Source organism: Streptomyces sudanensis, assembly GCF_023614315.1.
Lineage (GTDB): Bacteria > Actinomycetota > Actinomycetes > Streptomycetales > Streptomycetaceae > Streptomyces > Streptomyces sudanensis.
The window spans coordinates 4,512,008-4,568,568 of record NZ_CP095474.1 but is presented as its reverse complement, the minus strand read 5'-3'; the positions used below and the strand labels follow the sequence as shown (position 1 = coordinate 4,568,568).

Sequence of the window (56,561 nt, the reverse complement as noted above, 5' to 3'; positions counted from 1 at the left end):
TGTATAANANTCCNGCCGGGGTGGTGTGCCTGCCGGGGCCACCCGGCCGCCGTGCTCCCCGGCTGGTGGGGCGGCGGCAGCGGGGCCCCCACTGCGTGCTGCATCCGGTGCCACTCCGTCTCGTACGACTGACGTTGGTCGGGCGGCCGTTCGACGGCGCGCCGCTGTCGAACCGTACCCTCCCGGCCCGCCGGACGGTGAACGGTCCGGGAGGGTTCCGGAAGGCCCGTCAGCCCGCGGACGCGTCGGCCAGGGCGCGCAGCGCGAGCCGGTACGACCCGATGCCGAAGCCCGCGACCGTCCCCGTGGCGACCGCCGCGACGACCGAGGTGTGCCGGAACTCCTCGCGGGCGTACGGGTTCGAGATGTGCACCTCGATCAGCGGCGCCGTCCGCTGGGCGGCCGCGTCCCGCAGCGCGTACGAGTAGTGCGTGAAGGCGCCGGGGTTGAGGACGACCGGAATCGAGCGGTCGGCCGCCTCGTGCAGCCAGCGGACCATCTCGCCCTCGTCGTTGGTCTCGCGGACGTCCACCTCAAAGCCCAGCTCCCCGCCGAGCTCCCGGCAGGCGTCCACCAGCCCCGCGTACGAGGTGGAGCCGTACACGTCGGGTTCGCGCGAACCGAGGCGGCCGAGGTTCGGCCCGTTCAGGACGTACACCGCGCGGACGTCCCCGCGGACGCGGTCCCTCACCCCGACACCTCCCCGTACGCCGCCAGCAGCACGGCCGGGTCGGGGCCCTCCAGAACGGTCGGCCTGGCCAGGCCGTCGAGGACGATGAAGCGCAGCAGGTCGCCGCGGGACTTCTTGTCGACCCGCATCGTCTCCAGCAGCTTCGGCCACTGGTCGCCGCGGTAGGTCAGCGGCAGCCCGACCGACTCCAGGACCGTGCGGTGCCGGTCGGCGGTCGCGTCGTCCAGGCGTCCGGCGAGCCGGCCCAGTTCGGCGGCGAAGACCATGCCGACGGAGACGGCCGCGCCGTGCCGCCACTTGTACCGCTCGTTCTTCTCGATCGCGTGCGCGAGGGTGTGGCCGTAGTTGAGGATCTCGCGCCGCCCCGACTCCCTCAGGTCGGAGGAGACGACCTCCGCCTTGACCCTGACGGAGCGGACGATCAGCTCGGCGGTGTGCGGCCCGGCGGGGGTGCGGGCGGCGGCCGGGTCGGACTCGATCAGGTCGAGGATCGCCGGGTCGGCGATGAAGCCGGCCTTGATCACCTCGGCGAGGCCGCTGACGTAGTCGTGGACGGGCAGCGAGTCCAGCGCGGCCAGGTCGCACAGGACGCCGGCGGGCGGGTGGAAGGCGCCGACGAGGTTCTTGCCCTCGGCGGTGTTGATGCCGGTCTTCCCGCCGACGGCCGCGTCGACCATGGCGAGGACGGTCGTCGGCACGGCGATCCAGCGCACCCCGCGCAGCCAGGTCGCCGCGACGAACCCGGCGAGGTCCGTGGTGGCGCCGCCGCCCACGCCGACGATCACGTCGGTGCGGGTGAAGCCGGTCTGGCCGAGCGCCTTCCAGCAGTACGCGGCGACCTCGGCGGTCTTCGCCTCCTCGGCGTTCGGCACCTGGATGGCGACGGCCTCGTACCCCTGGTCGGCGAGGTCCGCGCGCAGCGCCTCGCCGGTCTCGGCGAGCGCCTCGGGGTGGATGACGGCGACGCGCCTGGCGCGGTCGCCGACCAGTCCGGCCAGCTCGCCGAGGAGCTGCCGGCCGACCAGTACGTCGTACGGTTCGGTGCCGGCGTCGGCGCCGACGTGGATGCGGGTGACGGAAGTGTCGGTCACGTGTCCTCCTGGCCGGGTGTGCCGGAACCGGCGGCGTCGGCCGCCGAGGGACCGGTCCCCGGGGATTGCGGGAGCCTGAGTGCGTCGAGGACCGCGTCGGCGACCTCGTCGGGGGTGCGGCCGTCGGTGGCGACGACGACGCGCGCGACTTCGGTGTACAGGTGGCGGCGGGCGTCCATCAGTTCGCGCCACCGCCGGCGCGGGTTGACGGCCAGCAGCGGCCGGGCGGCGCCGAGGCCGACGCGCCGGACGGCCTCCTCGACATCCATCGACAGGTAGGCGACGGGCAGTCCGGCGAGCAGGGCGCGGGTGCCGTCGTCGAGGACCGCGCCCCCGCCCAGGGCGAGGACGCCGGTGTGCTCGGCGAGGGCGGCGCGGACGGCGGCCCGCTCCAGTTCGCGGAAGCGCGGCTCGCCGTCCTCCACGAAGATGTCGGAGATCTCCCGGCCCTCGGCGGCGACGATGTCGGCGTCCGTGTCCCGGTAGGGCACGCCCAGGCGCTCGGCGAGGAGCGCGCCCACCGTGGACTTGCCGGAGCCCATCGGCCCGACGAGGACGACCAGCGGTCCGCCGCTCACCGGATGTGCAGGGCGTCGAGGTAGGACCGCACGTTGCGGCGGGTCTCGGCGACGCTGTCGCCGCCGAACTTCTCCGCGACGGCGTCCGCCAGCACCAGCGCCACCATCGCCTCGGCGACGATCCCGGCCGCGGGCACCGCGCACACGTCGGACCGCTGGTGGTGCGCCTGCGCCGGCTCACCGGTCGCCACGTCGACGGTGCGCAGGGCGCGCGGCACGGTCGCGATGGGCTTCATCGCGGCCCGCACCCGCAGCACCTCACCGGTGGTGAGCCCCCCTTCCGTGCCGCCGGAGCGGCCGGAGGCGCGGCGGACGCCCTCACCGGTGGCGACGATCTCGTCGTGGGCCTGGGAGCCGGGGACGCGCGCCAGGCCGAAGCCGTCGCCGACCTCGACGCCCTTGATGGCCTGGATGCCCATGAGGGCCCCGGCCAGCCGCGCGTCGAGGCGCCGGTCCCAGTGGACGTGCGAGCCGAGGCCGACGGGCACGCCGTAGGCCAGGACCTCGACCACGCCGCCGAGCGTGTCGCCGTCCTTGTGGGCCCGGTCGATCTCGGCCACCATCGCCTTCGACGCCTCGGCGTCCAGGCAGCGCACCGGGTCGGCGTCGAGCCGCTCCACGTCGGCGGGCACCGGGTACACCCCCTGCGGCGCCCGGGCGGCGGCCAGCTCCACCACGTGGGAGACGATCTCGGTGCCGGTGGTCTCCCTCAGGTACGACCGGGCGATCGCGCCGAGGGCGACACGGGCGGCGGTCTCGCGGGCGCTGGCCCGCTCCAGGATCGGCCGGGCCTCGTCGAAGCCGTACTTCTGCATGCCGGCGAGGTCGGCGTGGCCGGGGCGGGGGCGGGTCAGCGGCGCGTTGCGGGCCAGCTCGGCCAGCTCCGCCGGGTCGACCGGATCGGCCGCCATGACCTTCTCCCACTTGGGCCACTCGGTGTTGCCGATCATGACGGCGACCGGGGAGCCGAGGGTGAGGCCGTGGCGGACGCCGCCGAGGAAGGTGACCTCGTCCCGTTCGAACTTCATCCGCGCGCCGCGCCCGTAACCCAGGCGCCGGCGGGCGAGGTGGTCCGCCACCGCCCCCGTGGTGACCGGGACGCCGGCGGGAAGACCCTCCAGCGTCGCCACCAGGGCGGGGCCGTGGGACTCCCCCGCCGTAAGCCAGCGCAACCTGCTCAACGGTGCTCCTCCTCCTGGGACCGCTCTGCGGACGGCCGGTCCCGGTACGCGGCCCGGGCGGCCTCGTCCCGATCCTCCCACGGCCAAGCGGCGGTCCGGTCGCCGTTCCGACCGGCGGACACCGCCCGGGCGGGCCGGGCGTCAGGCGCCGGCGGCGCCGAGGGCGTCCCGTCCCGCGGCCCGCATCGCCGCGAGCGGCGCCGGGGAGCGCCCGGTCATCGCCTCGACCTGGAGGGCGGCCTGGTGGACCAGGAGGTCGAGGCCGCCGAGGACCGCGCCGCCCCGCTCCGCCCAGGCGGCCGCGAGGGGCGTGGGCCAGGGGTGGTACACCACGTCGAACAACGTGCCGGGGGCCTTCGGCACGTACGGCGCGAGGCCGTCGGCGGCGCCCGCCGGGGTGGTGGCGACGACCAGGGGCGCGTCGAGGGCCCGGACGGCGTCGCCCCAGTCGGCGATGCGCACGTCGACGCCGAGGCGCTCGCCCCAGCCGCGCATCTCGCCGGCGCGGGCGGCACCGCGCACGTACGCGGTGACGGGGCCGGTGCGGAGGCGTGCGAGGGCGGCGAGCGCGGACGAGGCGGTGGCGCCGGCACCGAGGACGGCCGCCGCCTCGACCTCCTCCACGCCGCGTTCCCGCAGGGCGGCGACCATGCCGGGGACGTCGGTGTTGTCGCCTGTGCGGCGGCCGTCGCCGGTGAGGACGACGGTGTTGACGGCCTCCACCGAGCGGGCGGTGCCGCCGACCTCGTCGAGCAGCGGGATGACCGCCCGCTTGAGCGGCATGGTGAGCGACAGCCCGGCCCAGGAGGCGTCGAGGGCGTCGAGGAAGCCGGGGAGCCGTGCCTCGTCCACCTCGAAGCGGTCGTACGTCCAGCCGGTGAGGCCCAGCGCGGCATAGGCGGCCCGGTGCAGGGCCGGGGAGAGCGAGTGGGCGATCGGCGAGCCCAGGACGGCGGCCCTGCGGACCTCAGCCCCCCTTGTTGTCATTGAACTTGTCCTTGAGCTTGAGGAACTCGTCGTGGGTCCTGGCGAACTCGGTCTTGTTCATGCCGTCGGTCGCCACGAAGTACATCCACCCCTCCGCCGTGGGGGTGAGCGCGGCCGCGAGCGCCTCCTTGCCGGGATTGCCGATCGGGCCGGGGGTGAGGCCCTTGCGGGTGTACGTGTTGTACGGGTCCCTGTTGCTGTTGATCTCGGACTCGCTGATCTCGATCTCGCTCTGGCCCTTCAGGTAGTTGAAGGCCGAGTCGAACTGGAGGAGCTGGTTCGTCTCCGTGTTGGTGGGCTTGAGCCGGTTGTAGACGACCTCGCTCATCTTGCGGAAGTCGTCCTCGGTCTTGCCCTCCGCCTGGACGAGGCTGGCGACGGTGACCAGCTCCCAGGGGCCCTCCAGTCCCAGGGCTCCGGCCTTCGCCTCCAGGTCGAGCCTGCCGTACTCGGAGTTGGCGCGGGCGACCATCTTCCTCAGGACGTCCTCGGGCTTGTTGCCCTTGGCGACCGGATAGTCGGCCGGGAAGAGGAATCCCTCCAACGGGTCCTTCACGTCGGGGTGGCCGGTCGCCCATTCGGGCAGGCCGAGGTTCCCCGCCTCGTTCCTGGCGACCTTCTCGGTGGTGCCGGGTGCGAGTTCGAGGCGCTTGTCGACCTGCTGGTACACCCAGGCGTTGCGCTTGCCCTCGGGGATGATGAGGACGTTGCGGCTCTTGGGGTCGAGCATGGCGTCGACGGCGGCGGCCGCGGACATGCCCTTTCGAAGGGTGTAGAAGCCCGGCTGGATGGAGAGGCCCTTGGGGTTCTCGCCCTGGGCCGCGACGAAGGCGTCGACGCTCTTGACGACGCCCTGCTTCACCAGGACGCCGCCGATCTCGGCACCGACCGCGCCCTTGGGGACCTCGACGGTGACGGTCTCGCCGGTGCCGGAGCCGCTGAAGTCGGGTGCGGGGCCGAAACGGTCCTGCCAGAACTGGTAGCCGAAGTAGCCCGCGCCGCCGAGACCGCCGGCGAGGACGAGCGCGACGAACAGGCAGGCCACGCCGTTGCGGCTCTTGCGCTTCTTGGTCCGGCCGCGGCGGCTCCCGGCCTCGTGCCGCGACCCGGCCGGCTCGTCGCCGTACGCCTCGTCGCCGTGCGGGTCGTCGCCGTGCGGGGCGCCGCCGTACGCCTCGTCTCCGTGGCCGTCATGGCCGTCGTCGCCGCGCCGCCGGGAACCGCCGCCCGCGGCGTGGCCGTCCCACCCGCGGTCGTCGGCGGGACGCCCCCGGTCCTCGGGGTACCGGTCGCCGGGGAACGACGGGTGGGGCCCGCCGCCGGGAGCCCCGGTCGGCCACTGCCCGCCCTGGCCGTGGCCGCCGTGGCCGCCGTGGCCGCCCCGGTCGTGCCCGGGGTGCGGTGCCCCGCCGTGCGCGTCCGGGTGGCGCCGGTCGGGAGGCTCAGGCTGCGGGTACGCCCCGGAGGTGTCGTAGGGGCCGGCGCCCTGGCCGGTCCCGTAGGGGTCTGCGGACTGCGGCGTCCCGTAGGGGTCGGCGGGCTGCGGCGTCCCGTACGGCGGGGCGGTGTGCTGCCCGGTCCCGGGGTCCCAGCCGCCGTCGTGGCCCGGGCCGGGTGCGGCGCCGTGGCCCTGCCCGGATATCCCGGAGTCGTACCCCTGGCCGCCCGCGTCGTACCGCCGGTCGTCGTGACCCTGCCCGTACGGGTCCTGAGAGGCATCACCGTACTGCTGATGGTGGGCGCCTCCGTCCTGCCGGCTCCCCCATTCCCGGTCCCCGTACAGGGGGTCCTCGGGGTGCCAGGGCTGGGAGCCGGGGCTCCGGCCATAGTCAGTCATCGATCCCCAAACAGCCGTGAGGCTTCCGGGAGGTCCGCCTCGACGTCGTACGGCGACTGTTCGAACGCCACCGCATCGCGCGGAACGTTACCGTACCGCGATCAGGGCACCACCTCGACGCCTTCACCAGGCGGATTGCCCGACAATCGTTCGGACTCGAGGGCGTTCTGAAGGATGATCACAGCGGCTGCCTGGTCGATCACGGAGCGTCCCTTCTTCGCCTTCACCCCCGAGGCCCGCAGGCCCTGCGTCGCGGAGACGGTGGTCATCCGTTCGTCGACCAGCCGGACCGGCACCGGGGCGATGCCCCGGGCAAGCTCGCCGGCGAAGGCGCGGACCTTCGTGGCGGCCGGGCCCTCGCGGCCGTTGAGGGAGCGGGGCAGGCCCAGGACGACCTCGATCGGCTCGTACTCCTCGACGAGCTGCCGCAGCCGCCGGTGGGCGGCCGGGACGTCGCGTCCCGGCACGGTCTCCACCGGCGTGGCGAGGACCCCGTCGGGGTCGCACGAGGCGACCCCGATCCGGGCGTCCCCGACGTCGACCGCGAGCCGGCGCCCGCGTCGCAGACCGCTCATCAGGCGGTCTCGGCGACCATGCGCTCGACGGCCTCGACGGCCGTGCCGACGGCCTGCGGGTCCTGGCCGCCGCCCTGGGCGACGTCCGGCTTGCCGCCACCGCCGCCGCCGAGGGCCTTGGCCGCGGTGCGGACCAGGTCGCCGGCCTTGAGGCCGCGCTCGCGGGCGGCCTCGTTGGTGGCGATCACCGTCAGCGGACGGCCGTTGGCCGTGGCGAACAGGGCGACCACGGCCGGCCGGTCGCCGGGGATGCGGCCGCGCACGTCGAGGACGAGCCGGCGCAGGTCGTCGGCGCCGGTGCCGTCCGGGACCCGGCCGGTGACCAGGGCCACCCCGCGGACGTCCTTGGCGGACTCGGCGAGCCCGGCGGCGGCCTGGAGGACCTTCTCCGCGCGGAACCTCTCGATCTCCTTCTCGGCGTCCTTGAGCTTGGCGAGCATGCCGGAGATCTTCTCCGGCAGCTCCTCCGGACGGCCCTTGACCAGCTCCTGGAGCTGGGCGACGACCGTGTGCTCGCGGGCGAGGAAGTGGTAGGCGTCGACGCCGACGAGGGCTTCGATGCGGCGCACGCCCGAGCCGATGGACGACTCGCCGAGCAGCTTCACCAGGCCGAGCTGGGCGGTGTTGCGGACGTGGGTGCCGCCGCACAGCTCCTTGGAGAAGTCGCCGATGGTGACGACACGGACCCGCTCGCCGTACTTCTCGCCGAACTCGGCGATGGCCCCCTGGCGCTTGGCCTCGTCGATCGCCATGACCTCGGCGTGCACGTCGAGTTCGCGGGCCAGCACCTCGTTGATCTTCTGCTCGACGTCCGTCATGACCGTCTGCGGCACGGCGGACGGCGAGCCGAAGTCGAAGCGGAAGCGGCCGGGCTGGTTCTCCGAACCGGCCTGGGCGGCCGTCGGGCCGAGGGCGTCGCGCAGCGCCTGGTGCGTGAGGTGGGTGGCGCTGTGGGCGCGGGCGATGGCGCGGCGGCGGGCGACGTCGATGGCGGCGTAGGCGGTGGCGCCCACGGTCACCTCGCCGACCTGGACCGATCCCTTGTGCACGGACACGCCGGGAACCGGCTGCTGCACGTCGCGCACCTGGATGACGGCGCCGCCGTGCAGGCGAATGCGGCCGGTGTCGGCGATCTGCCCGCCGCCCTCGGCGTAGAAGGGCGTGCGGTCGAGGACGACCTCGACGTCGTCGCCCTCGGAGGCGGCCGGCGACGGGACGCCGTTGACCAGGAGGCCGACGATCGTGCTCTCGCCCTCGGTGCTGGTGTACCCGGTGAACTCGGTGGCGCCGGCGGTGTCGGCGATCTCGCGGTACGCGGTGACGTCGGCGTGGCCGGTCTTCTTGGCCCTGGCGTCGGCCTTGGCGCGCTCCCGCTGCTCCCTCATCAGGCGGCGGAAGCCCTCCTCGTCCACGGACAGGCCCTGTTCGGCGGCCATCTCCAAGGTGAGGTCGATGGGGAAGCCCCAGGTGTCGTGGAGGAGGAACGCCTTGTCGCCGGGGAGGACCCCGCCGCCGGCGGCCTTGGTCTCGGTGACGGCCGTGTCGAGGATGTTGGTGCCGGCCTTCAGCGTCTTGAGGAAGGCGGCCTCCTCGGCGAGGGCGACCGTCTCGATGCGCTTGCGGTCGGTCTCCAGCTCCGGGTACTGCTCGCCCATGGTGCGGATGACCGTGTCGACGAGCCGGCCGACGACCGGACCGGTGGCGCCGAGGAGGCGCATGTTGCGGATGGCGCGGCGCATGATGCGGCGCAGGACGTAGCCGCGGCCCTCGTTGCCGGGGGTGACGCCGTCGCCGATGAGCATGACGGAGGTGCGCATGTGGTCGGCGACCACGCGCAGGGAGACGTCGCTGTCCTGCGCCTCGCCGTAGCGGACGCCGGTCAGCTCGGTGGCCTGGTCGATGACGACCTTCAGGGTGTCGGTCTCGTACATGTTCCGCACGCCCTGGAGGATCATCGCCAGGCGTTCCAGGCCGAGACCGGTGTCGATGTTCTTGCTCGGGAGGTCGCCGAGGATCGGGAAGTCCTCCTTGCCGGTCCCCTCGCCGCGCTCGTACTGCATGAAGACGAGGTTCCAGATCTCCACGTACCGCTCGTCGTTGACGGCCGGGCCGCCCTCGACGCCGAACTCGGGGCCGCGGTCGTAGTTGATCTCGGAGCAGGGGCCGCAGGGGCCGGGGACGCCCATGGACCAGAAGTTCGGGCCCATCCCGAGGCGCTGGATCCGCTCGGCCGGGACGCCGACCACGTCGCGCCAGATCCGCTCGGCCTCGTCGTCCTCCTGGTAGACCGTGATCCAGAGCTTCTCCGGCTCCAGTCCGTAGCCGCCGTGCTCGACCGGGGTGGTCAGCAGCTCCCAGGCGAGCTTGATGGCGCCTTCCTTGAAGTAGTCGCCGAAGGAGAAGTTCCCGCACATCTGGAAGAACGTGCCGTGACGGGTGGTCTTGCCGACCTCTTCGATGTCCGGGGTGCGCACGCACTTCTGGACGCTGGCGGCGCGGGGGAAGGGCGGCTTGGCCTCGCCCAGGAAGTAGGGCTTGAACGGCACCATGCCGGCGGGGACGAGGAGCAGAGTCGGGTCGTCCGCGATGAGCGACGCCGAAGGCACGACGGTGTGCCCGCGCTCCTCGAAGAAGCTCAGCCAGCGGCGGCGGATTTCAGCCGACTCCATCAGTGGTCCTCATTCCGGTCGTACGGGTGGGTGGGGTGCGGGNCCCTGCCCCCCGCCGCGCNGCCGCCCGGTCCGAGCGGCGCGCGGCGGGGGCAGGGAGGGCCGCCGGGTCGACCGGCGCGTCCAGCCCCAGTACCTCTCCCAGCTCCGCCTCGCGCTGGAGCATTCCCGCGCGGACGTCGAGGGCGAAGTCCCTGAGCCGGTGGCCCGTCTCGACCGCCTTGTCGGCGGCCTGGGCGGCGAGGCTCTCGGGGGTGAGCCGCTTGAGCTTGCGGTTGACCTTGGTGGTGGCCCACACGCCGGCTGCCGCGCCGGCGGTGAACCAGAATGCCCGGCGGAACATGTGTCGCGTCAGCCTTTCCGGTTCCGGCCGGCGCGTGCTCCGGGCACCGCGCGGCCGACGATGACGGTGCTCCGCGACCGCCGCCGTTCGGCGGGGCGGTCGCCCTTGTCGCGGCCCAGCGCCCGGCGTACGCCGTAGCCGAACGCCGCGACCTTGACCAGGGGGCCGCCGAAGGTGGAGGCGACGGTGGTGGAGAGGGCCGACGCGTTGGAGGTGACCTCCTGGACGTCCGAGGCGATGGCGTCGACCCGGTCGAGCTGGGTCTGCGCGGAGCGCACGGTCGCGGAGGCGTCGGCCAGCAGGGGTACCGCCTGTTCGGTCACCTCCGCCACGAGCCGGGTGGCCGCCCTGAGCGTCTGGGCCAGCCTCACCAGCACCACGGCCAGGAAGGAGACCAGGATCGCCCAGAAGACGGCCACCAGGATCCCGGCAACCTCTCCACCGGTCACTGCGCACCGCTCTCTGCTCGTCGAAGTCCTCGGTCTTTCAGCACTTGAAAGCCGTCCTCCGAGCCTATCGCGCCCATGACGGCTCCCCGAACCGGATTCCCGGCCGCCGGACGGGGGCGGGCCCGCACGTCCGCACGGAGTGCGGCGGCACGGGGCGCCGCGGGACCGTGCGGGCCGCCGGGGTTCGGGGCCTCGCGGGACGGGCTCCCCGGCGGTGGGCGCCGCGCGTGCGGCACCGGCGGACCGTCGTCCCGGGTCCCGGGAACGCGGAAGCCCGCCGGCTTCCCGCCGTCGACGGCGGGGAGGCGGCGGGCCGGGGACCGCTGCGGTGCTGCGGGTACCGCGCCCGGGTCAGCGGGCGTAGTACTCGACGACGAGCTGCTCGTCGCAGATGACCGGGATCTCCTTGCGGTTCGGCTCGCGGTCGAGGCGGAAGGCCAGGGCCTTCAGGTTGACCTGCAGGTAGCGCGGGGTCTCGCCGTCGGGGGCGAAGCCGCCCTCACGGGCCACCTGGAACAGCGTCTTGCTGCGCGAGCGCTCGCGGACCATCACGACGTCGTCGGGACGGACGCGGAAGGACGGCTTGTCGACCTTCTGGCCGTTGACCTCGATGTGGCCGTGGACGACCATCTGGCGGGCCTGGTAGATGGTGCGGGCGATGCCCGAGCGCAGGACCAGCGCGTCGAGACGGCGCTCGAGCTCGACGACCAGCGCCTCGCCCGTCTTGCCCTCGGCCTTCTTCGCGCGGTCGTAGGCGCGGGCCATCTGGCGCTCGCTGATGTCGTACTGGGCGCGCAGGCGCTGCTTCTCGAGCAGACGGACCTTGTAGTCCGAGTTCTGCTTGCGACCGCGGCCGTGCTCACCCGGCGGGTACGGGCGGGCCTCGAAGTACTTGACGGCCTTCGGCGTCAGGGCGATGCCGAGCGCACGGGACTTCTTGACCTTGGGACGCGACTGGTTAGGCACGTTCTCCAGACCTCCGAAATAGGTTAGTTCACCTTGCTCAAGGAGATCGCATGTCCGCCCTGGGAACACCACGCGCGTCACAGACAGCAGCACGAAGAGCGATGCCTCTCAGTGGGGCATCGATGTGACGGAGGTCCGATCAGCTCATGGTCAGCCGCGTCCCAGCGGGCCGGAGATCGCCCGGATGCCGTCAGCAGCCGAGCGCACACGAACTCCCGTACAGGGTACATGCTCCACGGCGGTGCCGGTTCCCGGAGCGCTCGCGCCCTTCCCGGCGGCCCTTCCGGCAGGCGCTTCCGGAGGTCCGGGCCGGGGTCCGGTCGCCGCCGGTCCGGTCGCACCCGCCCGGCCTCGAATCCGGCGGCCGGTGCGCCGACCGCCCGGAGGTCCGGACGTCGGACCGCCGCGCGCACCCGCCGCCGCGGCACCCGGCCGTCACCGCTCCCGGGGCGGCCTGCGGGGCTCCGCCCCGTCGCCGCGGAGCCGCTCCCGCACCTTCTCCACCACGTCCGCGTACCGCGCCTCCGCGCCGTGGCGGGTCGGCCGGTAGTAGCGCCGCTCCCGCACCGCGTCCGGGGCGTACTGCTGGGCGGCGATCCCACCCGGCACGTCGTGCGGGTACACGTACCCCTGCGCGTGCCCCAGTCCGGCCGCGCCCTTGTAGTGCCCGTCGCGCAGGTGCGGCGGCACCGGTCCGGCGAGCCCCGCCCGCACGTCCGCCCGGGCGGCCTGGATCGCCAGCGTCGCGGCGTTGGACTTCGGGGCCAGGGCCAGCGCGATCGTCGCGTGGCTGAGCGTCAGCGCCGCCTCGGGGAAGCCGATCATCGCGACCGCCTGGGCCGCCGCCACCGCGGTGGGCAGCGCCGTCGGGTCCGCCAGTCCGATGTCCTCGCTCGCGGAGATCATCAGCCGCCGGGCGATGAACCGGGGGTCCTCCCCCGCCTCGATCATCCGGGCCAGGTAGTGCAGCGCCGCGTCCACGTCCGAGCCGCGGATCGACTTGATGAGCGCGCTCGCCACGTCGTAGTGCTGGTCGCCGTCCCGGTCGTACCTCACCGCGGCGCGGTCCACGGTCTCCTCCAGCGTGGCGAGCGTGATCTCCGGCTCGCCCTTGGCCAGGGCCGCCCCGGCCGCCGCCTCCAGCGCCGTCAGCGCCCGCCGGGCGTCGCCGCCGGCGACGCGCAGCAGGTGCGCCTCCGCGTCCTCGGGCAGCGTGACCTCGCCGGCCAGGCCGCGCTCCCCGGTCAGCGCGCGCCGCAGCAGGTCGCGCAGGTCGTCGTCGGTGAGCGGCTCCAGCGTCAGCAGCAGGGAGCGGGAGAGCAGCGGGGAGATCACCGAGAAGTGGGGGTTCTCCGTCGTCGCGGCGACGAGGGTGACCCAGCGGTTCTCGACGGCCGGCAGCAGCGAGTCCTGCTGCGCCTTGCTGAAGCGGTGGATCTCGTCCAGGAACAGGACGGTCTCCTTGCCGAAGCCGCCGGCCGCGCGACGGGCGCCGTCGATGACCGCGCGGACCTCCTTGACCCCGGCCGTGATCGCGGACAGCTCCACGAAACGCCGGTCGGTGGCCCGGGAGACCACATGGGCCAGGGTCGTCTTGCCGGTACCGGGCGGGCCCCACAGGATCACGGACGAGGTCCCCGCCGGACCGCCCCCGCCCTCGCCGACCAGGCGGCGCAGCGGCGACCCGGGCTTCAGCAGGTGCCGCTGCCCGACGACCTCGTCCAGGGTCCGCGGGCGCATCCGCACCGCGAGCGGGCTGTGCGACGGCTCCTTCTCCTGACGGTCCTCGGCTGCGGCGGTAAAGAGGTCGGGCTCCACACCGTGAAGCCTATGCCAGCCCTCCGACAGGCCCGGCGGGGCGCCGGGGGCGGCCGGTCAGCCGAGCCAGAAGTCCCACCAGCGCGTCAGGATCAGCATCCCGATGATCCCGAGGTGCAGCGCCGGCAGGACCCAGGTGAACTCGTCGAGGAAGCGCCGCAGGCCGGCCGGTGCGGGCAGCAGGCCGTTGCGGACGTTGTGCGAGGTCACGTACCAGAACATGACGATCGTCGCGGCCCAGGCGAGGCAGCACCACAGGCACAGGGCGTTGATCGAGTAGAGGGACTGGACCATGAGCCAGGTGCAGAACCCGACGCCGAACAGCGTGCCCGCGTTGAGGCCCAGCCAGTACCAGCGGCGGTAGCGGGCGCCGGCGAGCAGGCCGACGCCGATGGCGATCACCATGCCGTAGGTGACCAGCCCCAGCATCGGGTTCGGGAAGCCGAACACCGTCGCCTGGTCGCTCTTCATGATGCTGCCGCAGGCCACGACCGGGTTGAAGCTGCAACCGGGGACGAAGTCGGGGTCCGCGAGCAGCTTGAACTTGTCGAGGGTGATGATCCACGCGGCCAGCAGCCCCGCCGCGCCGGTGACGACCAGCATCCATGCGAAGGCTCTGCTCGCGCCCACGGCACGGGAGTCCGTACGCGCCTCGTCCACCGTTGCAGTCGTCGTCATGCCGCCCGTCCGTCGTCAGTTGGCTGCTGGTCCGCGGCCATTGTGCCGCACGGGGCCGTGAGATCCGACCGTTCCGCACAACCGATGGGACGTACGTTCGCTTCCCGGACTCCGTCCCCGCCTTCGGGGAGGGCCCCGGCGGGCCGGACGGCGCGCGGCCGTCCGGCCTCCCCGGTCACGCGAGCTTCGCGCGCAGGGTCTCCGCGATCGCGCCGAGGGGTACGGCCGCCTGCTCGCCGGACTCCAGGTCCTTGAGCTGGACCACGCCCTCCTCCAGGTCCCGGTCGCCGGCGATGAGCGCGTAGCGGGCCCCCGAGCGGTTCGCCGCCTTCATGCCCGCCTTCATGCTCCTGCCGCCGAACGCCATGTCCGTGGCGACGCCGGCCCTGCGGAGCTCGGTGACCAGGCCGAACAGGCGCCGCTTGGCGTCGTCGCCCAGGGCCACGGCGAAGACGTCCGTCGCGGCGGGGACGTCGAGCGCGACGCCCTCGGCCTCCAGCGCCAGGACCGTGCGGTCCACGCCGAGCGCCCAGCCCACGGACGGCAGCGCGGGGCCGCCGATCATCTCGGACAGGCCGTCGTAGCGGCCGCCGCCGCCCACCGCGGACTGGGCGCCGAGCCCGTCGTGGACGAACTCGAACGTGGTCCGCGTGTAGTAGTCGAGGCCGCGCACCAGCTTCTCGTCGTCCTCGAAGGCCACGCCCGCGGCCGTCAGCAGGGCGCGCACCTCCTCGTGGTACGCCGTGCACGCGTCGCACAGGTGGTCGCGCAGCAGGGGCGCCCCCCCGAGCTGCCGCTGGACCTCGGCGCGCTTGTCGTCCAGGACCCGCAGCGGGTTGATCTCGATGCGGCGGCGCGTGTCCTCGTCCAGGTCCAGGCCGCGCAGGAAGCCCTGGAGGGCCTCGCGGTAGGCCGGCCGGCACTCCTTGTCGCCGAGCGAGTTCAGCAGGATGCGGAAGTCCCGCAGCCCCAGTGACCGGTACGCCTGGTCGGCCAGGACGATCAGCTCGGCGTCAAGCACCGGATCCTCGGCGCCGATCGCCTCGGCGCCGACCTGGGAGAAGTGGCGGTAGCGGCCCTTCTGCGGACGCTCGTAGCGGTAGTACGAGCCGGAGTACCAGAGCTTGACCGGGAGGTTGCCGCCCTTGTGCAGGTTCGCCTCCAGGGCGGCGCGCAGCACGGACGCGGTGCCCTCGGGGCGCAGGGCCAGCCTGTCGCCGCCCTTGGTCTCGAAGGCGTACATCTCCTTGGTCACGATGTCGGTGGACTCGCCGACGCCCCGCGCGAACAGCTCGACGTTCTCGAAGCCGGGCGTCTCGACGTAGCCGTAGCCGGAGCTCCTCAGCGGGGCGGCGATGGCCTCGCGCACGGCGAGGAACGTCGCCGAACGCGGCGGCAGCAGGTCGTACGTGCCCTTGGGGGCCTGGAAGGTACTCACGGAAGGTCTCTCGTCACATTCCTCGTCGGGGAGCCGCGGGGCTCCCGGAGCCGGCGGCCACCTCCCGCAGGTACGGGTTGGTGGCGCGCTCGCGGCCGATGGTGGTCTGGGGGCCGTGGCCGGACAGCACCACGGTCGAGTCGTCGAGCGGCAGGCACACGCGGGCCAGCGACGCGAGCATCTCGTCCATGTCGCCGCCGGGCAGGTCGGTGCGTCCGATGGAGCCGGCGAAGAGCAGGTCGCCCGAGAAGAGGACCGGCGGCACGTCCGCGGCCTCGGGCGTCCTGAACGCCACCGACCCCTTGGTATGGCCGGGCGCGTGCGCGACGGTGAGCTCCAGGCCGGCGAGTTCCAGCCGCGCGCCGTCGGCGAGCTCGTGGACGTCGTCCGGTTCCCCGACGGTCAGCTCCCCCATGAGCGGCATGCCGATGGAGCGGCCGAGGGCCTTCTCCGGGTCGCTCATCATGTACCGGTCGGCCGGGTGGATCCAGGCGGGCACGTCGTGGGCCCCGCAGACCGGGACGACGGAGGCGACATGGTCGATGTGGCCGTGGGTGAGCACCACCGCCACGGGCTTGAGCCGGTGCTTCCTCAGTGTCTCCTCGACCCCGCTGGCGGCCCGGTGGCCCGGGTCGATGATCACGCACTCCTCGCCCGCGGCGGGGGCGACCACGTAGCAGTTGGTCCCCCAGGCCCCGGCGGGGAACCCGGCAATAAGCACGATCGTCCTCAGATAGTCGTCCGGCGGGAGAATGCAGCAGCTCAGAGCCTACCGGCGCGGCTCGTCCCCCGGCCAACCCGTATACGGTACGGGCACACCAGTTCCGGACGGGGCCGGACGAGCGAGGAAGAGGAGGAGATCCGGTGGTGAACAACGATCAGCGACGGCGGCAGCTCGCCCGGGAGAAGTTCGAGCGGCAGCAGCGCCGGCGCGAGGAGTCGCGGAGGAAGGCCAAGCGCCGCAACACGATCGTGGCCGCCGCGCTCGCCGTGGTCCTGGCGGCGGGCGGCGCGGTGTACGCCTCCGTCCAGCTGACCGGACGCGGCACCGATCGCGTCGACGCCGCGGACGGGCCGGGCGCGACCCCCGCGCCGGGCGCGTCCTCGCCGTCCCCCGAGCCCTCGATGGCGGTCGACACCGAGGCGGCGTACACGATGACGCTCAAGACGAACGTGGGCGACATGGTGATCTCCATGAACGCCGCCAGGACGCCGCGGACGGTCAACTCCTTCAAGCACCTCGCGGACGGGAAGTACTTCGACGGCACGAAGTGCCACCGGCTGACCACGCAGGGCATCTTCGTCCTGCAGTGCGGCGACCCGCAGGGCGACGGCACGGGGGGCCCGGGCTACAACATCCCCGACGAGGACCTGGCGTCCCTCGGCAAGGCGGGGCCGGACGGCAAGGTGACGTTCAAGGCGGGCACGGTGGCGATGGCCAACACGGGCAGCCCGGACAGCGGCGGCAGCCAGTTCTTCCTGGTGTACCGGGACACCCGACTGCCCCCGCAGTACACCCCGTTCGGGACGCTCGACGCCGCCGGCCTGAAGGCGGTCCGGGACGTGGCCGCCGCGGGGGTCGAGGGCGGCACCGGGGACGGGGCCCCGAAGAAGCCGGTCACCGTCGAGAAGGCCACGGTCAGCAAGAGGTGAACCGCCGGATTTCGGTCGCGCTGGGAGCGGACAGCCGGGCGGCCGTTCGCCTAGATTGGCGTTGTACGGCGTGGACTGGACGCACGCCGTGAAGGACGGGCGAGGCCCGTCCGGGAAACTGTGGACGATGCCCGGGGAAGGACCCCTTCACCGGCATCATGTGGAGGAGGCGCTGTGAGCAGCGACCCGTGGGGCCGCGTCGACGAGACGGGCACCGTGTACGTGCGTACTGCCGACGGCGAGAAGGTCGTCGGATCGTGGCAGGCCGGTTCTCCCGAGGAGGCACTGGCCTACTTCGAGCGCAAGTACGAGGGACTGGTTGTCGAGATCGGCCTCCTCGAGCGGCGGGTGAGGACCACCGACCTGTCCGCGAAGGACGCGATGACCGCCGTCGACCACCTGCGCCGGCAGGTCGACGAGCACCACGCCGTCGGTGACCTCGACGCGCTCTCGAAGCGGCTGGACAAGCTCGTCGAGACGGTCGAGTCGCGGCGCGAGGAGCGCAAGGCCCAGAAGGCCAGGCAGGCCGACGAGGCGCGGCACGCCAAGGAGGCGCTGGTCGCGGAGGCCGAGGAGCTCGCGCAGAGCGAGCAGTGGCGGGCCGCCGGCGAGCGGCTGCGCGCCCTGGTGGACACGTGGAAGGGCCTGCCGCGGCTCGACCGGAAGTCCGACGACGAACTGTGGCACCGCTTCTCGCACGCCCGGTCGGCGTTCTCCAAGCGGCGCAAGGCGCACTTCGCGGCGCTGGACGCGCAGCGCGAGGAGGCCCGCCGGACGAAGGAACGCCTGGTGGCGGAGGCCGAGGCCCTGTCGAACTCCACGGACTGGGGGCCGACGGCCGCGCGGTACCGGGACCTGATGGCCGAGTGGAAGGCCGCGGGCCGGGCCCAGCGCGAGCACGAGGACGCACTGTGGAACCGCTTCCGCGGTGCGCAGGACGTGTTCTTCGCGGCGCGCGGCTCGGTGTTCGCCGAGCGCGACGCGGAGCAGACCGAGAACCTCAAGCTGAAGGAGGAGCTCGCCGCCGAGGCCGAGAAGCTGGTGCCGGTGACGGACCTGAAGGCGGCCCGCGCCGCGTTCCGGTCCCTCAACGAGCGCTGGGAGGCCATCGGCCACGTCCCGCGGGACGCCCGGCCGAAGGTCGAGGGCCGCATGCACGCGGTGGAGCGGGCCATCCAGGAGGCCGAGGAGGCCGAGTGGCGCCGCACCAACCCGGAGGCCCGGGCGCGTGCGGAGGGGCTGACGGGCCAGCTTCAGGACGCCGTGGACAAGCTGCGCAAGCAGATCGACGCGGCGCGCGCGGCGGGCAACGACGCGAAGGCCGAGAAGCTCACGCGCGAGCTGGAGGGCCGCCAGGCGCTGCTGGACCAGGCGCTGAAGGGCCTGCAGGAGTTCGGCGGCTGAGGAGCCGCTCCGCGCGAGGGCCGGTACGGGACACCCCGTACCGGCCCTCTCGCGCGTGCGGGCGGAGCCCGGTCGGCCGTCAGGGGCGGCGGGCCGACGTCACGCGGTACACGTCGTACACGCCCTCCACGCCGCGCACGGCCTTCAGCACGTGCCCGAGGTGCTTGGGGTCGCCCATCTCGAAGGTGAACCGGGACGTGGCGACCCGGTCGCGGGAGGTCTGGACGGCCGCCGACAGGATGTTGACGTGCTGGTCGGACAGGACGCGGGTGACGTCCGACAGGAGCCGGGAGCGGTCCAGCGCCTCGACCTGGATGGCGACGAGGAACACCGACGACTGGGTGGGCGCCCACTCGACGTCGAGGATCCGCTCGGGCTGCTGCGACAGCGAGTCGACGTTGACGCAGTCGGCGCGGTGCACCGACACGCCGCTGCCGCGCGTGACGAAGCCGATGATCGGGTCGCCGGGCACCGGGGTGCAGCAGCGGGCCAGTTTGACCCACACGTCCTCGACGCCCTTGACGACGACCCCGGGGTCGGCCTTGGCGCGGCGCTTGGCGCGGCCACGGGCGGGCGGCGCGGTCTCGGCGATGTCCTCGGTCGCCGCCTCCTCGCCGCCGAGGGCCTGCACCAGCTTCTGCACGATCGACTGGGCGGTGACATGGCCCTCGCCGATCGCCGCGTACAGCGAGGAGATGTCGTTGTAGCGCATCTCGTGGGCGAGGGTGACCAGGGAGTCGCCGGTGAGTATGCGCTGGATCGGCAGGTTCTGCTTGCGCATCGCCCGGGCGATGGCGTCCTTGCCCTGCTCGATCGCCTCGTCGCGGCGCTCCTTGGAGAACCAGGCGCGGATCTTGTTGCGGGCGCGGGGCGACTTGACGAAGCCGAGCCAGTCGCGGGAGGGGCCGGCGCCGATGGCCTTGGAGGTGAAGACCTCCACCAGGTCGCCGTTGTCGAGGGTCGACTCGAGCGGGACGAGCCGCCCGTTGACCCGGGCCCCTATGGTGCGGTGGCCGACCTCGGTGTGGACGGCGTACGCGAAGTCGACGGGGGTGGCACCGGCGGGCAGCGCGATGACGTCGCCCTTGGGGGTGAAGACGAAGACCTCGTTGCGCGACAGGTCGAAGCGCAGGGACTCCAGGAACTCGCCGGGGTCCTCGGTCTCCTTCTGCCAGTCCAGGAGCTGGCGCAGCCACGCCATGTCGTTGACGTGGTCGTCCCCGCCGGGCCTCTTCGGCACGTCGGTGCGCACCTTGGAGGCGCCGGCGACGGCGTCCTGCTTGTACTTCCAGTGCGCGGCGATGCCGTACTCGGCGCGGCGGTGCATGTCGAACGTGCGGATCTGCAGTTCGACGGGCTTGCCGTTGGGCCCGATGACCGTCGTGTGGAGCGACTGGTACATGTTGAACTTCGGCATCGCGATGTAGTCCTTGAACCGGCCCGGGACCGGGTTCCACCGCGCGTGGACGGTGCCGAGGGCCGCGTAGCAGTCGCGGACCGTGTCGACGAGGACGCGGATGCCCACCAGGTCGTAGATCTCCGCGAAGTCGCGGCCGCGGACGATCATCTTCTGGTAGACGCTGTAGTAGTGCTTGGGCCGGCCGGTGACGGTCGCCTTGATGCGGGCGGCGCGCAGGTCGGCCTGGACCTCGTCGGTCACCAGGCTGAGGTACTCGTCCCGCTTGGGTGCGCGCTCGGCGACGAGGCGGACGATCTCGTCGTACATCTTCGGGTAGAGGATCGCGAAGGCGAGGTCCTCCAGCTCCCACTTGATGGTGTTCATGCCCAGGCGGTGGGCGAGCGGCGCGTAGATCTCCAGGGTCTCGCGGGCCTTCTTCTCCTGCTTCTCCCGCTTGAGGTAGCGCATCGTGCGCATGTTGTGCAGGCGGTCGGCGAGCTTGATGACCAGGACGCGGGGGTCCTTCGCCATGGCGACGACCATCTTGCGGACGGTCTCGGCCTGGGCGGCCTCGCCGAACTTGACCTTGTCGAGCTTGGTGACGCCGTCGACGAGGAGGGCGACCTGGTCGCCGAAGTCGCGGCGCAGGTCCTCCAGGCCGTACTCGGTGTCCTCGACCGTGTCGTGGAGGAGGCCCGCCATCAGCGTCGCCGGGTCCATCCCGAGTTCGGCGAGGATGGTGGTGACGGCGAGCGGGTGGGTGATGTACGGGTCGCCGCTCTTGCGCTTCTGGCCGCGGTGCCACCGCTCGGCGACCTGGTAGGCGTACTCGATCTGGCGGAGGGTCGCCGTCTCGATCTTCGGGTCGTTGCTGCGCACTATCCGCAGCAGCGGTTCGAGGACCGGGTTGTACGCCGAGGAGCGCTGTACGCCGAGGCGGGCGAGGCGGGCGCGGACGCGGCTGGAGGAGCCGGCGGGACGGGCCGGGGCGGACGGGGCCGGCCTGGCAGGGGCGGCGGCGGCAGTTGGGTATAAGGGACAGCCGCGGGGGCCGGTTCGGTCTCGCCGGCCCTGCCGGGCGCGTCCTGCCGGGCCGGTGGCGTGGCGGAGGACTCCGCGGCCTGGTCGGCCCGCTGGTCGGGGGTCGCGGCGGAGAGTGGCTGGGCCTCGTCTGGCAAGGGCGCTCCTCGTGCGGGTCCGGGCCCTCCGGTGAGGCCCGGAAATCCCATGGTATCCATCCCGGACGCCCAGTCGCGCCGGGCGGGAGTGCCGCCGGCGCGGCACGGCGTCCGGTGTTCCCCGACGGCCCTCCCCGTACGCCCCCGGTCCTTCGCGGGCTTCCGCCGGGGGACCGGACCGGTGGCCCGGCCCCCGGCCGCCGCGGCGGCGCGCTCCCGGCGGGTCGGGCGTTCGCCACTTCCACCCGGACAGGGCCGCGCCCTTGGCCTTCGTCGCGTAGCCCGTCTTCGGTCCGGGCTCGCCGAAGCGGCCGCGGTTGTCGGAGACCTCGCTCCGCTTCAGCGGGGGGCTGCCGGCCTTCTTCCGGCCGGTGCAGGCGCCGGGGNCGCNGGCGCCCCTGGGCCGCCCGGGTCCCGGTCCGGGCGGAGGGGGCCGCGCCGGCCCGGGCCGCGCCCGCGACGGCGACGACGGCGGCGGCGAGGGAGGCGGCGGAAACCGTCCCCGTGGCGGTCCTGTACGGGATCCTCATCGGACTCCTCTGGTCGAGATGCCGTGGTCAGCGGCATCGACCAAGATCGCATCAGGGCTCCCGCGCCCGGGAAAAGGAATCCGAGCCTCTTCAGGGCAGGATCCACGGGAGAAGCACGAGGGGCGCCCGGCGTGTGCCGGGCGCCCCTCGGACGCGGTGGGTCCGCCGCTCACATGCGGATGACCGCCTCCAGCGGAGCACCTTCCAGTGCGGACTCCAGGCGGGCCCGGCCGCCGAGGAATCCCAGCTCCATGAGGACGGCCACACCGGCCACCCGGGCGCCCGCCCGGCGGATGAGCCGCAGTGCCGCCTCGGCCGTGCCGCCGGTGGCCAGGACGTCGTCGATGACCAGGACCCGGTCGCCCGGGGCCAGGTCCTCGGCGTGGACCTCGATCTCGGCCGTGCCGTACTCCAGCTCGTACGCCTGCCGGAGCGTGGCGCCGGGGAGCTTCCCGGCCTTGCGGACCGGGATGAACCCGACCCCCGCGGAGACCGCGACGGGGGCGGCGAGGATGAACCCGCGCGCCTCCAAGCCGACGATCTTCGTCGCGCCGAAGCGGACGCACAGCTCGGTGAGGGCTCCGGTGAGCGCGCCGAACGCCTCCGGGTCCGCCAGCAGCGGTGTGATGTCCTTGAACACCACACCGGAGCGGGGATGGTCGGGGACGTCCCGGATGCGCCCGAGCAGGAGCTCCCGGACGTCGGTCGCCGTCATCGCCGGTTCTCCGCGGAACGGCCGCGGCGTCCCCGGGGGCCGACGACGCCGGCGGCGGCGCCCTCCGGCACCCCGTCGAAGGCGTCGCCGTCCTGCTCGGCGCCGTCCTTCGACACGGTGGCGGCCCGCTTGGCGAGGACGCGCCTGCGCAGCGCCTTCATCTGCGGGTCGCGCTCCTTGAGGTCCGCGACGAGCGGCGTGGCGATGAAGATCGAGGAGTAGGCGCCGGCGGCGAGGCCGACGAACAGCGACAGCGAGATGTCGTTGAGCATGCCCGCGCCGAGGAAGCCGCCGCCGATGAACAGCAGGCCGGCGACCGGCAGGAGCGCCACGACGGTGGTGTTGATCGAGCGGACCAGCGTGCCGTTGAGGCTGCGGTTGGCGATCTCGCTGTACGTGTAGCGGGTCTGCTTGGTGATGTCCTTCGAGCTCTCCTTCAGACCGTCGAAGACGACGACGGTGTCGTAGAGGGAGTAGCCGAGGATGGTGAGCAGACCGATCACGGTGCCCGGCGTGACCTCGAAGCCGACGAGCGCGTACACGCCGACGGTGATGGTCAGGTCGTGGATCAGGGCGATGAGCGCGGCGACCGCCATGCGCCATTCGAAGGCGATCGCCAGGTAGAGGACGACCAGGATCATGAAGACGCCGAGGCCGGTCCACGCCTTGTTGGCGATCTGCTCGCCCCAGCTGGGGCCGACCAGCTCGGCGGTGATGTCCTTGACCGGGACGTCGATGCCGGCGGCGATGTCGTCCTTGAGGGAGTTGGCCGCCTCGGTGTCCAGGCCGGAGACCTGGATGCGCAGGCCGCCGGTGCCCAGCTCCTGGACGATCGCGTCGTGCCCGGCGGCCTCCTCGGCGATCTTCTCGGCCTTGGACGCGGAGACGGTGGTCTCGGGCGTCGTGTAGACGGCGCCGCCCTTGAACTCGATGCCCATATTGAGGCCGCGCACGCCCAGGCCGACGATGGCGGTGATCGTGATCAGGATCGAGACGCCGTACCAGAGCATCCGCTTGGCGACGAAGTCGTAGCCGACCTCACCGCGGTAGAGACGGGCGCCGAGATTTCCGAGTCGCGACATCTCACGCCTCCTTCGGTTCGGTCGTGACGGATACGCGGCGGGTGCGGCGCAGCGGCGGCTGCGCACCGAGCCGCTTCGGGTCCAGGCCCGACCACGGGTGCTGGCCGCCGAAGAACTTCCCGCGGGCCAGGAGCGTCATCAGCGGCTTGGTGAAGAAGAACACCACGACGACGTCGAGGAGGGTGGTCAGGCCGAGGGTGAACGCGAAGCCCTGCACCTTGCCGACGGTGACGACGAACAGCACCGCGGCGGCCAGGAACGACACGAAGTCGGAGACGAGGATCGTGCGGCGGGCGCGCGGCCAGCCCCGCTCGACGGCGGGACGCAGGGTGCGGCCCTCGCGGATCTCGTCGCGGATGCGTTCGAAGTACACGATGAACGAGTCGGCGGTGATGCCGATCGCGACGATCGCGCCGCAGACGGCGGGCAGGTTCAGCGCGAAGCCGATGGCCGGGCCGAGCAGCGACATGATCGTGTAGGTGAGGACGGCGGAGACGCCCAGCGACAGGATCGCGATGAGCGACAGGCCGCGGTAGTACACCACCAGGTAGACCACGACGAGGGCGAGGCCGATCGCACCGGCGATCAGGCCGGCGCGCAGCTGCTCGCCGCCGAGGGCGGCGGTGACGGTGGTGACGGACTGCTCCTCGAAGGAGAGCGGCAGCGCACCGTAGGAGAGCATGTTGCCGAGGTCCTGCGCCGTCTTCTGGTTGAAGCTGCCGGTGATCTCCGCCTGCCCGCCCGGGATGGCGAAGCTCACCGACGGGGCGGAGACGACGTCGCCGTCGAGGACGATCGCGAACTGGTTCTGGGGCGACGCCTGCGTGGCGAGCCGACCGGTGACCTCGGCGAACTTCTTGGCGCCCTTGTCGTTGAACTCCAGCTGCACCTTCCAGATGCCGCGCTCGGGGTCGAGCGCGCCCCGGGCGTCGTCGACATCCTTGCCGTCCACGACGGCGGGGCCCAGCAGGTACTTCTCCCACACGCCGCCGTTCTGGCCGCAGGCGAGGGCCGCCTCGGTGGGCTTGGCGCCCTTGACGGAGGCGCGCTGCTTGGGATCGGAGCAGTCGAGCGCGGCGAACCTGGCCTGGAGGCCGGCGTCCGCGGTCGGGTCGGTGCTCGGCGAGACCGCCGGGGCGGGCAGCTGGGAGCCACTGGGGCTCGGCGCGGCGGACGGGCCGCCGGAGGCGCCGGGGCTCGGGGCCTTCCGCAGGGCGTCGGTGAGGGCGCGCCCCTGCGTGGTGGGGCTCGCCGAGGGCGCGGTGACCTCGTCGCCGCCCTTGGTGGGGCTCGCCGAGGGCTTCGGCGACGGGCCGGCGGAGGGGCTGCCGGAGGGCGCCGGTGCCGCGGGCTCGCTCATCGCGACGGACATCACCGGGCGGAAGTACAGCTGGGCGGTGGTGCCCACCTGCTGGCGGGCCTGCTCCTCGTCGGTCCCCTTGGGGATGTTGACGATGATGTTCTCGGTGCCCTGCTTCTGGACCTCGGCCTCCTGGACGCCGAGACCGTTGACGCGGCGTTCGATGATGCCGATCGCCGTGTTCATGTTGGTCTCGTTGACGGCGTCTTCCCTGCCGGGCTCGGCCTTCGCCTTGAGCGTGATGGTCGTGCCGCCCGCGAGGTCGATGCCGAGGCGCGGCGTGGTGTGACCTGACCAGAACATGCCGCCGGTGAGCGCGGCCATCGCGATCAGGATCAGTACCAGGGCGCGCCCCGGCCTTCCCTGGCCCCCCGACGGCCTTCTGCCCTTCTTCGGTGCTGCCACCTTGTCGTATCTCCCTGTCCAACCGCTCGGCGCCGGGTGTGCGCGGGGCGGCCACGAAGTGTGCGTGGGGACCCGCCCCCGCAGATGCAGATGTGACGCGAGCCCGGGAACCGCCGGGCGCCGCGGGCGCCCGGCGGTTCCGCGTGCGGCTACTTCGCGTCGGCCTCGCCGTCGGTCTCGCCCTTCCGGGGCGCGGCGTCGTCCGTGTCGGCCTTCTTGGTGAGGTCCGGCTTCGCGGTGCCGTCGGCGGGGTCGGAGAGCGAGGACGCGTCGTCCGGCACGGCCGGGAGGTCACCGGACTTCACGTCGCCGGAGCCCGTGTCGCCGTGGACGATGCGGTTGTACTCCTCGTCCTCCAGGACGGCGCCGATCGCGTTCTTCGCGTAGACGGCGTGGACGCCCGGCGCCACCTCCAGGAGGACCGTGTCGTCGCCGACCTCCTTGACGGTGGCGTACATCCCCCCGATCGTCCGCACGCCGGTGCCCGGCTGCATCTGGTTGCGCATTTCCACGGCCTGCTGCTGCTTCTTCTTGGCAGAGCGAGTCATGAGGAACATGGCCCCGATGAGCACGATGAAAGGGAGAAGTACGCCGATGTTATCCACGGGACGGAATTCCTTCGCACGACCGCGCTGCTGGGCGGCCTGATCTACGGGGGGTGGGCACACCGCCTGAAGGGGCGGCATCGGCGGAGTCTAAGCGAGTCCGCATCGATGGAACAACGCCCAGCATCCCACCGTGGTTCCTGCCCCGGCGAGTCCCCGCGCCGTCACGCGTCGAACAGACCTGCCTGCCCGGTCCCGGTGCCCGTGGCCTGCGGCGGTACGAGTCCGAGGTGGGACCAGGCGGCCGGAGTGGCGACGCGGCCCCGCGGCGTCCGGGCGAGCAGTCCCTCCCGTACGAGGAACGGTTCCGCCACTTCCTCGACGGTCTCCCGCTCCTCCCCCACCGCCACGGCGAGCGTCGACAGGCCGACCGGGCCGCCGCCGAACAGCTTCAGCAGGGCCTCCAGGACGGCGCGGTCGAGCCGGTCCAGGCCGCGGGCGTCGACCTCGTAGACGGCCAGGGCGGTCGCCGCGATCTCCCGGGTGATGACGCCGTCGGCCCTGACCTGGGCGTAGTCGCGGACGCGGCGCAGGAGGCGGTTGGCGATGCGGGGCGTGCCGCGGGAGCGGCCGGCGATCTCGGCGGCGCCCTCGGGGTCTATCTCCACGTCGAGGAGGCGTGCGGAGCGGTGGACGACGCGCTCCAGTTCGGCGGGGGCGTAGAACTCCATGTGCGCGGTGAAGCCGAAGCGGTCGCGCAGCGGCGGCGGCAGCAGCCCGGCCCGCGTGGTGGCGCCGACCAGGGTGAACGGCGGCAGTTCCAGGGGGATCGCGGTGGCTCCGGGGCCCTTGCCGACGATCACGTCGACGCGGAAGTCCTCCATGGCCATGTACAGCATCTCCTCGGCGGGCCGGGACATGCGGTGGATCTCGTCGAGGAAGAGGACCTCGCCCTCCTGGAGGGAGGAGAGGATCGCGGCGAGGTCGCCGGCGTGCTGGATGGCGGGGCCGGAGGTGATCCGGATGGGGGCGCCCATCTCCGCAGCGATGATCATGGAGAGCGTGGTCTTGCCGAGGCCGGGCGCGCCGGAGAGCAGGACGTGGTCGGCGGTGGCGCCGCGGGCGCGGGCGGCCTTGAGGACCAGGTCGAGCTGCTCGCGGACCTTCTGCTGGCCGATGAACTCGTCCAGGTCCCTGGGGCGCAGCGCGGCCTCGACGGCCTGGTCGTCGCGGTCGGCGACCGATCCCACCAGCCGGTCCGCGTCGGGGCCGGCGGGCCGCTCGGGGGCGGTCGCGTCGGTCGTCTCGTCCCAGTTCACTGAACGTCTCCTCGCGGGGTGGGGGCGGCCGGGTCAGCGGGCGCGGTTGAGGGTCTGCAGGGCCGCCTTCAGCAGCGGGCCGATCGGCGGCTCGCCGCCGGCGGCCTCGGCCTGCGGGGCGACGGCGTCGACCGCGTCGTCGGCCTCGCGGGCGGCGTAGCCGAGTCCGACGAGCGCGGCGTGCAGCTGGTCGCGCCAGCCGGCCGCGCCGGCGGCGGGCCGGGCCGGGCCGGCCGGGGCGCCGAGCCGGTCCTTCAGCTCCAGCAGGAGCTTCTGGGCGCCCTTTTTGCCGATGCCGGGGACGGCCGTGAGGGCCCTCTCGTCACCGGAGGCGACGGCGGCGCGCAGGGCATCGGGGCTGTGGACGGCGAGCATGGCCTGGGCGAGGCGCGGGCCGACGCCGCTGGCGGTCTGGAGCAGTTCGAAGACCTGCCGCTCGTCGTCGTCGGCGAAGCCGTACAGGGTCAGGGAGTCCTCGCGGACGACCAGCGAGGTGTGCAGCCGGGCCTCCCGTCCGGCCCTCAGCGTGGAGAGGGTGTCCGGCGTGCAGTGGAGGACCATGCCGACACCGCCGACCTCGACGACGGCGGTGGTCGGGGTGAGGGCCGCGACCGGCCCGGTCACGAAGGCGATCATGCGGTTCGGCCTTTCGACGCGTGCTGTGCGGCGACCGCCCGCTGGAGGCGGTTCTGCGCGGGGGCCCGCCAGATGTGGCAGATGGCGAGGGCGAGGGCGTCGGCGGCGTCGGCGGGCCTGGGCGGGGCGGAGAGCCGCAGGAGACGGGTCACCATGGCGCCGACCTGTGCCTTGTCGGCGCGGCCGCTGCCGGTCACGGCGGCCTTGACCTCGCTGGGGGTGTGCAGCGCGACCGGGAGGCCGCGGCGGGAGGCGCAGAGCACGGCGACGGCACTGGCCTGGGCCGTGCCCATCACCGTGCGGACGTTGTGCTGGCTGAACACGCGCTCCACGGCGACCAGGTCGGGCCGGTGCGCGTCGAGCCACTCCTCCATGCCGCGTTCGACGGCGACGAGCCGGTGGCCGAGGTCGGCGTCGGCCGGCGTGCGGATGACGCCGACGCCGAGCATGGTCAGCGGGCGTCCCGCGACCCCCTCGACGACGCCGATCCCGCACCGGGTCAGACCCGGGTCCACCCCAAGCACGCGCACGCGGCCTCCTTCTCTCTCCCCCGGTCACCTCCGGGGGGTACCCCCGGTTCCTGCAGGTTATCGGCCGGCACCGACAACGCGACGGGCCGACGGGGTGGTCCCGTCGGCCCGTGTCGTCGGACGGCGTCGTCGCGGATCAGGCGTCGACCTTCGCCATGACGTCGTCGGAGACGTCGAAGTTGGCGAAGACGTTCTGCACGTCGTCGCTGTCCTCCAGCGCGTCGATCAGCTTGAAGATCTTGCGGGCGCCCTCCTCGTCCAGCTCGACCTGCATGGTCGGGACGAAGCTGGCCTCCGCCGACTCGTAGTCGATGCCGGCGTCCTGGAGGGCGGTGCGGACCGCGACCAGGTCGGTGGCCTCGCTGATCACCTCGAAGGTCTCCCCGAGGTCGTTGACCTCCTCCGCGCCGGCGTCGAGGACCGCGCCGAGCACGTCGTCCTCGGTCAGGCCGCCCTTGGGGAGGATCACGACGCCCTTGCGGTTGAAGAGGTACGACACGGAACCGGGGTCGGCCATCGAGCCGCCGTTGCGGGTCATCGCGACGCGGACGTCGGAGGCGGCGCGGTTGCGGTTGTCGGTGAGGCACTCGATGAGCACCGCGACGCCGTTCGGCCCGTAGCCCTCGTACATGATCGTCTCGTAGTCGGCGCCGCCGGCCTCCTGGCCGGAGCCGCGCTTGACCGCGGAGTCGATGTTCTTGTTCGGGACCGACTGCTTCTTGGCCTTCTGGATGGCGTCGTAGAGCGTGGGGTTGCCCTCGGGGTCGCCGCCGCCCGTGCGGGCCGCGACCTCGATGTTCTTGATCAGCTTCGCGAAGAGCTTGCCGCGCTTGGCGTCGATCACGGCCTTCTTGTGCTTCGTCGTGGCCCATTTAGAGTGGCCGGACATCTGCCTGTCTCCTTCGCGTAACCGAACTCGGAACGAACCCCAGAGATCCTACCGGGATCTCATGCGCCCACGGCGCGCACCATGTCGACGAACAGGGCGTGCACGCGGTGGTCGCCGGTCAGCTCCGGGTGGAACGACGTGGCGAGCGCGTTGCCCTGCCGTACTGCGACGATGTGGCCGTCGTACTCGGCGAGGACCTCGACGGAGGCGCCGACGGACTCGACCCAGGGGGCGCGGATGAAGACGCCCTCCACGGGGCCGCCGTCCACGCCGGCGACCTCGACGCGCGCCTCGAAGGACTCGTTCTGCCGCCCGAAGGCGTTGCGGCGGACGATCATGTCGATGCCGCCCAGGGTCTCCTGGCCCGACCGGGGGTCGAGGATCTTGTCGGCGAGCATGATGAGCCCGGCGCAGGTGCCGTAGACGGGCATGCCGGCCGCGATGCGCGCGCGCAGCGGTTCCGCCATCCCGAACAGGTTCGCCAGCTTGGAGATGGTGGTGGACTCGCCGCCCGGGACGACCAGGCCGTCGACCTCGGCGAGCTCCTCGGGGCGCCGGACCGGCCTGGCCGTGGCGTCCGCCGCGGCCAGGGCGATCAGGTGCTCCCGTACGTCGCCCTGGAGGGCCAGGACGCCGATGACGGGGGTGGTGCCCATGGCCGTTACCAGCCCCGGTTCGCGTAGCGCTCGGCCTCGGGCAGGGTGTCGCAGTTGATGCCGACCATGGCCTCGCCCAGGTTGCGGGAGGCGTCCGCGATGATCTTCGGGTCGTCGTAGAAGGTGGTGGCCTTCACGATGGCGGCGGCGCGCTTGGCGGGGTCGCCGGACTTGAAGATGCCGGAGCCGACGAAGACGCCCTCGGCGCCGAGCTGGCGCATGAGCGCGGCGTCGGCGGGGGTGGCGACGCCGCCGGCGGAGAACAGCACGACCGGCAGCTTGCCGAGCTCGGCGACCTCCTTCACCAGCTCGTACGGGGCGCGCAGCTCCTTGGCGGCGGCGTACAGCTCGTTGTTGTCGTAGCCGCGCAGCCGGGCGATCTCGTTCTTGATCTGGCGCAGGTGGCGGACGGCCTCGACGACGTTGCCGGTGCCGGCCTCGCCCTTGGAGCGGATCATGGCCGCGCCCTCGGCGATGCGGCGCAGGGCCTCGCCCAGGTCGGTGGCGCCGCACACGAACGGGGTGGTGAAGGCCCACTTGTCGGAGTGGTTGACCTCGTCGGCCGGGGTGAGGACCTCGGACTCGTCGATGTAGTCGACGCCGAGGGACTGCAGGACCTGCGCCTCGACGAAGTGGCCGATGCGGGACTTGGCCATGACGGGGATCGAGACGGCCTCGATGATGCCCTCGATCATGTCCGGGTCGGACATCCGGGCCACTCCGCCGTCCTTGCGGATGTCGGCGGGGACCCGCTCCAGCGCCATGACGGCGACGGCGCCGGCGTCCTCGGCGATCTTCGCCTGCTCCGGCGTGACGACATCCATGATCACGCCGCCCTTGAGCTGCTCGGCCATGCCGCGCTTGACGCGCGCGGTGCCGGTCTCGGGGGACTGCGGGGGGGTGGTGGGCGTGGTGGACACGTCGGACCTCATTCGGGAAAACGGGGCGGGCGCGGAGCCCGGGGACAACACGGGCGAGCAAACACGGCCGGAGCAGTCCACGGCAAGAGCCAATGGGAAGACGGTGGCCCGATTCGATGTGGCCGGATTCCGCCCGTACGGAGTGCCGGACCCCTGGCGGGCGCCGCCCGCGCCGCCCACCGCCGTCTGCCGTGCCCGCCGCCGGGCGCCGTCCGTGCGTCGGGCCGTCCGCGCGGGTCCGCTCAGGACGGCCGGTCCGCCAGTGCGGCCGGCGGCTCGTCGTCCATCTCGAAGGCCATCGGGAACGGCGCGTGCCCCGCCAGCCGGAACCAGCGCACCTTCCGGTGCCGGCGCAGCGCCCGCGCCGCCCGCACGGCGTCGTTGTGGAACCTCCGCGCCATCGGCACCCTGCGCACCGCGGCGGCCAGTTCGCCCGCCGCCTCCTCCCCGCCGGGGGCCCGGCGCACCGCCTCCGTCTGCTCCGGCTCGCCGAACACCGCGCGCAGCGCCTGGCTCAGCTCGCTCTCGGCGACCTCCCGCTGCTCCTCCTCCGCCTGCCGCGCGGCGTGGGCGGCCTGGTAGAGCACGATCGACGCCGCCGGGTCGAGGATCCCCGACGTGGCCAGCTCCTGGGCGACCGAGGCGCGTCGCAGCAGCTGCGCGTCGAGCGCGGCGCGGGCGGCGTCGATCCGGGCGTGCAGCCGGTCGAGCCGCCCCGCGGTCCAGCTCAGGTACAGGCCGATCGCGAACAGGGCGACGGCGATCCAGATCAGCGTTTCGATCACGGGCGGAAAGGCTACCGGGCCGCCCCGGCGGGGCCTTCACCCTCGGGCACGGCGCGGAGGGCGCCCGGCGGCGGCCGGCCGGGGCGGCGGCGGGGACCAGATCGGGCCTGGCCCCGGGCTTCCGCACACCCGGTGCCGTTCCCCCGCTCCCGGGCGGATCCCCCGCCGGACCGGTACCGGACGGCGACGGTCCGTACCGTACGGCGGCGCGACCGGCGGCCCCGGCGGACCGCACCGGGGGGTTCCGGGCCCGCCGCGAGGCCCTCAGTCCCGCACCAGCCCCCAGCGGGCCAGCAGGCCCGTCGTCCGGTCGTCCGCCGCGACCGACGCGGCCCCGTCCGTCACCGTCTCGTACACCGCCAGGATGTCCGCGCCGACCGTCGACCAGTCGAAGCGCCGCACGTGGGCGCTGCCCCGCGCACGCAGCCCGGCACGCCGCTCCCCGTCCCCCAGCAGCCTGATCGCGGCGTCGGCGAGGGCGTCCGCGTCCTCGTTGGGGAACAGGTCGCCGGCCGCCCCGTGGTCGAGGACCTGCGCGAACGCGTCGAGGTCGCTGGCGAGCACCGGGGCGCCCGCCGACAGGGCCTCGACCAGGATGATGCCGAAGCTCTCGCCGCCCGTGTTGGGCGCCACGTACACGTCGACGCTGCGCAGCAGCCGCGCCTTGTCCTCGTCGCTGACCATCCCGAGGAACTCCACGTGCCGCCGCGCCCCGGCCGGCAGCGACGCGACGGCCTCCTTCTCGTCGCCCCGCCCCGCGACCAGCAGCCGCGTCCCGGGCCGGGCCTCCAGGATCCTCGGCAGGGCCCGCATCAGTACCGGCAGCCCCTTGCGGGGCTCGTCGATCCGGCCGATGAACCCCAGGGTCCCGCCCCCGGCCGCGTCCCGCGACCGCCACTCCTCCTTCGGCTCGGCGCGGGCGAAGAAGTCCACGTCGACGCCGTTGGGGATGACCACCGCGTCACCGCCCAGGTGCTCCACCAGCGTCCGCCGCGCGTACTCGCTCACCGCGATGCGCGCGCTGATCTTCTCCAGCGCCGGCTGGAGGATCGGATACGCCGCGATCATCGCCCGCGACCGGGGGTTGGACGTGTGGAACGTCGCCACGATCGGGCCCTGCGCGGCCCAGCACGCCAGCAGCCCCAGCGACGGGGAGGCCGGCTCGTGGATGTGGATGACGTCGAACGTGCCCTCGGACAGCCACCGCCGCACCCGCGCCGCCGACAGGAACCCGAAGTTCAGCCGGGCCACCGACCCGTTGTACGGCACGGGCACCGCCCGCCCCGCCGACACGACGTACGGCGGCAGCGGCGTCCCCTCGTCCGCGGGCGCCAGCACCGACACCCGGTGGCCGAGCCGGATCAGGTGCTCCGCCAGGTCGCGGATGTGGAACTGGACGCCGCCGGGGACGTCCCAGGAGTACGGGCAGACGATGCCGATCCTCATCTCGGCCCCTTCCCGGGGTCCAGGTCGGCCGCCCACAACCGCTGCAGCATGTGCCAGTCCTCCGGGTGGTCGGCGATGCCGCCGGCGAAGACATCCGCCAGGGCCTGCGTCATCGCGGCCGTCCTCTCGGCCCGCGTCCCCGACTCCGGCACCTCGACCGGCGGGTGGATCCGGCCGCGCATCGTCGCCGCGCCGTCGTACCAGAGCGTCGCCGGCAGCAGCAGCGCCCCGGTGTGCTGCGCGAGCAGCGCCGGGCCCGCCGGCATCCGCGCCCGCTCCCCGAAGAAGTCCACCTCGACCCCGGACGACGACAGGTCGCGGTCCGCGACCAGGCACACCAGCCCGCCCGACCGCAGCCGCCGCGCCAGCGCCCCGAAGGCGGACCCGCCGGTGTGCGGCAGGACCTCCATGCCCAGGGACTCGCGGTACGCCACGAACCGGTCGTACAGGGACTCGGGCCTCAGCCGCTCCGCGACCGTCGTGAACGGAATGCCCAGCGCCCGTGTCGCCCAGACGCCCGCCAGGTCCCAGTTGGCCAGGTGCGGCAGCGCCAGCACCACCCCCCTCCCGGCGTCGAGGCAGTCCGTCAGGCGGTGGATGTCCTCGATCTCGACGGACCGCGCCACCCGCTCCGTGCTCCACGACGGCAGCCGGAACGACTCCATCCAGTAGCGCATGTACGAGCGCATCCCGGCCCTCGACAGCTCGGCGAGCCGCTCGGGCGGGGCGTCCGGCACGACCCGCGCCAGGTTCGCCTCCAGCCTCAGCACCCCCTGGCCGCGCCGCTTCCACGCCGTGTCCGCGATCCGCCGCCCGAGCCCGGCGGCGACCGGTTCCGGCAGCCTCTTCACCGTCGCCCAGCCCAGTCCGTACAGGGCGTCCGCCAGGCGCTCCCCCGCGGTGCTCACGACGCGCTCCCCCGTTCCGCGCGCGGACCTCCGCCGGCCGCCGCGTCGGCCTCCGCCGCCTCGCGCCGGACCGTCACCACCCGCTGCCCGAGGGTGACCGCGCTGCCCACGGCCACCAGCCACAGCGCCACCGGCAGCAGCACCCGCACACCCGGCACGCCGAACGCGTGCAGCCCCGCCAGCCCCGCCGCGACCAGCGACACCACCAGCCGCTCGGCCCGCTCCACCAGGCCGTTCACCGCGACGGGAAGCCCGATGGACTCCCCGCGCGCCTTGGTGTACGACACGACCTGGCCGCTCGCCAGGCAGAAGATCGACACCGCGCACAGCACCTCGTCGTCGCCGCCGCCCGCGTACCACAGCGCGAACCCGCCGAAGATCGCTCCGTCCGCGACCCGGTCGAGCGTCGAGTCCAAGAAGGCGCCCCAGCGGCTGGAGACACCCGCCTGACGTGCCATGTTGCCGTCGACGAGGTCGGAGAACACGAACAGCGTGATCACGATCGTGCCCCAGAAGAACTCCCCGCGCGGGAAGAAGACCAGCGCTCCCACCACGACGCCCGCGGTCCCGACGAGCGTCACCGCGTCGGGGCTCACCCCGCGTCGGAGCAGGAACGCGGCGAGCGGTGTGAGAACACGCGTGAAGAAAGCACGCGCGTACTTGTTCAGCATGGCCTTCCCGAGGGGTCGGTGGTGCCCGGGCGGCCCGTTCGGCCACCGGCTGGCCCATCGTAGCCACGCGCGCTCCCTCCCCACCCCGGGCACCCGGGCGGGCCACCGCCCCCGACGTCGGCGGAAGCCCGTCGTATGGACGGGGCCGGGGCGGAGTGGAAAGCTCGAAGGACCACCGCGGACGCCGACGGAGCCGTCCCGCCGGGGCCGCAGCCGGGCCCCGCGCCGCTCCCGCGTCCGCGCCCCCACCTCACCGTCCACCGGCGATCGGGAGGAAGAACCATGGGCGACAAGGCGAACACCCGCACCGGGGCCGCCGGAAGGGCGGCGGCGGCCGATCGGCCCTCCTCCGTGAGGAACGTGGTGCTGGTCGGCCACAGCGGATCCGGCAAGACCACCCTCGTCGAGGCCCTCGCCCTCACCGCGGGCGCCGTCAACCGGGCCGGACGGGTGGAGGACGGCTCCACCCTCTCCGACCACGACGAGATCGAACACCGCCGGCAGCGGTCCGTGCAGCTCTCCCTCGTCCCCCTCGAATGGGCCGGCTGCAAGATCAACCTCCTGGACACCCCGGGCTACGCCGACTTCGTGGGCGAGCTCCGCGCCGGCCTGCGCGCCGCCGACGCCGCGCTCTTCGTCGTCTCGGCCGCACAGGAGGCCGAGGCCGTTCCCGGTTCCACCCGCCTGCTGTGGGAGGAGTGCGCGGCCGTCGGCATGCCCCGCGCCATCGTCGTCACCCACCTCGACACCGCCCGCACCGACTTCGACCGGCTCACCCGCCTCTGCGGCGAGCTCTTCGGCGGGGACGACCCCGACGCGGTCCTCCCCCTCCACGTGCCCGTGTTCGGCCCCGCGGCCCCCGACGGGCACGCCCCCGCCACCGGCCTCGTCGACCTCCTCGCCCGCCGGGTCCTCGACTACTCGTCCGGGGAGCGGAGGGAGTGCCCCCCGGACGACGCCCGGCTCGCCCCCGTCGAGGACGCCCGCAACCGCCTCGTCGAGGGCATCATCGCGGAGAGCGAGGACGAGACCCTCATGGACCGCTACCTCGGCGGTGAGGACGTCGACCTCAAGACCCTCGTCGAGGACCTGGAGAAGGCCGTCGCGCGGGGCGCCTTCCACCCCGTGCTCGCCGCGGCCCCCGCACCGCCCGGCGCCGGGCAGGGCCTGGGCACCGTCGAGATCCTCGACCTGGTCGTCCGCGGTTTCCCCACTCCCCTGGAGCGCCCCGTCCCCGAGGTCACCACCCCGCGGGGCGAACCCCGNCCCGCCCTGGCCTGCGACCCCGATGGCCCCCTCGCCGCCGAGGTCGTCAAGACCACCTCCGACCCGTACCTGGGCAGGATCTCCCTCGTCCGCGTCTTCTCCGGCACGCTCCGCCCCGACGACACCGTGCACGTCTCCGGGCACGGCCTCGCCGACCGCGGCCACGAGGACCACGACGCCGACGAACGCGTCGGGGCCCTCTTCGCCCCCTTCGGCCGGCAGCAGCACCAGATGGACCACTGCGTCGCCGGCGACCTCGCCTGCGTCGCCAGGCTCTCCCGCGCCGAGACGGGCGACACCCTCTCCGCCAAGGACGACCCGCTCCTCATGGCCCCCTGGACCCTGCCCGACCCGCTGCTCCCCTTCGCCGTCCGGGCCCGCGGCAAGGCCGACGAGGACAGGCTCTCCCAGGGGCTGGCCCGGCTCGCCGCCGAGGACCCCACCCTGCGCCTGGAGCAGAACCGGGAGACCGGCCAGGTCGTCCTGTGGTGCCTCGGCGAAGCGCACATGGACGTCGCCCTCGAACGCCTCCGCACCCGCCACGGCGTCCAGGTCGACGTCGTGCCCCACGAGGTCGCCCTGCGCGAGACCTTCGCCGCCCCCGCCGCGGCCCGCGGCCGGCACGTCAAACAGTCGGGCGGGCACGGCCAGTTCGCCGTCTGCGACATCCGGGTGGAGCCGCTGCCGCCCGGATCCGGCGTCGAGTTCGCCGACGAGGTCGTCGGCGGAGCCGTGCCCCGCCAGTTCGTCCCCTCCGTCGAGAAGGGCGTACGCGCCCAGGCCGCGCGCGGCGTCGCCGCCGGGTACCCGCTCGTCGACGTCCGCGTCACCCTCGTCGACGGCAAGGCCCACTCCGTGGACTCCTCCGACGCCGCCTTCCAGACCGCCGGGGCGCTGGCCCTGCGCGAAGCCGCCGCCGACGCCCCCGTCGGCCTGCTGGAGCCCGTCGCCGAGGTGCGCGTCCTCGTCCCCGAGGAGTACGTCGGCCCCGTCATGAGCGACCTCTCCGGCCGCCGGGGCCATGTCGTCGGCACCGAGCAGGCCGGCCCCGGCCAGGCCCTCGTCCGCGCCGAGGTCCCGGAACTCGAGATCGACCGCTACGCCGTCGACCTCCGCTCCCTCACCCACGGCACCGGCCGCTTCGACCGCGTCCGCGTACGGTACGAGCCCATGCCGTCGCACCTTGCCGAGCGGGTCCGCCGGGAGCGCCACGCCCGGTCCGCCCGCTGACCCCGCCGGCTCCGCTCCGGGTCCGCCCGCCGGCCCCTCGGGGCGGGCCGGCCCGGCCGCCTCCCTCCCCGCCTCCTCGTCGCCCTGACGCGCCTGCCCGCTCCCCGATAGGCTGGGGGGCCCGGTTCGGCAGGTGTGCGCCGCGGCCGAGTGGGGAAGGGCCGCAGTGCGGAAGAACTGCGGCACATGCGTCGATGGGGGCGGAAGACACGATGGACAGTTTCGGTCCGGGGGCGCAGGTCCCGCTCCAGGGTTCGGCCGGTCAGACGGTGCCCATGAGCGCCCTGGCCTCCGCCGCGTACCGCGACAGCCCGATGGAGGACATCCTCAAGGCCAACAACGAGTGGTACGAATCCACCGTCAAGAAGGGCAAGTTCTCCCTCTTCGAGCCCAACCTCGGCGAGGCGTTCTCGCGCGCCGTCGTCGTCCGCATGCTCGGCGGCGGCCGCAAGCCGATCATCCAGTCCTTCGGCACCGAGCCCCGGCCGGTCGTCGAGCACTGCCTCTCCGCCAACCGCATCCGCAAGCAGCGCGACCTGCGCCTCACCCTCATCACCCTGGTGTGCGGCGTCCTGTTCCTGCCCGGGCTGCTCCTCTGGCTGGTCGTCTTCCAGCTCCGCCGCACCCTGGCCGGCGCCTCCAACAAGCGCGCCGGCGCGGCCGGTACGGCGCTCCTCGTCGGCTTCGGCATCCTCGCGGCGCTCGTCCTCGTCAAGCTGCCGCTCGCCGGCCTGCTCTACCTCTACCTCCGCGCCATGGTCATCGCGCCGGTCGTCGGCTGGTTCCTCGCCAAGCACGTCTGCGAGACCACCGCCAAGGACCTCCGCGCGCGCTGGGAGGCCCTCCTCAGCGGAGGCGGCGTCGCCACCAAGATCCCCGAGGCCGTCCCCCAGAACCCGGGCGAGACCGCCGCCGAGGAGCTCCGCCAGTCCCTCGAGAGGCTCACCGCCGAGCAGCGCTCCAACGTCGTCTTCTACGCCGGCCCGCGCGGGATACTCGGCATGGGCACCCGCTGGGGCGGCTGGCACCTCGCCGAGGAGCTCAAGCCCCGCGACGGCAAGGAGATCCACGCCTTCCGCACCTGGGACCTCGTGCGCGCCATCCACGACCAGCTCAAGCTCCTGGAGCGCGGCTCGCTGAAGACCGGCTTCCCCGCCCCGTCCGTCAACCACTGGATCGTGGTCCCCGTCGGCGACGGCGCCAAGGCCGTCGCCCGACCCGAGGGCGAGGACGTCGTCCAGTACCAGGTGAAGCCGCACGAGATCCAGCGCATCTGCAACGAGAACCAGTTCGGCAAGGGCAACCGCCACTACCTCGGCGTGCAGTTCGTCCTCTGGGACGGCCAGTTGGTGCTGACCATGCTGGTCACCGTCACGGTCCTGCTGCACACCCTGCGCATCGAGGTCTCCGGGCACGCCCTCGGCCCGGTCCACTCCTTCTTCACCACCAAGCCGTCCGGGAAGAGCAAGCAGGTCGCCAAGGCCGTGCGGTTCTGGGAGACCCGCGAGATCAAGCTGCCCCTCGTGGAGACCAACGAGGTCGTCCGCCTCGCCGTCCGGGCGCCGTTGACCTGGTTCCCCCATATCCTGGACTTCCTCGGCGGCAAGCTCGTCCTGCCCGAGCCGTTCGGCCTGCGCCACGCCTGGGCCCAGGCCCCGTGGAAGCACCGCTTCATGGCCGACGACGTCATCCGCGCCTCCACCCCGGTGATGCGCGCCGTGCACGCCGCGACCGTCAAGATGCTCGACGAGCACGGCGTGGACACCGGCTCCATCGCCGGCAGCAACTTCACGGCCGACCCGGCGCCGAGGAAGGCCGACGTGTACGACGCCTGATCAGGCGTCGGGCCAGGCGTCCGCCAGCATCCGGCGCGTGTCGGCCAGGAGCTGCGGCAGGACCTTGGTGTGGGCGGTGACCGGCATGAAGTTGGTGTCGCCGCCCCACCTCGGCACGACGTGCTGGTGCAGGTGGGCGGCGATCCCCGCGCCGGCGGCGCCCCCCTGGTTCATGCCGATGTTGAACCCGTGCGCCCCGGAGGCCGTGCGCAGCGCGGTCATCGCCCGCTTGGTGAACACGGCCAGTTCGGCCGTCTCCGCCTCGTCGAGGTCGGTGTAGTCGGCGACGTGCCGGAACGGCACGACCATCAGGTGGCCGCCGTTGTACGGGTAGAGGTTGAGCACCGCGTAGACGCTCCCGCCCCGTGCGATGACCAGACCGTCCTCGTCGGACTTCGCCGGGATCGAGCAGAAGGGGCAGCCGTCGCCGGCCCCCGAGCCGGTGGGCTTGTTCTCCCCCTGGATGTACGCCATCCGGTGGGGCGTCCACAGGCGCTGGAACGCGTCCGGCGCCCCCACTCCGATCTGCTGCTCCGGCTCATTCGTCATGCGGGCCAGCATATGGCCACGGCGGGGCCCGGGAACGCCGAGGGGCGGTACCCGGCCCGGGTACCGCCCCTCGGTCGACCGCCCGCGTGCGGGGGCGCCCCCGCCCCCTCGGGGAGCCGTGTCACACCTGCGCGCGTGACTCCACGACGTCGACGAGCTTCGCGATGGCCCGGTCGCGCGGGATGCCGTTCTCCTGCGAGCCGTCGCGGTAGCGGAAGGAGACCGTGCCCGCGTTCATGTCGTCGTCACCGACGATGACCATGAACGGGACCTTCATCTTCTGGTGGTTGCGGATCTTCTTCTGCATGCGGTCCGAGGAGGCGTCCACCTCGACCCGCAGGCCCTTCCTCCTCGCCTCGGCCGCGAACTCCTGGAGGTACTCGACGTGGGCGTCGCCGATCGGGATGCCGACCGCCTGGACCGGGGCGAGCCACGGCGGCATGGCGCCCGCGTAGTGCTCCAGCAGGACCGCGAAGAACCGCTCGATGGAACCGAACAGCGCGCGGTGGATCATGACGGGGCGCTGCTTGGAGCCGTCGGCCCCGGTGTACTCCAGGTCGAAGCGCTCGGGCAGGTTGAAGTCGAGCTGGATGGTGGACATCTGCCAGGTGCGGCCGATGGCGTCGCGGGCCTGGACGGAGATCTTCGGACCGTAGAAGGCGGCGCCGCCCGGGTCGGGGGTGAGGGGCAGGCCCTGCTTCTCGGCGACCTGCTGGAGGACCGCGGTCGCCTCCTCCCACGCCTCGTCCGTGCCGACGAACTTCTCCGGGTCCTTGGTGGACAGCTCCAGGTAGAAGTCGGTCAGGCCGTAGTCGCGCAGCAGGTTCAGGACGAAGGTGAGCGTCCTGTCCAGCTCCTCCGCCATCTGCTCGCGGGTGCAGTAGATGTGCGCGTCGTCCTGGGTGAAGCCGCGGGCGCGGGTCAGGCCGTGCACGACGCCGGACTTCTCGTACCGGTACACCGTCCCGAACTCGAACAGCCTCAGGGGCAGTTCGCGGTAGGAGCGGCCCCGCGCGTCGAAGATGAGGTTGTGCATCGGGCAGTTCATGGGCTTGAGGTAGTAGTCCACGCCCTCGTCGAGCTGCATGGGCGGGTACATGCCGTCGGCGTACCAGTCCAGGTGGCCGGAGGTCTCGAAGAGCTTGCCCTTGGTGGCGTGCGGGGTGTAGACGAACTCGTAGCCCTCCTCCTCGTGCCGCTTGCGCGAGTAGTCCTCCATGACCCGGCGGATGATGCCGCCGCGCGGGTGGAAGACGGCGAGGCCCGAGCCGATCTGCTCGGGGACGGAGAACAGGTCCAGCTCGGAGCCGAGGCGGCGGTGGTCGCGCTTCTCGGCCTCGGCGAGGAAGTCCAGGTACTGCTTCAGCTCGTCCCTGGACGGCCAGGCGGTGCCGTAGATGCGCTGGAGCATCGGGTTCTTCTCGCTGCCGCGCCAGTACGCGGCGGCGTTGCGCATGAGCTTGAACGCCGGGATCGCGCGGGTCGAAGGCAGGTGCGGGCCGCGGCAGAGGTCCTTCCAGCACAGCTCGCCGGTCTTGGCGTCGAGGTTGTCGTAGATGGTCAGCTCGCCGCCGCCCACCTCGACGCTCGCGCCGTCCTCGCTGGTGGCGGAGCCCTTCAGGCCGATCAGCTCCAGCTTGTACGGCTCGCCCGCCAGTTCCTCGCGGGCGGCCTCCTCGGTGACGACGCGGCGGGCGAAGCGCTGGCCGCGCTTCTGGATCTCCTGCATCTTCTTCTCGATGGCCTTGAGGTCGTCCGGCGTGAACGGCCTGTCGACGTCGAAGTCGTAGTAGAAGCCGTCCTTGACCGGCGGGCCGATGCCGAGCTTGGCCTCCGGGAAGAGCTCCTGGACGGCCTGCGCCATGACGTGCGCGGTGGAGTGGCGCAGGATGTCCAGGCCGTCCTGGGAGGTGATCTCGACGCCTTCGACGGTCTCGCCGTCCTTCGGCTGGTACGCGAGGTCCTTCAGTTCGCCGTCCACGCGGGCCGCGACGACGGAGCGCTCGCCGGCGAAGAGGTCGGCGGCGGTGGTGCCCGTCGTCACCACGCGCTCTTCCCGCTCGGAATCGCGTTGGATGATCACACGGACGTCTGACACCGGTCTCTCCTGACTGAAGGGGTGGGCGCCCCGGGGGCGCACGCGGATACGGAATGGTACCGAGGCGCCGCGTCCCCCGGCGAAACGGTTTGCGGCCCGAACGTGCTCCCCGCCGGGGAACCCCACCGCTCCCGCCCGGCACCGCCGGGCCGCGTACGGGGAGCGGTGCGGGCGCCGCCGTCCCGGGCGGGGATCGGCCCTTCCGCCGCCGATGCGCGCGGGCTGCCGGGGTGCGGCGCCGGTTTCGAGGGCGCCCGGCCGTGTTCGGCGCGGAGACGGCGGAGGCGGACGCCGAACGGGACCGCGTCGTTTCGGCGGCCCTGGTGGCGCGGGAGGAGGACCGCCGGCCGCGGACGCCCCGGTGGCCGGTGGGCCCGGGCGTGCCGGTGCCCCTCCGAGACGGGGGCGGTGGACCCGGCGCACCCCCTGTGCCCGGAGCGGCCGGCGACGGCCCGGGAGCGGATGCCGGGGACGCGCGAAGGCCGGTCCGCTGAGGGGACCGGCCTTTTCGGTGGGCGATACTGGGATCGAACCAGTGACCTCTTCGGTGTGAACGAAGCGCTCTCCCGCTGAGCTAATCGCCCGGGAACGCACTGAACCATACAGGCCCCGACGCTTCCCGTTCAAACGGCCCGCGGGTACGCGGCCCGGCCCCGGCGGCCGGCCGCGCACCGTCGGCGCGCGGCCGGCGGGGAGGAGGAGCCGGCCGGGGACGGCGAGGCGGTACGGGAGCGGCTCGCGGGCGCACCCCTCCCGTGCTCGTACCGGACGCGGGTGCCGCGGGCGCGGTCCGCGGCCGGGGTCCGGCGGGCCCGGCCCCCACGTCTCCGGCGAGGGCGCTGCCCGGAACCGGGGCGCCGGGATCGCGGCGCCTCTCGGCGGGGGTGACGGAGGGGCCCGTACGGAGTTGGGGAAGCGGACGGTGGGGGTGGCGGTACGGCCGCCGAGGCGGCGGGCCGCGGGTACCCGGGGCGCCGACAGGGGCGGGGCCGGGGATGCTCCAGGACGGCGCCGGGCGGCCGGGGTCCAAAGGCCGCGGAGGCGGTGGTGGTCCCGGTGCACGGGGGCGTCCGCCGCGTACGGCGCCCGGCATGCCGAAGGCCCCGGAGGTGAACCTCCGGGGCCTTCGGGCCGGGTGGTGGGCGATACTGGGATCGAACCAGTGACCTCTTCGGTGTGAACGAAGCGCTCTCCCGCTGAGCTAATCGCCCGGGCGCACCGCAAACATTACCCCATGTCAGCCGGTGCCCCGACCCCGTACGGCACCGCCGGGGTCACTCGTCGGCCTCCCACGGCATGACGAGGCCGAGCTTCCACACGTACACCCCGGCCAGGGCTCCGGTGAGGACCAGACCGGTGACGGTCAGCACGAGGTTGCGGCGCCGGACGCGGGGGTCGAGTGCCCGCTGCGCGGCTTCCGTGACCTTGTGCTTGGTCCAGCGCAGGACGAGCTGCGCCCAGACGAACTCGGTCGCCCAGATGGCCATGCCGCCGAAGATCACGATCCAGCCGGGCCCGGGCAGCGGCAACATGATCACACCGATCACGACGACGGTGAGACCGATGAGGAAGACCCCGACCTGCCAGCTCAGGTGCAGGGGCCGTCGGGCTTTCACAAAGGCGGGTGCCCTGGAGCCGAGCGGCCGTTCGCCGTCGGTCCCCTCGGTGGCGCCCCCCGCCGCAGGCGTTCCGCCCGCCGCTCGGGCGGCCCCACCCCGCTCGTCACTCTCCGCGCTCATAAGGCCAAACTTACCCGACGAGCGGCGAGTGCGGATTACCGGAATCCGCCCATAACCGGCGGTTACTCACTGCCAGTCGAGGTACTCAATGCGCCCTAAAGCGGACAGAGGGGTTTACAACGGCACGGTAGGTGGGATGTCGATTTCGCCGACGTGCGAATCCCCGAGCGCACACTGAGCGAAAGGCCATGGCGCTTATGAACACCACGGTCAGCTGCGAGCTGCACCTGCGCCTCGTTGTGTCGAGCGAGTCCTCACTGCCTGTTCCGGCGGGCCTGCGGTATGACACGGCCGATCCGTATGCCGTGCACGCCACCTTCCACACCGGGGCCGAGGAGACGGTCGAGTGGGTCTTCGCCCGCGACCTCCTCGCCGAGGGGCTGCACCGGCCCACCGGCACCGGCGACGTCAGGGTCTGGCCCTCCCGCAGCCACGGCCAGGGCGTCGTCTGCATCGCCCTCAGCTCCCCGGAGGGCGAGGCCCTGCTGGAGGCCCCGGCGCGGGCCCTGGAGTCGTTCCTCAAGCGGACCGACGCCGCGGTGCCCCCCGGCACCGAACACCGTCACTTCGACCTCGACACGGAGCTCTCGCACATCCTCGCGGAGAGCTGAGCGACACAGGAGCCACCCGGCGCCGTCCGACTCGGGGCGACGGCGCCGGCACACCCCTCCGCGCCCCGGCACGGTGCACCCGGATCGGCGGACGGGGTGGACGGACGCGCCGCCACCGCACGTCGCCGCGGTGGCGGCGCACCGGTGCTCCCGACCGCGCCCGGCAAGCCCGGGGGGCCGCACCCGCGAGCCGCTAGAGTCGACGGGTCCGCCGGGCGCCCGCCCGCGGCAGGCCAGGGAGCGGAAGCGTGCTGATCCCCCACGACACCCGTATCGCCCTCGACACCGTCGTCGACCTGGTGAACACCGCGCCGGAAGGCGGCCGCGGCGAGGCCCTCGGGGACGTCCCGTCGCTGTACGCCTTCGTGGAGAGCCACCGGGTGAGCGGGGTCGGCGAGCTGGGACCGCAGGACCTGCGGGCCGTCCGGGAGGTGCGGAGCCGGTTCGCCGAGGTGTTCGACGCGCCCGACGCGCGGACGGCCGCCGAGGTGGTCAACCGGCTGGTCGCCGCGGCCGGCACCACCCCGCAGCTGACCGACCACGACGGCTACGACTGGCACGTCCACTACTTCGCGCCCGGCGCCTCGGTCGCCGACCACCTCGCCGCCGACTGCGGCATGGCGCTCGCCTTCCTCCTCGTGGCGGGCGAGCGCGAGCGGCTGCGCCGGTGCGAGGCGCCGGACTGCGGACGGGCCTTCGTGGACCTGTCCCGCAACCGTTCGCGCCGCTACTGCGACAGCCGCACCTGCGGCAACCGGCTGCACGTGGCGGCGTACCGGGCGCGGCGCAGGGACGCGGCGGCCGACTGACCGGCCGGCCCGCGCGGGGCCGCCCGGTCTCCGGAGCCCCGCGTGCGACGGCCCGGCACGCGCCCCGGGAGGGGAGCGCGGCCCGGGGCGGGAGGGCGGTCACAGCAGGAAGAGGTCGTGCACCGACGCCATCAGGAGGAGGGCGCCGATCACCCCCAGGAAGATCATGAGCGGTGGCTGGGAGAGCGCGAACAGGCAGCCGCGCGGTTCTCTGGTGGTGGCGGGGTCCTGTCCCCGCGGGGTATCGGACATCTCGCGGCCGATGATGGCGCACCCGGCACGGCGCCGCTCACCCAACAGACCAGGCAAACAGGGCGAGTTCACCGCATACTTCGATCAATCGCCGTCGCCCCGCCGCCCACCGCCACCCCTCGCGCCACCTCGCGCCGCCGCGGGGCGGCCTCAGATGCCGTGCTTCCTGAGGATGGCCTCGATCTCGTCGAAGTCGTCGGCGGAGGCGTTCCCGCCCGTGCGGCGCTCCCCCGCGGCCGGCGCCGCCGGCNGGCGGGCCGGCGCCNCCGCGGCCGGTCGCTCCGCCCCCGCCACCCCGCGCTCCCGGCGGGCGCCCCGGCGCCGCTCGACGGTCCGCGTGACCGCGAACAGCAGCCACGACGCCCCGAGCAGTCCGAAGCCGGCCCACGCCACCGGGCTGAGCGCCATGCCGGCCACCCACTCGACGGCGCCGGTCAGCACCAGGCCGAGGGGGACCAGCGCGTAGGCGGCGACATGGGCCGCGGCGAGGAACCGCCTGCGGTACGCCGTGATCGCCGCGATGCCCAACCCCGCCGCGGACACCGCGTAGCAGATCGTCTCGGCAAGCATCCGGTCCTCCAGCCCTGGGCGTCACGTCCCTTCCATCCTGCATCGGCCGGGCCCGCGCCGGCCACGGGTCCGGGCGGTCGGCGGGCGGTCTCCGGGAGATCTCCGGGTCGTCCTCCTCCCACGGTCCCGGTCGGGGCCCCGGACGTCCGGTCCCGCTTGGGCCGGTGCCGCCGGGCTGGAAGACTGGGCGCCATGAACGACTCCACCACCGACCACACCGCCCGGCCCGTCGTCCTGGACGTCTGGTGCGAACTGCAGTGCCCGGACTGCCGGACGGCCCTGGAGGACCTGCGGTCCCTGCGGGACCGCTACGGCGACCGGCTGGAGGTGCGGCTGCGCCACTTCCCCCTGGAGAAGCACAAGCACTCCTACGCCGCCGCCCAGGCCGCCGAGGAGGCCCTCGCGCAGGGCGCGGGCTGGCCGTACGTGGAGGAGGTCCTCGGGCGCGTCGAGGAACTGGACGCGCGGGGCGAGGCGTTCCTGCTGGAGGCGGCGCGCGGCCTGGGGCTGGACGAGGAGGAGTTCGACACGGCGCTCGTCGACGGCCGGCACCTGCTGGCGGTCGACGCCGACCAGGCCGAGGGCAAGGCCATCGGCGTCACCGGCACGCCCACCTACGTGATCGGCGGGGAGCGCCTGGACGGCGGCAGGAGCCAGGAGGGCCTGCGCGCCCGCGTCGAGGAGATCGCCGACCGCCTGCTCGCCGGGCGCTGACCCGCCGGGACCGCCGCGGGCCGCCGCCCGGCCCGGGTCAGTGCAGGGTCTTCTCGTGGTCCGTGAACAGCGGCCGGTAGCCGAGCGACGCGTACAGGGTGCGGGCCGGGGCGTTGCCGGGGTCCACCCGCAGGACGAGGCGGTCGCCGCCGGCGGCCCGCACCAGGCCCTCGGCGAAGCGCATCAGGGCCCGGCCGCACCCCCTGCGGCGTTCGCCCTCGGCGACGGCGATGTCCCACACGTACGGCACCCGGTCCCCCGTCGGCAGGTCGCGCCGGCCGGTCCACAGGTGGCCGACCCGCACGCCGTCCCGCACAGCGACGTGGAGCAGGGCCCCCGCGGCGGCCGGGCCGTCGGGGAGCAGGGCGGCGCGGCCCGGTTCGGCGGCGATCCAGCGGGCGGACTCCGCGTCCGTCATGGGGCGGATCTCCAGCCCGGCCGGGAGCGGCGGGGCGGCGCCGGCCGGGTCGAGGCCCTTGACCAGGACGTGACCGCTCTCGGTGTACCCCAGGGCCGCGGCGAGGCGCAGGGCGGCACGGGCGCCGGCGGGCACGGAGACCCGCACCCGGTCGCAGCGCCAACCCCGCAGCACCTCCTCGGCGGCGAGCGCGGCGACGGCGCCCCGGCCGCGGCCGCGGTCCGCCTCGTCGACGCGCAGGTCCGCGATGGTGCCGAGGATGCGGCCGGCCAGGCGGAGCGTACCCACCCGCACGGCGCCCACGGGGCGGCTGTCGACGCACACCGCGTAGGAGCGCGACAGGGTGCCGTCGTCGAACCGTCGGAGCGGCCCCGAAGGCCGCAGGGTGGTGGTCATCACCGCTTCCCTACCCGTCCCGGGCCGGATCCTCACCGGGTCACAGCAGGGCGGCCCGCTCCGCGAAGACGCGCATCGCCCCGGCGGTGACCGGGCCGGGCACGGGCGCGAGTTCGCGGTCGTCGACGCGGTGGACGGCCTGGACGTCGCGGAGCGTGGAGGTCAGGAAGACCTCGTCGGCGGTGTGCAGCACCTCCATGGGGAGGTCCGTCTCCCGGGCGCCGGTCCACTCGGCGGTCAGCCGGCGGGTGACGCCGGCGAGGCAGCCCGAGGCGAGCGGCGGGGTGTGGAGCACGCCGTCGAGGACGACGAAGACGTTGGAGCCGGTGCCCTCGCAGAGCTGCCCGACGGTGTTGGCGAACAGCGCCTCGGACGCGCCCCGCCGGTGGGCGTGGGCCAGGGCGACGACGTTCTCCGCGTACGAGGTGGTCTTCAGGCCGGCCAGGGCGCTGCGCTCGTTGCGGGTCCAGGGGACGGTGACGACGGCCGTGGTGTCCGGGCGGGGCGCGACCTCGCCGAGGGCGACGAAGAGGCTCGGGCCGGCGTCGCCGCGGTCGGAGCCGAGCGGGGCGGGGCCCCCGGTGTACGTGACGCGGAGGCGGCCGAGTTCCACCGGGTTGGCCTCGACGACGGCGGCGCAGGCGCGGCGCACCTCGTCGAGGTCCGGGTCGGGCAGGCCGAGGCCGCGCGCGGAGCGGACGAGCCGGTCGAGGTGGAGGTCGAGGGCGAAGGGCCGGCCCCGGACCGTCTTGAGCGTCTCGAAGACGCCGTCGCCCACGGTCAGGCCGTGGTCCAGGACGGAGGTCGTCGCGGCGTCCGCGTCCCGCAGTTCGCCGTTGACCCACAGTTTCATCGTCGGGTGGTCCTTCCGCTCGCCTCGTGGGCGCCCGACGCTACCGCGAGGAGCCGCGCGGCCTTCAGCTCGGTCTCCTGCCACTCCCGCTCGGGGTCGGAGCCCCAGGTGATGCCCGCGCCGGTGCCGAACCGCAGGACGCCCCGGCGTTCGCGCCGGTCGATCCAGAAGGTGCGGATCCCCACGGCCAGCTCGCCGGTGCCGCGGTCCGCGTCGACCCAGCCGATGCCGCCGCAGTACGGTCCGCGGGGCACCGTCTCCAGGGCCTCGATGATCCGCAGGGCGCTGGACTTGGGCGCGCCGGTGACGGAGCCGGGCGGGAAGGTGGCGTCCAGGAGGCCGGGCCAGCCCTCGCCGGGGGCCAGCTCGCCGCGGACGGTGGAGACGAGGTGGACGAGCCCGGGGTGGGGTTCGACGGCGCAGAGCGCCGGGACGGTGACGGTGCCGGTGGCGCAGACGCGGCCGAGGTCGTTGCGGACCAGGTCGACGATCATCACGTTCTCGGCATGGTCCTTCTCCAGCAGGTCCGCCGCGGTCCTGCCAGTGCCCTTGATGGGGCCGGACTCGACGGTGCGGCCGTCGCGGCGCAGGTACAGCTCGGGGGAGGCGGTGGCTATCTCCACGCCGTGCGCGGGCAGGCGAATCGTTCCGGCGTAGGGGGCCGGGTTGCCCCGGGCCAGCAGCGCGGTGAGGGCGTCCACGTCGGCGGTGCCGGCCGGGAGGGGGGCGGACAGGACGCGGCAGAGGTTCGCCTGGTAGACCTCGCCCGCCGCGATGTGCTCGCGGATGCGGCGCACCCCCGCGGTGTACGCGTCGCGGTCGAGCGACGACGTCCAGTCGCCGCGGGCGGGTCCGCGCCAGCGCCCCGGTACGGGGGCCGGCACCGGGTCGGGGCGGACGTCGCCGAAGCGGGCGCAGGTCAGGCGGCCCTCGAAATCGGCGGCGACGGCCCAGAAGCCGGAGGACTCCAGGGCCTCCGGGTCGCTGGTGACGTCCCGCAGGTCGGTGGCGAGGAGGCCGCCGAAGCGGGCCAGGGGGGCGAGGTCGTGCACGGATGCGAGTCTAGGGCGGGGTGTGCGGCGGGGCCGTCCGGGTGGCGCGGCCCCGGGCCGGGGCGGGGCGGCCGGGGGCGCGGGAGCCGGCCCCGGCAGGCGGTGGCGCAGCACGCTGCGGAAACGCGTTTTTGTGCTGGCCCGGGAATCCGCTAGAGTTCAACACGTCGCCGGGTCGCGTGAGCGGAACGGAAACGACAAGCGGACGTGGCTCAGTTGGTAGAGCATCACCTTGCCAAGGTGAGGGTCGCGAGTTCGAATCTCGTCGTCCGCTCGAAAGTGGGGGATCCTCCCGACCCCCGCACTCCGGGTGGAGTGGCCGAGAGGCGAGGCAACGGCCTGCAAAGCCGTCTACACGGGTTCAAATCCCGTCTCCACCTCCAAGGACGATTAGCTCAGCGGGAGAGCGCTTCCCTGACACGGAAGAGGTCACTGGTTCAATCCCAGTATCGTCCACCGACAGGAACCCCCGTCCGCCCGCCGCGGACGGGGGTTCCTCCGTTCGTGTACCGGACCGTCGGCCTCCGGGGGCCCGGAAGCCGACGGTCCGGTACGAAGAAGCGGCCGGCCGGCTCTCCAGCCGGCCGACCGCACCTGCCGTCCGCCGCTCCCCCGTCCTGCGGGGCGGGCCGCTCCCCCGGACCGGGCGCACCCGCTCAGCGCCCCAGCAGCGCGCTCACGGACGACGCCTGTCTCACCACCGCGTCCCACCCGCCGAACACGACGACCAGGAGCGTGGCCAGGGGGAGGACCATCGCCGTCGCCACCAGGGGATGACGACGGGCCGGCGGGCGGTCGCCGGACGGGGCGGGGACCGTCTTCCGCCCCCGCGTGCGGACCGCTGTCCGCGGTGCCGTGTCCGCCATGGCTCCCCTCCCGTTTCCGTGTGCGGCGGCGGGCGTCTGGCCTCGGGGGACGAGTGCTGCCGCCCGCCGCTCTCCGCCAACCCTAGGGAGACGGGCGGCACCGGGCGTCATGCCCTCGTACCGGCCGGTGGGCCTCCTCCGGGATGAGGCGCGCCCCGCGGCGTACTCCCCTGGTCGGAGGCGGTCGCCCGCCCTGCGGGTCTTCCCGGAGGGGGCGCCGCGGGGTGTGCGGCGACGCGGAGGCGCCGGGTGACATCATTCACGTGTCCGTCCCGCGCCCGCACGGTCCCGTGCGCCTCCCCCGCGACTCCGGGGCGGCGGGCCGGTTCCGGGAGGCCAACCCCCCTGCCGGTAAAGGATCTTGGCGGGCCGCAGGTCCGGCGGCACCGGTCCGGCGGGGCCCGGGGGCGGGTACGGAGACCGGCGCACGGCCGGGAATCGATCACGGCGCGAGGGCGCGGCCTATGAGCGGGCCCGGTTCCGGGTACGTAAGCTGGGCGGCGTCAGAAGGACCGCGACGGCGGGGTGGGGAGCTCCCACGGCAGGTAGGGGACGGACATGGCGATGATGCGGCTCCGGCGCGAGGACCCGCGTGTCGTCGGCTCGTTCAGGTTGCACCGGCGGCTGGGCGCGGGCGGGATGGGGGTCGTCTACCTCGGCTCCGACCGGCGCGGGCAGCGGGTGGCCCTGAAGGTGATCCGGCCGGATCTCGCCGAGGACCAGGAGTTCCGGTCGCGCTTCGCACGCGAGGTGTCCGCCGCGCGGCGGATCCGCGGCGGCTGCACGGCCCGGCTGGTGGCGGCCGACCTGGAGGCCGAGCGCCCCTGGTTCGCCACGCAGTACGTACCGGGTCCCTCGCTCCACGACAAGGTCGCCGAGGGGGGGCCGCTGCCCGCGGCCGACGTGGCCGCGATCGGCGCCGCGCTCTCGGAGGGCCTGGTCGCCGTCCACGAGGCGGGCGTCGTGCACCGGGACCTGAAGCCGTCGAACATCCTGCTGTCCCCGAAGGGGCCGCGGATCATCGACTTCGGCATCGCCTGGGCCACCGGCGCCTCCACCCTCACCCACGTCGGCACGGCGGTGGGTTCCCCCGGCTTCCTCGCGCCCGAGCAGGTGCGCGGCGCGGCCGTCACACCGGCGACGGACGTCTTCGCGCTCGGCGCGACCCTGGCGTACGCGGCGACGGGCGACTCGCCGTTCGGGCACGGCAGCTCCGAGGTGATGCTGTACCGCGTCGTCCACGAGGAGCCCCATCTGGACGGCGTCCCCGACGCGCTGGCCCCGCTGGTGCGCGCCTGCCTCGCGAAGGAGCCGGAGGAACGGCCGAGCACGCTGCAGCTCTCGCTGCGGCTGAAGGAGATCGCCGCGCGGGAGGCGCAGGGGCTGGGTATGGCGGCCGTGCCGGCGGAGGCGCGGACCGCCCTGTCGCGTTCCGGCCGGGCCGAGCGGCCGGAACGCGCCGACCGGGGCACCGGCGGCGGGCGGGCGGCGCACCCGGTGCCGGGTGCCACGGAGCGCTACACCGAGCGGACCATGCGGGGCCGGGCGCAGCGCACCCCCGCGCCGCGCGGGAGGGGCCCGCAACCGACGCCGCCGGGGACCGGCGGGTCCCGCGCCCGGCAGCACCCCTCGCAGCCGGGTACGCGCCCCGGGCCGCGCACGGGGCCGCGCCGGACCGGGACGGGGCCGGGGACCTCGCCGGGCCGGCTGCGGCCCGCCAACCCGCGGCTGCTGCGTCAGCGGCTGTTCGTGTTCGTCGTCGTGACGCTGGTGGTGCTGCTCGGCATCGCCGGGGCGCAGGCCCTTCAGGGCTGAGGACGGCCCGCCGTCACGGCGTAGAACGCGACGGCCGCCGCGGCTCCCACGTTCAGCGAGTCGACGCCGTGCGCCATCGGGATGCGCACCCGCGCGTCGGCCGCCTCCAGCGCCCGCGCCGACAGCCCCGAGCCCTCGGCGCCCAGCATCAGCGCCACCCGCTCCAGACGGTGCGGGGCCGCCTCGTCGAGGGTGATCGCCCCCTCGCCGGGCGTCAGCGCCAGCAACCGGAAGCCCGCCTCCCGCACCGCCCGGAGGCCGTGCGGCCAGTCGTCGAGGCGGGCGTGGGGCACGGAGAAGACCGCGCCCATCGACACCTTCACCGAACGCCGGTAGAGCGGGTCCGCGCAGTCCGGGGAGAGCAGGACCGCGTCCATGCCGAGGGCCGCGGCGCTGCGGAAGACGGCGCCGACGTTGGTGTGGTCGTTGACGGACTCCAGGACGGCCACGCGGCGGGCCGTCGCGAGCAGGTCCGGGGCCGCGGGCAGCGGCTCGCGGTGCATGGACGCCAGCGCGCCGCGGTGGACGTGGTAGCCGGTGACCCGCTCGGCGAGGGCCGGCTCCACCACGTACACCGGCGCGTCGGCCCGGTCGACGACGTCCCGCATGGCGTCCAGCCACTTCGGCGACAGCAGCATCGACCGCATCCGGTACCCGGCGTGCAGGGCGCGGCGGATGACCTTCTCGCCCTCGGCGATGAACAGCCCCTCCCGCGGTTCGCGGCGGCGGCGCAGTTCCACGTCGGTGAGGTCCGTGTAGTCGTGCAGGCGCGGGTCGCCGGGGTCGTCGACGGTGAGGAGTTCTGCCACGGGAAGCTGCCGCCTTGTCGGAGGTGGGGGGAGGGGGCCGGGGTCAGCGCCGGTGCTTGTCCGGGGCTTCGCAGACCACATCGCCGATCACGATGACGGCGGGCGGGCGGACGCCCTCGGCGCGCACCGTCTCCGCGACCGTGGCCAGGGTGGCGTCCACGCGGCGCTGCGCCGCGGTGGTGCCCTCCTGGACGAGGGCCAGGGGTGTGGCCGGGTCCTTGCCGTGGGCGATCAGCGCCTCCGCGATCCCGCCGATCTTGTCGACGCCCATGAGGACCACGAGCGTGCCGCGCAGTCTCGCCAGCGACGCCCAGTCGACGAGGGAGCGCGGGTCGTCGGGGGCGACGTGGCCGCTGACCACGGTGAACTCGTGGGCGACCCCGCGGTGGGTGACGGGGATCCCGGCGGCGCCGGGCACCGAGATCGAACTGGAGATGCCGGGGACGACCGTGCAGGGGATGCCCGCCTCGGCCAGGGCCTGCGCCTCCTCCATGCCGCGGCCGAAGACGAACGGGTCGCCGCCCTTGAGCCGGACCACGGACCTGCCCCGCCTGGCGTGCTCGATCAGCGCGTCGTTGATGGCCTCCTGCGCCATGAACCGGCCGTACGGGATCTTCGCCGCGTCGATCACCTCGACGTGCGGGGGCAGTTCGTCGAGCAGGTCGCGCGGCCCCAGCCGGTCGGCGATCACCACGTCCGCCTCGGCGAGGAGCCGCCGGCCGCGCACGGTGATGAGGTCCGGGTCGCCGGGGCCGCCGCCGACGAGGGCGACGAACGGGGCGCGGTCGCGGCGCTGGGGCGCGGCGAGGGTGCCGTCGCGCAGCCCCTCGACGACCGCGTCGCGCACGGCGGCCGAGCGGAGCGGGTCGGTGCCGGTGAGGACGGCGACGGTGACGCCCTCGACCCTGCCGGTCGCGGGGGTCCAGGCGGTGGCGGCCTCGGCGTCGTCGGCGCGCACGCACCAGATCCTGCTCCGCTCGGCCTCGGCGGACGCGCGGGCGTTGGCCTCCGGGTCGGTGGTGGCGACGAGCGCGTACCAGGCGCCGGCGAGGTCCCCCTCCTCGTACCGGCGGCGCTCCCAGCGGATCTCGCCGGTGTCGGCCATGGCCTCCACGGACGGCGTGGCGGACGGTGAGACGAGGGTGACGTCGGCGCCCGCGGCGATGAGCGCCGGGAGGCGGCGCTGCGCCACCTGGCCGCCGCCGAGGACGACGACACGGCGCCCGGAGAGGCGGAGTCCTACGGGGTAGGCGGGCTGGTCGGCGTTCTCGACCATGGTGGTGTGGTCTCCTCGGCGGATGGTGCGGGATACGGCCACTGCGGCGGTGAAGTGGCTGGTGGGACAGGGGATGCCGACACCACGATACGGGGCGCCGGCGTCCGGTCCCGGGGCGGGACGGCCGTCGCCCCGGCGGCCGGTCCCGGGGCGGGACGGCCGTCGCCCCGGCGGCCGGTCCCGCCGGGGCGACGGGCCGGCCGCCGGGGCGCGGGGACGCACGCCGAGGCGGGGCTACTTCTCGGTGACGCCCGCCGAGTCGAACGTCGCCACCTCGTGCATGGCGCGGGCCGCGCTCTGGACCAGCGGCAGCGCCAGCAGGGCGCCGGTGCCCTCGCCGAGGCGGAGGTCCAGGTCGACGAGCGGACGCAGGCCCAGCCTGCCGAGCGCGGCCGTGTGGCCGGGCTCCGCGCTGCGGTGGCCGGCGATGCACGCGGCGATCGACTCGGGGGCGATGGCGCGGGCCACGAGGGCGGCCGCGCCCGCGCTGACGCCGTCGAGGACGACGGGCGTGCGCAGCGACGCCCCGCCGAGGACGAAGCCGACCATCGCGGCGTGCTCCAGGCCGCCGACCGCGCCGAGGACGCCGATCGGGTCGGCCGGGTCCGGCCGGTGGAGGTCGAGGGCGCGTCGGACGACGTCGATCTTCCGGGCGTGCATCTCGTCGTCGACACCCGTGCCGCGGCCGGTGACCTCGGCCGGGTCGGCACCCGTGTAGACGGAGATCAGCGCGGCCGACGCGGTGGTGTTGGCGATGCCCATCTCACCGGTGAGGATCGCCTTGTTGCCGGCGGTGACGAGGTCGCGGGCGGTCTCGATGCCGACCCCGATCGCGGCGAGCACCTCGTCGCGGGTGAGGGCGGGGCCGGTGGTGAAGTCCGCCGTGCCGGCGCGGACCTTGCGGGGCAGCAGGCCGGGGGTGGCGGGGAGGTCGGCGGCGACGCCGACGTCCACGACGCAGACCTCGGCGCCGACCTGGTTGGCGAAGGCGTTGCAGACGGCGCCGCCGCCGAGGAAGTTGGCGACCATCTGGGCCGTCACCTCCTGCGGCCAGGCCGTGACGCCCTGGGCGTGCACCCCGTGGTCCCCGGCGAAGACCGCCACGGCGGCGGGCTCGGGAACGGGCGGCGGACAGGTCCGGGACAGGCCGCACAGCTGCGCGGAGATGATCTCCAGCATGCCGAGCGCGCCGGCCGGCTTCGTCATGCGCTTCTGCCGCTCCCACGCCTCGCCGAGCGCCTTGGCGTCCAGCGGGCGGATGGCGGCGACGGTCTCCCGCAGGAGGTCGTGCGGCTCCTCGCCGGGCAGGACGCGGCGGCCGTACGTCTCCTCGTGGACGACCCAGGACAGGGGGCGCCGCTTCGACCAGCCGGCCTGCATCAGCTCCGGCTCCTCGGGGAACTCGTCGACGTACCCGACGCACAGGTACGCGACGACTTCGAGGTGCTCGGGCAGGCCGAGGACGCGCACCATCTCACGCTCGTCGAAGAAGCTGACCCAGCCGACGCCGAGGCCCTCGGCGCGGGCGGCGAGCCACAGGTTCTCCACCGCGAGCGCGGAGGAGTACGGGGCCATCTGCGGCTGCGTGTGGCGGCCGAGGGTGTGGCGGCCGCCGCGGGTCGGGTCGGCGGTGACGACGATGTTCACCGGGGTGTCGAGGATGGCCTCGACCTTCAGCTCCTTGAACTGCTTCGCCCGGGCCTTGGGGAGCGACCTGGCGTACGCCTCGCGCTGGCGCTGGGCCAGTTCGTGCATCGCGCGGCGCGTCTCGGCGGAGCGGATGACGACGAAGTCCCACGGCTGGGAGTGCCCCACGGAGGGCGCCGTGTGGGCGGCCTCCAGGACGCGCAGCAGGACCTCGTGCGGGATGGGGTCGCCGCGGAAGCCGTTGCGGATGTCCCGCCGCTCCCGCATGACCCGCAGGATCGCCTCCCGCTCGGCGTCGGCGTAGCCGGGGGCGGGAGGNCCGGNGGNNCATGCNNCGGGGCGTCCGGGTTCGAGACCTCCGGGGCGACGGCGGTCGGGACCTCCGGGGCGACGGCGGTCGGGGCGGTCTCGCCGGAGGCNGGGGTCTCCGGGACGGCCTCGGCCGGGGTGTCCTCGGCCGGGACGTCCTCAGCGGGGGGCCCTCGGCCGGGGGGACGGGGGCACCCCCGCTGAGGACGTCGGAGATGTGGCTTCCGGGGCGTCGGGGGCCGGGGCGGCCTCTTCGGCGCCCGCGGCCTCCGGGGTGTCGGCGGCCGGGACTTCCGGGGCGGCCCCGTGGGTGTCCGGTGCCGCGACGGGCGCGTCCCCGACGGCGGGGGTCCGGACGGCCGCCGGATCGGCGGGAGCCGCCTCGTCCTGAACGGCCTGGGTGGGAGCGGTCTCCGTGGGAGCGGCCTCCGTGGGAGCGGCCTCCGTGGGAGCGGCCTCCGTGGGAGCGGCCTCGGTGGGGGGCGTACCGGCGGACGTGCCGTCTTCGGCGGCGGGGGCTTCGGCGGGTGCCTCCTCCTCGGCCGCCACCGGGGCCGGCACCGCCTCGGCGGGTGTCCCGACGGGCACGCCGGCGGCGTCCGGCACCTGCGCGGGCGCCGCCTCCTCCTCGGGGAGGGAGGCCGGTTCGGCGGGTGCCTCTCCCGTCATCGGAGCGGCGGGGGCCTCCCCGGCCCCGGGAGCGACGGGCACCTGCCCGGCCTCGGGAGCGGCGGGAGCCTCGGCCCCGGATCCGGTGGCCTCCTCGGTGGGAGCGGCCTCTTCGGCGGCACCGGTCGCGGCGACCGGTACGGCGGGCGCGTCACCGTCCCCGGAGCTCCCGGCGGGCGCCCCGGTGTGCGGCACGGCGGCTTCCGGTGCGCCCTCGGCGGGTGAGGCGTCGGCCGCGGGGCCCGCGGGCGCGTCCTCGGCGGACGGCTCCCCGGCGTCGGACGCGGCTGCGGCGGGAGCGTCACCGGCCTCGGGCGCGCCCTCGGCGGACGGCTCTCCGGCGGCGGGGGCGGCCACCTGCCCGGCGGGCGTACGAGCGGCCGGCTCGGCGGNTGCCGTGGCGGCNNGCGAGGGGGCTTCGGCCGTCTGCCCGGGCGGCGCACCGG

The 56,561-nt window shown here is 74.0% G+C and carries 49 protein-coding genes, 5 tRNA genes and 3 pseudogenes; 12 read left to right on the top strand and 45 right to left on the bottom strand.

Translation table 11 applies throughout. The annotated features are described in order from the left end of the window. Positions 1-14: 14 nt before the first annotated feature. From MW084_RS24665 to MW084_RS21070, 16 genes and pseudogenes are all read right to left on the bottom strand, one after another. Positions 15-233, bottom strand: a pseudogene (locus MW084_RS24665) (hypothetical protein); the annotation flags it as partial. Beyond that, a complete protein-coding gene (gene aroQ / locus MW084_RS21140; RefSeq protein ID WP_010470451.1) occupies positions 230-691 on the bottom strand; it encodes a type II 3-dehydroquinate dehydratase in 462 nt (153 codons plus the stop codon). The gene aroQ and the pseudogene MW084_RS24665, both read right to left, overlap by 4 nt. Continuing rightward, positions 688-1,782 carry a 3-dehydroquinate synthase gene (gene aroB, locus MW084_RS21135; RefSeq protein ID WP_010470453.1) on the bottom strand — a complete coding sequence of 365 codons (1,095 nt, stop codon included), beginning with the start codon at positions 1,780-1,782 and terminating at the stop codon, positions 688-690. The genes aroQ and aroB overlap by 4 nt, the downstream gene beginning before the upstream one ends. After that, positions 1,779-2,360 (bottom strand): shikimate kinase, encoded by a 582-nt coding sequence (locus MW084_RS21130; RefSeq protein ID WP_010470454.1) that lies wholly within the window; start codon positions 2,358-2,360, stop codon positions 1,779-1,781. Before MW084_RS21130 ends, aroB begins: the two co-directional genes overlap by 4 nt. Further along, positions 2,357-3,541, bottom strand: a complete 1,185-nt coding sequence (gene aroC, locus MW084_RS21125; RefSeq protein WP_010470455.1) for a chorismate synthase — start codon at positions 3,539-3,541, stop codon at positions 2,357-2,359. The genes MW084_RS21130 and aroC overlap by 4 nt, the downstream gene beginning before the upstream one ends. 141 nt (positions 3,542-3,682) lie before the next feature. Continuing rightward, positions 3,683-4,528 carry a shikimate dehydrogenase gene (locus MW084_RS21120; protein ID WP_010470456.1) on the bottom strand — a complete coding sequence of 282 codons (846 nt, stop codon included), beginning with the start codon at positions 4,526-4,528 and terminating at the stop codon, positions 3,683-3,685. Next, positions 4,509-6,365: an endolytic transglycosylase MltG gene (gene mltG, locus MW084_RS21115; RefSeq protein ID WP_010470457.1), complete on the bottom strand. Its 1,857-nt coding sequence runs from the start codon at positions 6,363-6,365 to the stop codon at positions 4,509-4,511. Before mltG ends, MW084_RS21120 begins: the two co-directional genes overlap by 20 nt. A gap of 101 nt (positions 6,366-6,466) precedes the next feature. Beyond that, positions 6,467-6,940: a Holliday junction resolvase RuvX gene (gene ruvX, locus MW084_RS21110; RefSeq protein ID WP_010470458.1), complete on the bottom strand. Its 474-nt coding sequence runs from the start codon at positions 6,938-6,940 to the stop codon at positions 6,467-6,469. Continuing rightward, on the bottom strand, positions 6,940-9,609 hold the full coding sequence (gene alaS, locus MW084_RS21105; RefSeq protein WP_010470459.1) for an alanine--tRNA ligase: 2,670 nt from the start codon (positions 9,607-9,609) through the stop codon (positions 6,940-6,942). The genes ruvX and alaS overlap by 1 nt, the downstream gene beginning before the upstream one ends. Positions 9,610-9,671: 62 nt before the next feature. After that, on the bottom strand, positions 9,672-9,952 hold a 281-nt coding region (locus MW084_RS21100; RefSeq protein WP_275563740.1), incomplete at its 3' end, for a hypothetical protein. A gap of 8 nt (positions 9,953-9,960) precedes the next feature. Next, positions 9,961-10,401 carry a DUF948 domain-containing protein gene (locus MW084_RS21095; protein ID WP_029553487.1) on the bottom strand — a complete coding sequence of 147 codons (441 nt, stop codon included), beginning with the start codon at positions 10,399-10,401 and terminating at the stop codon, positions 9,961-9,963. 351 nt (positions 10,402-10,752) lie between these two features. Beyond that, complete coding sequence (gene rpsD, locus MW084_RS21090; RefSeq protein ID WP_010470463.1) at positions 10,753-11,367, bottom strand: 30S ribosomal protein S4; 615 nt, start codon at positions 11,365-11,367, stop codon at positions 10,753-10,755. A gap of 435 nt (positions 11,368-11,802) precedes the next feature. Beyond that, on the bottom strand, positions 11,803-13,185 hold the full coding sequence (locus MW084_RS21085) for a replication-associated recombination protein A (protein ID WP_010470464.1): 1,383 nt from the start codon (positions 13,183-13,185) through the stop codon (positions 11,803-11,805). A 57-nt stretch (positions 13,186-13,242) separates the two neighbouring features. Next, entirely contained in the window at positions 13,243-13,863 is a 621-nt protein-coding gene (locus tag MW084_RS21080; protein ID WP_029553488.1) for a vitamin K epoxide reductase family protein, read from the bottom strand. A 175-nt stretch (positions 13,864-14,038) separates the two neighbouring features. Continuing rightward, a complete protein-coding gene (gene hisS, locus MW084_RS21075; RefSeq protein ID WP_010470466.1) occupies positions 14,039-15,301 on the bottom strand; it encodes a histidine--tRNA ligase in 1,263 nt (420 codons plus the stop codon). A 13-nt stretch (positions 15,302-15,314) separates the two neighbouring features. Beyond that, positions 15,315-16,022: an MBL fold metallo-hydrolase gene (locus tag MW084_RS21070; RefSeq protein ID WP_010470468.1), complete on the bottom strand. Its 708-nt coding sequence runs from the start codon at positions 16,020-16,022 to the stop codon at positions 15,315-15,317. A gap of 143 nt (positions 16,023-16,165) precedes the next feature. Between MW084_RS21070 and MW084_RS21065 the strand changes: the two genes are divergently transcribed. Beyond that, positions 16,166-16,954 (top strand): peptidylprolyl isomerase, encoded by a 789-nt coding sequence (locus MW084_RS21065; RefSeq protein WP_010470469.1) that lies wholly within the window; start codon positions 16,166-16,168, stop codon positions 16,952-16,954. A gap of 174 nt (positions 16,955-17,128) precedes the next feature. Then, positions 17,129-18,358 (top strand): DUF349 domain-containing protein, encoded by a 1,230-nt coding sequence (locus MW084_RS21060; protein WP_010470470.1) that lies wholly within the window; start codon positions 17,129-17,131, stop codon positions 18,356-18,358. A 79-nt stretch (positions 18,359-18,437) separates the two neighbouring features. On the opposite strand, the pseudogene MW084_RS21055 reads toward MW084_RS21060, so the two are convergent. From MW084_RS21055 to pgsA, 15 genes and pseudogenes are all read right to left on the bottom strand, one after another. Beyond that, positions 18,438-20,935, bottom strand: a pseudogene (locus MW084_RS21055) (RelA/SpoT family protein). A gap of 699 nt (positions 20,936-21,634) precedes the next feature. Beyond that, positions 21,635-22,180: an adenine phosphoribosyltransferase gene (locus tag MW084_RS21050; RefSeq protein WP_010470472.1), complete on the bottom strand. Its 546-nt coding sequence runs from the start codon at positions 22,178-22,180 to the stop codon at positions 21,635-21,637. Then, positions 22,177-23,262, bottom strand: coding sequence for a protein translocase subunit SecF (secF, locus tag MW084_RS21045; protein WP_010470473.1), 1,086 nt, complete (start codon positions 23,260-23,262; stop codon positions 22,177-22,179). Before secF ends, MW084_RS21050 begins: the two co-directional genes overlap by 4 nt. Before the next feature lies 1 nt (position 23,263). Further along, on the bottom strand, positions 23,264-25,027 hold the full coding sequence (gene secD, locus MW084_RS21040) for a protein translocase subunit SecD (RefSeq protein WP_010470474.1): 1,764 nt from the start codon (positions 25,025-25,027) through the stop codon (positions 23,264-23,266). Positions 25,028-25,176: 149 nt separating this feature from the next. Beyond that, positions 25,177-25,575, bottom strand: a complete 399-nt coding sequence (yajC, locus tag MW084_RS21035) for a preprotein translocase subunit YajC (protein WP_372500039.1) — start codon at positions 25,573-25,575, stop codon at positions 25,177-25,179. A gap of 221 nt (positions 25,576-25,796) precedes the next feature. Further along, entirely contained in the window at positions 25,797-26,891 is a 1,095-nt protein-coding gene (gene ruvB, locus MW084_RS21030; RefSeq protein WP_010470476.1) for a Holliday junction branch migration DNA helicase RuvB, read from the bottom strand. Positions 26,892-26,924: 33 nt separating this feature from the next. Then, positions 26,925-27,527 (bottom strand): Holliday junction branch migration protein RuvA, encoded by a 603-nt coding sequence (gene ruvA / locus MW084_RS21025; protein ID WP_275563739.1) that lies wholly within the window; start codon positions 27,525-27,527, stop codon positions 26,925-26,927. Continuing rightward, positions 27,524-28,057, bottom strand: a complete 534-nt coding sequence (gene ruvC / locus MW084_RS21020; protein WP_029553623.1) for a crossover junction endodeoxyribonuclease RuvC — start codon at positions 28,055-28,057, stop codon at positions 27,524-27,526. The genes ruvA and ruvC overlap by 4 nt, the downstream gene beginning before the upstream one ends. 136 nt (positions 28,058-28,193) lie before the next feature. Beyond that, positions 28,194-28,946: a YebC/PmpR family DNA-binding transcriptional regulator gene (locus MW084_RS21015; protein WP_010472336.1), complete on the bottom strand. Its 753-nt coding sequence runs from the start codon at positions 28,944-28,946 to the stop codon at positions 28,194-28,196. A gap of 59 nt (positions 28,947-29,005) precedes the next feature. Next, positions 29,006-29,602, bottom strand: coding sequence for a pyridoxal 5'-phosphate synthase glutaminase subunit PdxT (pdxT, locus tag MW084_RS21010; RefSeq protein ID WP_010472333.1), 597 nt, complete (start codon positions 29,600-29,602; stop codon positions 29,006-29,008). A 5-nt stretch (positions 29,603-29,607) separates the two neighbouring features. Further along, on the bottom strand, positions 29,608-30,522 hold the full coding sequence (gene pdxS, locus MW084_RS21005) for a pyridoxal 5'-phosphate synthase lyase subunit PdxS (RefSeq protein ID WP_010472331.1): 915 nt from the start codon (positions 30,520-30,522) through the stop codon (positions 29,608-29,610). A gap of 242 nt (positions 30,523-30,764) precedes the next feature. After that, a complete protein-coding gene (locus MW084_RS21000; RefSeq protein WP_010472330.1) occupies positions 30,765-31,307 on the bottom strand; it encodes a hypothetical protein in 543 nt (180 codons plus the stop codon). A gap of 264 nt (positions 31,308-31,571) precedes the next feature. Beyond that, a complete protein-coding gene (locus MW084_RS20995; RefSeq protein WP_010472328.1) occupies positions 31,572-32,753 on the bottom strand; it encodes a glycosyltransferase family 4 protein in 1,182 nt (393 codons plus the stop codon). Continuing rightward, on the bottom strand, positions 32,750-33,661 hold the full coding sequence (locus MW084_RS20990; RefSeq protein WP_010472326.1) for a phosphatidylinositol mannoside acyltransferase: 912 nt from the start codon (positions 33,659-33,661) through the stop codon (positions 32,750-32,752). The genes MW084_RS20995 and MW084_RS20990 overlap by 4 nt, the downstream gene beginning before the upstream one ends. Then, on the bottom strand, positions 33,658-34,332 hold the full coding sequence (gene pgsA / locus MW084_RS20985; RefSeq protein WP_010472325.1) for a phosphatidylinositol phosphate synthase: 675 nt from the start codon (positions 34,330-34,332) through the stop codon (positions 33,658-33,660). The genes MW084_RS20990 and pgsA overlap by 4 nt, the downstream gene beginning before the upstream one ends. A gap of 282 nt (positions 34,333-34,614) precedes the next feature. Here pgsA and MW084_RS20980 point away from each other — a divergent pair. The 3 genes and pseudogenes from MW084_RS20980 to MW084_RS20970 all read left to right on the top strand — a co-directional run. Then, a pseudogene (locus MW084_RS20980) lies at positions 34,615-35,597 on the top strand (GTP-binding protein); the annotation flags it as partial. A 1-nt stretch (position 35,598) separates the two neighbouring features. Continuing rightward, positions 35,599-36,828: EF-Tu/IF-2/RF-3 family GTPase (locus MW084_RS20975; RefSeq protein WP_275563738.1), on the top strand; the 1,230-nt coding region annotated here is incomplete at its 5' end. A 212-nt stretch (positions 36,829-37,040) separates the two neighbouring features. Further along, positions 37,041-38,663 carry a hypothetical protein gene (locus tag MW084_RS20970; protein ID WP_010472323.1) on the top strand — a complete coding sequence of 541 codons (1,623 nt, stop codon included), beginning with the start codon at positions 37,041-37,043 and terminating at the stop codon, positions 38,661-38,663. Here MW084_RS20970 and MW084_RS20965 read toward each other — a convergent pair whose 3' ends face one another. The 5 genes from MW084_RS20965 to MW084_RS20945 all read right to left on the bottom strand — a co-directional run bounded on the left by MW084_RS20965 (position 38,664) and on the right by MW084_RS20945 (position 43,049). After that, complete coding sequence (locus tag MW084_RS20965) at positions 38,664-39,224, bottom strand: HIT family protein (protein ID WP_010472322.1); 561 nt, start codon at positions 39,222-39,224, stop codon at positions 38,664-38,666. Positions 39,225-39,333: 109 nt separating this feature from the next. Further along, positions 39,334-41,310: a threonine--tRNA ligase gene (gene thrS / locus MW084_RS20960; protein WP_010472321.1), complete on the bottom strand. Its 1,977-nt coding sequence runs from the start codon at positions 41,308-41,310 to the stop codon at positions 39,334-39,336. Between the two features lie 512 nt (positions 41,311-41,822). Continuing rightward, a tRNA-Val gene (locus MW084_RS20955) sits at positions 41,823-41,894 on the bottom strand. Between the two features lie 552 nt (positions 41,895-42,446). Further along, positions 42,447-42,521, bottom strand: a tRNA-Val gene (locus MW084_RS20950). 63 nt (positions 42,522-42,584) lie between these two features. After that, positions 42,585-43,049: a TIGR02611 family protein gene (locus MW084_RS20945; RefSeq protein ID WP_029553622.1), complete on the bottom strand. Its 465-nt coding sequence runs from the start codon at positions 43,047-43,049 to the stop codon at positions 42,585-42,587. 197 nt (positions 43,050-43,246) lie between these two features. Here MW084_RS20945 and MW084_RS20940 point away from each other — a divergent pair, with 197 nt between their 5' ends. Together MW084_RS20940 and MW084_RS20935 are read left to right on the top strand one after the other, a co-directional pair. Then, positions 43,247-43,660 carry an SsgA family sporulation/cell division regulator gene (locus tag MW084_RS20940; RefSeq protein WP_003959770.1) on the top strand — a complete coding sequence of 138 codons (414 nt, stop codon included), beginning with the start codon at positions 43,247-43,249 and terminating at the stop codon, positions 43,658-43,660. A gap of 248 nt (positions 43,661-43,908) precedes the next feature. After that, positions 43,909-44,469, top strand: a complete 561-nt coding sequence (locus MW084_RS20935) for a CGNR zinc finger domain-containing protein (protein WP_010472290.1) — start codon at positions 43,909-43,911, stop codon at positions 44,467-44,469. Positions 44,470-44,568: 99 nt separating this feature from the next. On the opposite strand, the gene MW084_RS20930 is transcribed toward MW084_RS20935, so the two are convergent. Next, on the bottom strand, positions 44,569-44,721 hold the full coding sequence (locus MW084_RS20930; protein ID WP_169331701.1) for a hypothetical protein: 153 nt from the start codon (positions 44,719-44,721) through the stop codon (positions 44,569-44,571). Positions 44,722-44,987: 266 nt separating this feature from the next. Beyond that, the coding region (locus MW084_RS20925; RefSeq protein ID WP_275563736.1) for a hypothetical protein at positions 44,988-45,291 on the bottom strand (304 nt) is incomplete at its 3' end. 192 nt (positions 45,292-45,483) lie between these two features. Between MW084_RS20925 and MW084_RS20920 the strand changes: the two genes are divergently transcribed. Then, positions 45,484-46,005, top strand: a complete 522-nt coding sequence (locus MW084_RS20920) for a DsbA family protein (RefSeq protein WP_010472287.1) — start codon at positions 45,484-45,486, stop codon at positions 46,003-46,005. A 37-nt stretch (positions 46,006-46,042) separates the two neighbouring features. Here the strand turns inward: MW084_RS20920 and MW084_RS20915 are convergent, their stop codons facing one another. Genes MW084_RS20915 through MW084_RS20905 form a run of 3 tightly spaced genes read right to left on the bottom strand, consistent with a single transcriptional unit; the run spans position 46,043 to position 48,724 of the window. Then, on the bottom strand, positions 46,043-46,819 hold the full coding sequence (locus MW084_RS20915; protein WP_010472286.1) for a GNAT family N-acetyltransferase: 777 nt from the start codon (positions 46,817-46,819) through the stop codon (positions 46,043-46,045). 40 nt (positions 46,820-46,859) lie between these two features. Then, on the bottom strand, positions 46,860-47,672 hold the full coding sequence (locus MW084_RS20910) for an aminotransferase class IV (RefSeq protein WP_010472285.1): 813 nt from the start codon (positions 47,670-47,672) through the stop codon (positions 46,860-46,862). Next, entirely contained in the window at positions 47,669-48,724 is a 1,056-nt protein-coding gene (locus tag MW084_RS20905; RefSeq protein WP_010472281.1) for a chorismate-binding protein, read from the bottom strand. The genes MW084_RS20910 and MW084_RS20905 overlap by 4 nt, the downstream gene beginning before the upstream one ends. Before the next feature lie 201 nt (positions 48,725-48,925). Here MW084_RS20905 and MW084_RS20900 point away from each other — a divergent pair. From MW084_RS20900 to MW084_RS20890, 3 genes are all read left to right on the top strand, one after another. Beyond that, positions 48,926-48,998, top strand: a tRNA-Gly gene (locus MW084_RS20900). Positions 48,999-49,033: 35 nt separating this feature from the next. Beyond that, a tRNA-Cys gene (locus MW084_RS20895) sits at positions 49,034-49,107 on the top strand. A gap of 1 nt (position 49,108) precedes the next feature. After that, positions 49,109-49,180 (top strand) — tRNA-Val (locus tag MW084_RS20890). A 200-nt stretch (positions 49,181-49,380) separates the two neighbouring features. On the opposite strand, the gene MW084_RS20885 is transcribed toward MW084_RS20890, so the two are convergent. Then, positions 49,381-49,590: a hypothetical protein gene (locus tag MW084_RS20885; RefSeq protein ID WP_010472280.1), complete on the bottom strand. Its 210-nt coding sequence runs from the start codon at positions 49,588-49,590 to the stop codon at positions 49,381-49,383. Positions 49,591-50,148: 558 nt separating this feature from the next. Between MW084_RS20885 and MW084_RS20880 the strand changes: the two genes are divergently transcribed. Beyond that, positions 50,149-51,405 (top strand): serine/threonine-protein kinase, encoded by a 1,257-nt coding sequence (locus MW084_RS20880; RefSeq protein WP_010472279.1) that lies wholly within the window; start codon positions 50,149-50,151, stop codon positions 51,403-51,405. On the opposite strand, the gene MW084_RS20875 is transcribed toward MW084_RS20880, so the two are convergent. From MW084_RS20875 to cobT, 3 genes are all read right to left on the bottom strand, one after another. Continuing rightward, on the bottom strand, positions 51,396-52,214 hold the full coding sequence (locus tag MW084_RS20875) for a TrmH family RNA methyltransferase (RefSeq protein ID WP_010472277.1): 819 nt from the start codon (positions 52,212-52,214) through the stop codon (positions 51,396-51,398). The two genes, MW084_RS20880 and MW084_RS20875, sit on opposite strands and share 10 nt — an antisense overlap. Positions 52,215-52,257: 43 nt before the next feature. Further along, entirely contained in the window at positions 52,258-53,490 is a 1,233-nt protein-coding gene (gene cobA, locus MW084_RS20870; protein WP_010472276.1) for a uroporphyrinogen-III C-methyltransferase, read from the bottom strand. Between the two features lie 234 nt (positions 53,491-53,724). Further along, a partial coding sequence (gene cobT / locus MW084_RS20865; RefSeq protein WP_275563735.1) for a nicotinate-nucleotide--dimethylbenzimidazole phosphoribosyltransferase occupies positions 53,725-55,455 on the bottom strand: 1,731 nt, incomplete at its 5' end. Positions 55,456-56,561: the final 1,106 nt, after the last annotated feature.

What these genes read in the sequence shown, in the direction of transcription:
- pdxT (WP_010472333.1), bottom strand. Translation starts at nt 29,602, where the DNA reads ATGGGCACCACCCCCGTCATCGGCGTCCTGGCCCTCCAGGGCGACGTA.
- MW084_RS20920 (WP_010472287.1), top strand. Translation starts at nt 45,484, where the DNA reads ATGAACGACTCCACCACCGACCACACCGCCCGGCCCGTCGTCCTGGAC.
- secF (WP_010470473.1), bottom strand. Translation starts at nt 23,262, where the DNA reads ATGTCGCGACTCGGAAATCTCGGCGCCCGTCTCTACCGCGGTGAGGTC.
- MW084_RS21120 (WP_010470456.1), bottom strand. Translation starts at nt 4,528, where the DNA reads ATGACAACAAGGGGGGCTGAGGTCCGCAGGGCCGCCGTCCTGGGCTCG.
- MW084_RS20930 (WP_169331701.1), bottom strand. Translation starts at nt 44,721, where the DNA reads ATGTCCGATACCCCGCGGGGACAGGACCCCGCCACCACCAGAGAACCG.
- cobA (WP_010472276.1), bottom strand. Translation starts at nt 53,490, where the DNA reads ATGGTCGAGAACGCCGACCAGCCCGCCTACCCCGTAGGACTCCGCCTC.
- MW084_RS20880 (WP_010472279.1), top strand. Translation starts at nt 50,149, where the DNA reads ATGGCGATGATGCGGCTCCGGCGCGAGGACCCGCGTGTCGTCGGCTCG.
- ruvA (WP_275563739.1), bottom strand. Translation starts at nt 27,527, where the DNA reads ATGATCGCCTTCGTGACCGGGCCGGTCGCGGCCCTCACCCCGACCACC.
- mltG (WP_010470457.1), bottom strand. Translation starts at nt 6,365, where the DNA reads ATGACTGACTATGGCCGGAGCCCCGGCTCCCAGCCCTGGCACCCCGAG.
- MW084_RS21080 (WP_029553488.1), bottom strand. Translation starts at nt 13,863, where the DNA reads ATGACGACGACTGCAACGGTGGACGAGGCGCGTACGGACTCCCGTGCC.
- MW084_RS21015 (WP_010472336.1), bottom strand. Translation starts at nt 28,946, where the DNA reads ATGTCCGGCCACTCTAAATGGGCCACGACGAAGCACAAGAAGGCCGTG.
- alaS (WP_010470459.1), bottom strand. Translation starts at nt 9,609, where the DNA reads ATGGAGTCGGCTGAAATCCGCCGCCGCTGGCTGAGCTTCTTCGAGGAG.
- pgsA (WP_010472325.1), bottom strand. Translation starts at nt 34,332, where the DNA reads ATGCTGAACAAGTACGCGCGTGCTTTCTTCACGCGTGTTCTCACACCG.
- MW084_RS20945 (WP_029553622.1), bottom strand. Translation starts at nt 43,049, where the DNA reads ATGAGCGCGGAGAGTGACGAGCGGGGTGGGGCCGCCCGAGCGGCGGGC.
- MW084_RS21050 (WP_010470472.1), bottom strand. Translation starts at nt 22,180, where the DNA reads ATGACGGCGACCGACGTCCGGGAGCTCCTGCTCGGGCGCATCCGGGAC.
- MW084_RS20885 (WP_010472280.1), bottom strand. Translation starts at nt 49,590, where the DNA reads ATGGCGGACACGGCACCGCGGACAGCGGTCCGCACGCGGGGGCGGAAG.
- MW084_RS20970 (WP_010472323.1), top strand. Translation starts at nt 37,041, where the DNA reads ATGGACAGTTTCGGTCCGGGGGCGCAGGTCCCGCTCCAGGGTTCGGCC.
- MW084_RS20940 (WP_003959770.1), top strand. Translation starts at nt 43,247, where the DNA reads ATGAACACCACGGTCAGCTGCGAGCTGCACCTGCGCCTCGTTGTGTCG.
- ruvX (WP_010470458.1), bottom strand. Translation starts at nt 6,940, where the DNA reads ATGAGCGGTCTGCGACGCGGGCGCCGGCTCGCGGTCGACGTCGGGGAC.
- MW084_RS20965 (WP_010472322.1), bottom strand. Translation starts at nt 39,224, where the DNA reads ATGCTGGCCCGCATGACGAATGAGCCGGAGCAGCAGATCGGAGTGGGG.
- yajC (WP_372500039.1), bottom strand. Translation starts at nt 25,575, where the DNA reads ATGACTCGCTCTGCCAAGAAGAAGCAGCAGCAGGCCGTGGAAATGCGC.
- MW084_RS20995 (WP_010472328.1), bottom strand. Translation starts at nt 32,753, where the DNA reads ATGAGGATCGGCATCGTCTGCCCGTACTCCTGGGACGTCCCCGGCGGC.
- MW084_RS20915 (WP_010472286.1), bottom strand. Translation starts at nt 46,819, where the DNA reads ATGACCACCACCCTGCGGCCTTCGGGGCCGCTCCGACGGTTCGACGAC.
- MW084_RS20910 (WP_010472285.1), bottom strand. Translation starts at nt 47,672, where the DNA reads ATGAAACTGTGGGTCAACGGCGAACTGCGGGACGCGGACGCCGCGACG.